Below are 55975 nucleotides of genomic sequence, written 5' to 3' on the forward strand. Positions count from 1 at the left end.
TCACGAAACGAAGGACATGGCGCCCGTCGGCGGCAAGCGGCTCGCCGCCATCCTGAAAGAGATGATTGCCACTGAAGCCTGAAATGCCGGTCCTACTGCATGATTCCTCAAATCGGTTCCGATTTGAGGAATCATGCAGCAATTCGAAGTGCTACAGCGACCTTGTGCATCAGAAAGACGCACGGCGCTGTAGTGGAGGGACGCCCATGATTGAGGCCACCAATCGGCAAGTCGCACAACTTGCGCTTTCGCTACTCGATCTCAGCGACCTCGGCGCCGATTGTACGAAAGAATCGATCAAGAAACTCTGTGCCGACGCCCATACGCCCTATGGCAGTGCCGCTGCCATCTGCGTCTGGCCGCGTTTCGTGGCCGAGGCTCGCCGGACGCTTGGTCCGGAGAGTGCGATCCGGCTCGCGACGGCGGTCAATTTTCCAGGCGGCGATGGCGCAGTCGCCGCGGTTGTCGCCGAAACGAAAGCCGCAATCGCCGAGGGCGCCGAGGAGATCGATCTCGTCATTCCCTATGAGACACTCATTCAGGGCGACGAACAGGCGACGCGCCGGATGATTTCGGCTGTCCGCGCAGTCTGCCCCGCATCGATCGTTCTCAAGGCGATTCTCGAAACGGGCGCTCTCAAGGACCTCGCCCTCATCCGCCGAGCGTCCCACATTGCCATCCGGGAGGGTGCGGATTTCCTCAAAACCTCGACCGGCCAGAGCGAGGTCAACGACACGCTGGAGGCGGCGGACGTCATGCTGACCTGCATCCGCGAGAGCGGCCGCCGGGTCGGCTTCAAACCTTCGGGCGATGTTCGTACTTTTGCCGACGCCAAACTTTATCTTGATCTCGCGATCACCATTCACGGGCCGGACTGGCTGATGCCCTCGACTTTCCGCTTGGGCGCTTCGGGATTGCTCGAAAGCATTCTGGCGGTCATCGAGGCAAGCGATGCAATGCGAAGAACGGCGGTCTATTGACGATGCTCCCACAGGAAGTGATCCGGAAAAAGAGGGATGGCGGCCAGCTTGAAGCCGACGAGATCGCTGGCTTCATTAAGGGCCTTGCCGACGGTTCGATCTCCGAAGGACAGGTTGCCGCCTTCGCGATGGCCGTGTGGTTTGCCGGCATGAACCGCGAGGAGTGCGTGGCACTGACGCTTGCAATGCGCGATTCCGGCGAAGCACTCGACTGGAGCATCCTTGGCCGCCCGGTCGTCGACAAGCATTCGACCGGCGGCGTCGGCGACAATGTCTCCCTGATGCTGGCGCCGATCGTTGCTGCCTGTGGTCCGGCCGTGCCGATGATCTCTGGCAGGGGGCTCGGCCACACGGGTGGCACGCTGGACAAGCTCGAATCGATCCCGGGCTATGATATTCAGCCTTCGCCGGCGCTGTTCCGCAGAGTGGTCGATGAGGTCGGCTGCGCGATCATCGGCCAGACGGCAAACCTCGCACCGGCCGACAAGCGCCTTTACGCGATCCGCGACGTCACGGCGACGGTCGACTCGGTGCCGCTGATCACTGCTTCCATCCTCTCGAAGAAGCTCGCCGCCGGTCTCCAGTCGCTCATACTGGATGTCAAACTCGGCAACGGTTCCTTTATGGCGGACGCAAGCGAAACGGAGATCCTTGCGCGTTCGCTTGTCGATGTTGCCAATGGTGCCGGCGTGCGCACGTCGGCATTGATCACCGACATGAATGAACCGCTCGCCGACGCAGCCGGAAATGCGCTCGAGATCAAGAACTGCCTTGCTTATCTCCGCGGCGAGAAGGCGGGCACGCGTCTCGATAAGGTGGTCATGGCCTTAGCTGCCGAGATGCTAGTGGCTGCCGGCGTCGCGGCGGGTCCGGCTCAAGCGGAGGCGATGGCGCGGAGAGCATTGCAAAGCGGCGCAGCGATGGAGCGTTTCGCTCGCATGATCCATCTGCTCGGCGGGGCTGCCGACTTCGTCGATCATGCCGAGACCTATCTCGCAAAGGCGCCTGTGGTGGTGCCGGTAGACGCCGGGAGGGATGGCTATCTGACCGCCTGCCGCACGCGCGAGTTGGGCATGGTAGTCATCGCCCTTGGCGGCGGCCGAACGCGTCCGGACGAGGAAATTGACCACAGGGTCGGCCTCGATGGGCTGAAGCCGCTCGGAACGAGAGTGCAGAAGGGAGAGCCAATTGCTTTCATCCACGCGGCCGATCGGCAGATGGCCGGGGAGATGCGAAAGATGGTCGCCGCGCTCTACACGATCGAGGATGAACAGCCGGCGCCGCGCCCGGTCATCGTTTCCAGGATCACCTGACGAGATGGAGCGCGCCGCCCTCAACCCGATAGGACGATAGCCGATTCAGGAAAGACATGCCGACGAGCGTGCCCGAAAGTGCCTTGTCCGGGAGAACCATGGCGTCGACATCCTTAAGCGAAATGCCGCCGATCTCGACACGGTCGAGTTTGACATAGGCGGCCTCCACGATGCCGTTGGCCGTCTGAGCCCGCGCGTCAAAGGCGAGGCTTGCAACGGAAATGCCGAACCGCCGGGCGGCGGAGGCATTGATGGCGATCGTGCTGGCACCGGTATCGACCAGCCCCCTTTCAGGTCGTCCATTGATCCGGAACGTACCGAAGAAATGGCCGGCGCCATCCGCCTCAAGTGCGATGGCTTTGCCGATTGCGTATTTGGCGGTCGCCGCTGGCCCTGTACTCGCGGCCTGCGGCGTTGGCGCGGCGCCGTTCTGAGGGGCGAGGTAGGTAGAGGCGAGCTCCGGAACGATCAGGGCCAGGGCGGCAAGTCCTCCGGCAAAGACGAGCAGGCGTGTGATCATTCGCAGGCTCCAGGCGTCGGCGCGCTCGCGGTGGGGCTCATTTGAGCAGATCATCGCTACTGCACAATTCCTTAAATCGAACCCGATTTAAGGATAAAATTATGCGTTAATTGAAAATGTTACAGCGACCTTTGTGCGTCTGAAAAGACGCGCGGCGCTGTAATGCCGCGCAAAAAAGCCGCCGGAAAACCGGCGGCGCTCAACTGTTTTGCGGTTCGGTTAAGGAAAAACCTACTTGGTTCCGTACATCCGATCGCCGGCATCGCCAAGCCCCGGGACGATGTAGCCCTTTTCGTTCAGATGACTGTCGATCGCGGCGGTGAAGACCGGTACGTCCGGATGTGCGGCCTGAAAATTGCGGAGACCTTCAGGTGCGGCGAGCAGGCAGAGGAAGCGGATGTTCTTCGCGCCGCGCTCCTTCAATTTTTCGATTGCGGCGATCGAGGAATTGCCGGTCGCAAGCATGGGATCGACCACGATCACAAGGCGCTCCGACAGGCTCTCCGGCGCCTTGAAGTAGTATTCGACCGGCTGCAGCGTCTCGTGGTCGCGATAGACGCCGATATGCGAAACGCGGGCCGAAGGCACGAGCTCGAGCATGCCCTCGAGCAGGCCGTTGCCGGCGCGCAGGATCGAGGCGAAGACAAGTTTCTTGCCCTCGAGCACGGGCGCATCGGTCTCCTGCAAGGGGGTCTCGATCCGCTCCATGGTGAGCTCCAGATCGCGCGTCACCTCATAGCAGAGCAGCGTCGAGATTTCCTTGAGCAGCCGGCGGAAGCCAGCAGTCGACGTCTCCTTCTTGCGCATGATGGTCAGCTTGTGCTGCACCAGCGGATGATCGATCACTGTAACGCCGTCCATGGCTCACCTTCCCGCGAAATTGCTCCGTCCGCCTCTTTTCCATGGAAAGAGGCGAAGCCGCAAGGGTATTGGTCCGCTTCCGGCGGAAACATGCATTAGCCACTCCGGCTTAGCAACGCCGACGCCCGATCGCCTCCGGCCTACATATGGAGCATTGCCAGCAGTCTCTGTCTTGTGGGCTCGTCCACGAAAGCGGCTTCGATCGCCGTTCGCGTCATCCGGTTTAACTCACCGTCTTCAAAACCCATCACATGCGCCGCGATCTCGTATTCCTGCGCCAGTGACGTGTGAAAGAACGGTGGATCGTCGGAGTTGAGTGTGACGCGAACGCCGGCCGCGTAAAGCGGGGGCAGCGGGTGTGCCGCGAAGTCGGGGAAGACTTGCAGCGAAATATTGGAGCCGGGGCAGACCTCCAGCACGACGTCTTCATCGGCAAGGCGCTTCACGAGGTCGCCATCTTCGATCGCCCGGACCCCATGGCTTATGCGCGACGGCCGGACATGGTCCAATGCGTCGCGTACGCTGAAGGCGCCAGAAAGCTCGCCGGCATGAATGGTCAGCCCAAGACCGGCGTCGCGGACGATATCGAAAGCGCGGGCGAATTCCGCGACGCTGTGCATCCGCTCCTCGCCGGCCAGATTGAAGCCGGTGACGAGCGGATGCCGTAGCGCGGCCGCATATTCGGCGGTGCTGACGACAGATTCCGGGCCGAGATGGCGAATGCCGGTGATCAGCATGCGAGACTCTATCCCGGTCTTCGCCTTCGCCGCCTCCATGCCGGCGGCAAGGCCTTCGATATAGGCGTCAGCACCGAGCCCGATCGTGTTGCCGTGGTCGGGCGAGACGATGATTTCGCTGTAGATCGCCCCCGCCTCGGCGAGTTCCGTCAGATAGGTTTCGGCGAGAAGCGCGTAATCGCCCTCGGTCCGAAACAGCGAGGCGACGCTGTCATAGCATTTCACGAAACTGGTGAAATCGTCCCAGACATAAGCTCCGTCGCGAATGATGGCACTGGTATTGACGCCGTATTTACGCGCTTGCCGGAGCGCCAGTTCCGGCGGTGTCGCGCCTTCGATGTGGCAATGCACCTCGGCTTTCTTCAGATGTGCGGTCAAACGAGGCTTCTCCCATACGGGCCGGGCGCGATGCCGAGGTGTCTGGCGACGGTTTCGCCGATATGCGCGAAAGTGTTGGCAATGCCGAATGAACGGCTGCGCAGCGATGGGCCGAACATCAGCACCGGCACGCGCTCCCGCGTGTGGTCGGTGCCCCGCCAGGTAGGATCGCAGCCATGGTCGGAGGTCAGGATGACCATGTCGCCGGGTTTCAGACGACGGTCGAGGTCCGGCAGGCGGGCATCGAAGGCTTCGAGTGCTGCGGCATAGCCGGGCACGTCGCGACGATGGCCGTGGAGCATGTCGAAATCGACGAAATTGGTGAAAACGAGATCGCCGTCTTCGGCCTCGTCAACAGCGGCAAGGCTCGCATCGAAGAGCGCCATGTTGCCGTTTGCCTTGGTGAGCTTGGTCACACCCTGATGGGCGAAGATGTCGCCGATCTTGCCGATCGCGTGGACGGCGCGCCCCGCCTCCTTCAGCCGGTCGAGGATCGTCGGCTGCGGCGGCAGCACGGAATAGTCACGGCGGTTTCCGGTGCGGGTGAAATTGCTCGGATGCTGGCCGACGAACGGCCGGGCGATGACGCGGCCGATATTGTAGTCGTCGAGGAGGCGGCGCACGACCTGGCAGAGCTCCAGCAATCGTTCGAGGCCGAAGGTCTGTTCATGCGCGGCGATCTGGAAGACGGAATCGGAAGACGTGTAGCAGATCGGCTTTCCGCTCCGCATATGCTCTTCGCCATGGCGGGCGATGATGTCGGTGCCGGAGGCATGGCAATTGCCGAGGATGCCGGGAATATCGCCTTCGCGGCAGATTGCCTCGACGAGCTCGGCCGGAAAGGCGTCGCCCTCGGCCGGGAAATAGCCCCAGTCGAACATCACCGGGGTGCCGGCAATTTCCCAGTGACCGGACGGCGTGTCCTTGCCGCGCGAGACTTCGCTGGCAGCGCCGTAGACGCCATAGACGCGCTCCGGCAGCGTCATGCCGGCGGGCAGTCGTCCCGTTGCAAGCTTGGCCGCGTGCATCAGGCCGAGAGCGGACATGTTCGGGAGCTGCAGCGGCCCCTCGCGCAGACCTGCCCGATCGCCGGCGCCGGCCGCGCAGAATTCGGCGATGTGGCCGAGCGTGTCCGCCCCAAGATCGCCGAACGCCTCCGCATCCGGCGCGCCGCCAATGCCGAAGGAGTCGAGTACGAAGAGGAATGCACGCGCCATGAACCACCCGGTGAACCGGAATGCGGCGACGGGAGGGCCGCTATCCGGTGCTGTTGAACTGCGCGAGAGAGCCGCGCAATCCGGCAGGAATAGCGCGCCGTCACACCCATTGCAATTCAGCGGTCGGTCAGCAATCCGTGCATTTGATCGTGTTGCCGAAGCGTTGGCGATAGTAGGACGTCTTGGAAAGATTGATCGTGTTGACGTTGCTCGCGAGATTCGGCGCAAAGAGCAGGAGCTCGTGCGGAACCACGAGTTCGGTGCGCACGACAAATGCGTTCACGGCATCAAGCTCAGCGGGGACAGTGGCGGTGGAGCCGACGGCATAGGGCGTCGCACCATTCTGGTCGCGTGACCACATGACCTTGCCGCTGGTGGTGCCGCTGACCTGGATGCCGGTGATTTTCAGCGCGTAATTTGCGCTGTCATAGGGCGCTATGATGCTTTTCGCCACATGTTTCATGTCGTCCAGCAGTGTCTTGTTGATGTCGGTCTGCTGGGAGACGATGTCGGAGATAGCGCTCGAGGCGCGCGCAACCTTGCGGGCGATGGTGAAGCCGAGCGAAATCTCGAAGGCCCCGATATAGGCCATGATCAGCAGCGGCGCGACGATCGCGAACTCCACGCCGCCGACGCCGCGCCGGTCCCTCCAGAACGAGGAGAATGATCCGAGCGCGCGCCGAGCAAGCGAGAATCCCTGCAAGCGTCTCATGGCGTCCTCAGTAGTCTTCGTTGCGGAAGGTTGCGGTCGCGACCATCAGGAAATCGCGGGGCATGCTGCTGCCGGCGGGGCGCAGGTTCGTGACATAGGGGCGAATGAGATCGGTAATCACTTCCCAACGGTAGTAGGCGCGCACCATGGTGAAAGCCTTCGGACCGCCAGGAGCGAACTGGAAGCCGCTGGTATCGAGATCAGAGGATGAAGCGGAGCCGACCCGCGGTACCGCCTCTGGAAAGTTCGTCAGATCGGTGATCTCACGGATATCCAGATGGAGCTTTTCAGCGTCGGTCACTTCCGTTGCGGAACAGGGCATTAAAATCGAAATCTCATCGCAGAAAGCCTGGCGGAACTGCTCCGGTGTCGTGGTGCCCAATCTGATTTCGCCGGTACGGATTTTCCGCGCCAGCGTGTCCGTTGCGTTCGCAAGCAGCTGTTCACCGGCAAAGGCGACGAAGGTTTCGATCGAGGCGAAGACGATCACGAAGAAGGGGAGCGCGAGCACCGCGAACTCGATCGCGGTCGCGCCCTGCCTGTCGCCGAACAGACGTCGCAACAGGCGGCGAGGCGAACGCCTGCGGGGGCCGGAAGTTTCCTCTTCAATCGCCATTGTGCCGTTCCGTCAGTCACATCTGATCGGCGGCAAAATACCGGGGACTGTTGAAAATTCGTTTTCAGTGGTCCGAAGAATTTTAGCGATTCGAATTTTAAGCTTCGGTCTCAGTTGCTGCTTGCGGCGGAAACCTGGCGCTCGGCGCGCTCGCAATTCGGGGTGCAGGAAAGAACGCTCCGCACCGTCTGCCTATAGACGCGCAGGGTATTGCCTTCATCGATCGATACCAGAATACGCTCGTCGACGATGGCGTTTCCATCCTGGTCGAGAATGACGAGATTGGTCGTGCCGAAATTGCGCCCTGTGAGCACGATCGTTTTCGCGTCCGCCACCGTCGCATCCGCAACCTCCGAATTGCCGATGATCACCTTGCTGACCGGCCGGTCGAGCTTCAGCACGCGCGCGTGATCCATATAGACGCGCATCATCTCTTCCGCACGCACCCCACAGGGAGCGGAAACCGCAACAAATGCGATCATGGCAAAGGCGAACGTGGCGATCCGCTTGGTCTCGACAGGCATGGTCATGGCGCTTCCTCATGACGGGTATCTGCCGCATCCTCGCGTCTTTTGGTGAATGAACCGTTACGTCGGTCGAGCGGAATTTAACACATCCCTTTCTGAAGCATTTACCCAGGAAAACGGGGTGGCGACTTAACTTCACGGTAACCGGTTTCCTTAAGTCGATGGCAATTAGCCCCCGCTAATTTGAGGGTATCCGATCAACGGCAAACAGTTGGCGGACGTGCTGAACAACAAACACGTGAAGTAGGAGAATCACCATGAAGACGATTTTCGCCCGCCTGCTGAAGGACGAGTCCGGTGCAACGGCAATCGAATACGGCCTGATCGCGGCTTTGATCTCGGTTGCTCTGATCACCGGCGCAACCACGCTCGGTGGCAAGCTGGACACGCAGTTCACCAATCTGGGCTCTTACCTGAGCGTAGCGCCGAAGGCCGGAGCCCCGGCAAATCCGTAACTGAAGTCGCAAAGGCCGTCTTCTTTGAAGGCGGCCTTTAATCAATTGGAGATAAGTAATATAATTGCCGGTCGTTCAATTTGTACGATCAAAGCCAGGAAACTCGAATGGTCGCAGCAGCCATCTTTGTGATTTTTCCATTCTGTCTGGCGTTTACCGCGTTTTCCGATCTAGTAACAATGACGATACCTAATCGCATATCCGCGATCCTGTTGGGCGCCTTCGTTATTGTCGCGCCGTTGGCTGGGTTCCACGTCGAACAAATCGGCCTGCATATCGCAGCGGCGGCTTTGGTCTTTGCCATTTGCTTCTGCCTTTTTGCGGCGAACGTCATGGGCGGGGGTGATGCCAAGCTTCTCACCGCCAGTGCCGTTTGGTTTGGCCTGACCCCTTCGCTCGCGGCGTTCCTCCTCTATGTCTCGGTGTTCGGTGGTCTGTTGACCCTCGCCGTCCTCCTGCTGCGCCGGCAGGAGAACGCGATCCTCGCTATCGGCATCCCGGTTCCGCGTCTTTTGCTGATGGCGAAGAAAATACCCTACGGAGTCGCCGTCGCTTTCGGCGGCTTCGCGGCTTATCCCTCATCGCCGCTGATGCAAGCCGCTTTCGCGCAACTTTCCTGAAGAGTTCCGCGGCGAGGCGGACCGGCTCTCGAGCTTTTCGTTAACCATCTATATGAGCGGCTCGTTAACTATAATTACACCAATTCCTGATCAATCTGGTCCCGGGGATTTCGAGGGACTTTGGGGCGATCATGAAACCGGTGCGCATCATCATTCTGGCCGTGGCCGTCGGCTCGGCGGCTATGGCCGGGCTGTTGGCGATGAAACTCACCCGTGGTCCCGCCCCGCAACTGGCAGAGCCGCTCGTCGAACAGGCACCTGCCATCAACGTGCTCGTCGCCAGCAAGAGCCTGCCGGTGGGTTCACGGCTCGCGGCGGATTCGATCCATTGGATGGCCTGGCCTAAGGACGGCGTCGTCGACGGCCTGATTACCGAGGAAAACCGGCCGAGCGCGCTTGAAGACCTTGCCGGCGCCGTCGTGCGCCTGCCGATCTTCAACGGCGAGCCGGTCCGCCAGGAAAAAATCGCCGACGCCTCGAACCGGATCATGTCGTCGCTGCTGCCGGCGGGAAAACGGGCCGTCGCCACCGAGATTACCGTTGCGACCGGGGCAGGCGGCTTCATTCTGCCGAACGATCGCGTCGACGTCATCATGGTGCGCAAGTCCGATGGAGACCTCTATCTGACCGAAACGGTACTGAGCAATGTCCGCGTGCTGGCGATCGACCAGCAGGTCGAAGAGAAGGACGACGGCTCGAAATCCGTCGTCGGCACCACGGCGACGCTTGAACTCACGCCGGATCAATCGAAGGTCATGACGGTTGCGCAGCAGATGGCGGAGCGTATCTCGCTGGCGCTGCGGAGCGTCGCCGACGCCCAGGAGGCCGATACGAATGCCGCCGATCATCTTCTCAGCGGCGACGGCCAGCCGACCATCCAGGTCATCAAATCGGGTTCCATCGTCAAGAGCGATGGCGCGGCCCTCCAGAACCAGAAATGAAGATCGAGCGGGGACGCAAGGTGAAGCGGAACGGAAACATATTTCGGACGTCTCTCGCAGCCGGTCTATCATTTTGTCTCGCATTGTCGGGCATGGCTTGGCCGCTGCAGACGGCTGAGGCGGCCGCCTCCTCTGTCGTCAGAATCGTCGAAAGCGGTCCGGGCGCCAAAAGGGTCGTCAATCTCGGTCTCAACAAGGCGGTGGTCGTCGACCTGCCGACGGATGCTCATGATATCCTCGTTGCCGACCCGTCGCTCGCCGACGCGGTCACGCGCACGTCGCGTCGTATTTATCTCTTCGGCAAGGCTGTCGGTCAGACGAATATTTTTGTCTTCGGGCCGAACGGCGAGGAAATCGTCAGCCTCGAAATCGCGGTCGAGCGCGATGTCGCCGGCCTCGAAGCGAATCTCCGCCGCTTCATTCCCGAGGCCGATATCAATGTCGAAATCATCTCGGATAACGTCGTCCTGACCGGCACCGTCCGCACACCGCTCGACTCCACCAAAGCCGTCGATCTCGCACGAGCATTCCTCAAAGGCGGCGAGGCGACGACCCGGAACATCACTGCACAGGGCACCAACGGCGACGCCGATATTTTCGCCGAAGACCGTCAGGATTCCCAAATCGTCAATCTGCTGACGATCGAGGGCGACGATCAGGTAACTTTGAAGGTCACCGTTGCCGAGGTCAGCCGGCAGGTGCTGAAGCAGCTCGGATTTAATGGCAGCGTTGCGGACGGAGAAAGCGGAATCGGCTTCCGCAACCCTGCCAACCTCGGCGATGCGATCAGCGTCGGCGCGAACGCGCTCGTGAAGGGCTCGATCGGCGGAACTACGATTTCGAGCTATATCAACGCGATGGAACAGGCGGGCGTGATGCGCACGCTCGCCGAACCGAGCTTGACGGCAATTTCCGGCCAAGAAGCCAAGTTTTACGTCGGCGGTGAGTTCCGGCTTGCTGGGGCACAGGAGGTCTCAGCAGATGAGGAAACAGGTGCGCCAACAGTCGCGCGTGAGGTGAACGACGTCGAATACGGCATAAGGCTGAACTTCAAACCTGTGGTTCTCGGCCCGGGCCGCATAAGCTTGCAGATTCAAACGAATGTCTCCGAGCCCACCTACGAGGGCTCGGTTGTTACCGGCAACGGCACGAATACTATTCCCGGCAACACTTTCCTCGGTATCCGCAAGCGCGAGGCTTCGACGAGCGTCGAACTGCCGTCCGGCGGCTCGATCGTCATTGCCGGCCTCGTCCAAGACAATATCCGTCAGGCGATGTCGGGCCTGCCCGGTGCCTCGAAGATTCCGATTCTCGGCACGCTCTTCCGCAGCAAGGACTTCCAGCGCAACGAGACAGAACTCGTGATCATCGCCACACCCTATCTGGTGCGGCCGGTTGCCCGCAGCGCGATTTCGCGGCCCGACGACAATTTCAATGCGGCCAACGATCTCGAGAGCTTCTTCCTCGGCCGCGTCAACCGGATCTACGGACGCCCGGAGGCGCAGGCCCCGGTCGGCCGCTATCACGGCAATGTCGGCTTCATCTACAAATAGGTCGGGCTATGAAACACCGAACCGCGCGGCAGAATAGTTTTGAAAGGCAGACACAGATGTCCTCGACCCGTTTCGGCCTTCCTGCGCACACAACATCCCGCGTGGCGATACTGGCAATCCTTGCCGGCCTGCTTGCAGGCTGCGGCACCAAGGATAAGCTGGCGACCGGCTCGATCCCGGACGATTATCGCACCCGCCATCCGATCGTCCTTGCCGAGGCGGAGCGGACGATCGACATTCCCGTCGCTTCCGGAGACTCACGACTGACCCAAGGCACGCGCGATGTCATCCGCGGCTTCGCCGCCGAATACCGCACCGCCTCCAGCGGCGTCATCCAGATCATGCTGCCGCGTGGATCGGTGAACAGCAATGCCGCCCATGCCGTGCGCAAGGATATACGCCGCCTGCTGGCAGCGACTGGCGTACCGGCAAACAGAGTGATCGAAACCAGCTACGAAGCCGGCTCGGCAGGGGATGCGGCGCCCATTCGCTTGAGCTATGTCGCGATTGCCGCGCAGACCGCGCCCTGCGGCGAGTGGCCGGAGGACCTGACGCTCAACACCGTGCAAAACCGCAACTACTACAATTTCGGTTGCGCCACCCAGTCCAACCTCGCCGCTCAGATCGCGAACCCGACGGACCTGGTCGGGCCGCGCCAGATGTCGCCTATCGATGCCGAACAACGTGGCGAAGTGATCAACACCTGGCGCGGCATCGAAAAGGGCGATGGCGGAACGACGATCGTCTTCAACTGATGCGGTGCTTAAGGACAAGAGATGAACGCGATTGAATACAGAATCGACGGTGAGGCGGACGAATTTGCTGCCGCAGACGCCGTGCGCACGGGCGATCTCGACCAACTCCGGCCGCTGCCGCGCATTTCGATCCACGCTTTCTGCGAGAGCGATGCCATGCAGCGTCTCATGGAGCGCTGCGGGCAAGACCGCCGCATGGCGAAGGTCAGCCTTCGGATCACTGCCGGCAACGTTGCGGCGGCCGCGAACATGTTCGCGAGCGTCTCGACACCCAACCTGATCATACTCGAGACCGCGACGGAGCCCCGATCGCTGCTTTCGGAGCTCGCGCCGCTCGCCGAAGTCTGCGATCCGAGCACCAAAGTCATCATCATCGGCCGGCACAACGACATTGCGCTTTATCGCGAGCTGATCCGCAACGGCATCTCCGAATATATGGTCGCCCCGGTCGCGATGGCCGATATTCTTGCGGCGATCTCGGCGATCTTCGTCGATCCGGAGGCGGAGCCCCTGGGCCGAAGCCTGGCCTTCATCGGCGCGAAGGGTGGCTGCGGCTCATCCGTGATCGCACACAATTGCGCCTGGGGCATTTCCAATCTGTTTTCGACGGAGACCATCCTCGCCGATCTCGATCTTCCTTATGGCACCGCCAATATCGACTTCGACCAGGATCCGCCGCAGGGAATTTCCGAGGCTGTGTCTTCGCCGGACCGGCTGGACGAGGTGTTTCTGGACCGTCTTTTGACCAAATGTTCGGAGCACCTGTCGCTGCTCGCCGCGCCTTCGATGCTCGACCGCGCCTATGATTTCGAGGCGGGCGCCTTTCATCCGATCCTCGAAATCCTCCAGCGTAGCGCGCCGGTTTCGGTACTCGACGTTCCCCATGTCTGGTCGGACTGGACCCGCTCCGTTCTCGGCGAGGCCGACGAGGTGATCATCACCGCTGTTCCCGATCTTGCGAGCCTCAGGAACGCGAAGAATCTTCTCGACGCGCTGAAGAAGCTTCGGCCGAACGATAAGGTACCGCATCTCGTTCTCAATCAGGTCGGCATGCCCAAGCGGCCGGAGATCGCGCCCCACGAGTTCTGCGAGTCGCTGGAGGCGGAGGCTGCGGCAATCATCCCCTTCGATGCGGTTCTCTTCGGCAACGCCTCGAACAGCGGACGCATGATCGCGGAAATCGACAGGAAATCGCCGGCAGCGGAGACTTTCTCGCAACTCGCCCATCTGTTGACCGGGCGCGCAACCGTCAAGAAAGCGCGCAAGGGCAGCCTCGGCAAGGTCCTCGCGAGACTCGGCAGGCGGTAGCCCGGTCAATGAAGCAATTGGAATGAAATGATGTTTGGCAAACGCGGAAATGAAGGGTTTGGCAAGGGTGGCGCGAGAGGTTCCGCGGCTCCGCCGTCCATGCCGGCTGCGCAGCCGGCTTCGATGGAGCGAGCGGCCGCGCCGGTTCTCACCGATCCCGCTGTCGCACCGTCTCGTCCGCAACCGCCCGCTCCCCCGGCGCGCCGCCGCTCGCCGCGGGCAGAGGACTACTACGACACCAAATCGCAGGTCTTTTCTGCGCTGATCGATACGATCGACCTGTCGCAGCTCGCCAAGCTCGATGCCGAGAGCGCCCGCGAGGAAATTCGCGATATCGTCAACGATATCATCACCATCAAGAATTTCGCGATGTCGATCTCCGAGCAGGAGGAACTGCTCGACGACATCTGCAACGACGTACTCGGCTACGGACCGCTCGAACCGCTGCTGGCGCGCGACGACATCGCCGACATCATGGTCAACGGCGCCGGCCAGACCTTCATCGAAGTCGGCGGCAAGGTCGAGGAATCGGAAATCCGCTTTCGTGATAACGCTCAACTGCTGTCGATCTGCCAGCGCATCGTCAGCCAGGTTGGCCGCCGTGTCGACGAATCGAGCCCGATCTGCGACGCGCGCCTGCCGGATGGGTCCCGCGTGAACGTTATTGCCCCGCCGCTCGCAATCGACGGTACGGCGCTGACGATCCGCAAGTTCAAGAAGGACAAGCTGACGCTGGAGCAGCTCGTGCGCTTCGGTTCGATCACGCCGGAGGGCGCCGTCCTCCTGCAGATCATCGGCCGCGTCCGCTGCAACATCGTCATTTCCGGCGGCACCGGCTCCGGCAAGACGACGCTGCTCAACTGCCTTACGCGTTACATCGACGGCGACGAGCGCATTATCACCTGCGAGGATTCGGCCGAACTGCAATTGCAGCAGCCGCATGTGGTCCGCCTTGAAACACGCCCGCCGAATATCGAGGGCGAGGGCGAAATCACCATGCGCGACCTCATCAAGAACTGCCTTCGCATGCGCCCCGAACGTATCATTGTCGGCGAAGTACGCGGGCCGGAGGTCTTCGACCTGTTGCAGGCGATGAACACCGGTCACGACGGCTCGATGGGAACGATCCACGCCAACACGCCGCGCGAATGCCTGAGCCGTATGGAGTCGATGATCGCCATGGGCGGCTACACGCTGCCGGCCAAGACCGTTCGGGAAATCATCGCCGGCTCTGTCGACGTCATCATTCAAGCGTCCCGCCTGCGTGACGGGTCGCGGCGGATCACCCACGTCACCGAGGTTGTCGGCATGGAGGGCGACGTGATTATTACCCAGGACCTGATGCGATACGAAATCGACGGCGAAGACGCCAATGGCAGGATCATCGGACGCCACGTTTCGACCGGCATCGGCCGCCCGCACTTCTGGGACCGCGCCCGCTATTTCAACGAGGACAAGCGGCTCGCTGCAACACTCGATGCCATGGAAAAGAAATAGGACCAGAGTGGCGGATTTCCGCTTGAAAAAAAGGAACTGACCAAGCGATGTTCGGCATAGACATCACCGTTCTGGCGCTAGCCGGCCTCGTCGCCCTTGCGGCTGCGGCGCTCGCTTACGGTGTGCTTTATTCCCGGATCGAGAATGACAAGAAGGCGGAAGGCCGGCTGCGCCGGGTGAGCGCGGCCGAAACCGACCGTGCCCAGATCAAGGCGGCCCGCGATCGCGTCAACGAAATGTCGAAGCGACGCAAATCCGTGCAGGATTCGCTGAAGGAACTCGAGAAGAAGCAGCAGGAGAAATCGGCGAAGACGGTGCCTTCGATGAAGACGCGGCTGGCGCAAGCGAACCTCTCGATATCCGTTACACAGTTTTACCTGTTCAGCGCCCTCTTCGGCCTATTTGCCTTCGTTGTTGTCGCGCTCGCCGGGGCGGGATTGCTGATCGCCGCGGGCGTCGGGCTGATTGCGGCCGCCGGCCTGCCGCGTTGGATCATTAGCTTCATGATCAAGCGGCGCTGCGGGAAATTCCTGGACGAATTTCCCAATGCCCTCGACGTCATGGTTCGCTCCATCAAATCCGGCCTTCCGCTGAACGACGCGCTGCGGTTGATCGCCAGCGACGGGCAGGAACCCGTCAAGACGGAATTCCGGCGAGTCGTCGAATCCCAGCAGGTAGGCCTCAGCGTCCCGGAAGCCTGCGGCCGCATGATCCAAAGCATTCCCCTGCCGGAAGTGAATTTCTTCGCGATCGTCATCGGCATCCAGGCGCAGGCGGGGGGCAATCTGTCCGAAGCGCTGGGCAACCTCTCCAAGGTGCTGCGCGAACGCAGGAAGATGAAGGCGAAGGTCAGTGCGCTCTCCATGGAGGCCAAGGCATCGGCCTGCATCATCGGCGCGCTGCCCTTCATCGTCGCGACGCTCGTCTATCTGACCTCGCCGGATTACATGATGGTCCTTTTCACCGACCCGCGCGGCCACATCATCATGGGCGCCTCCGCCGTCTGGATGAGCATCGGCATCTGGGTGATGCGCAACATGATCAATTTCGACATTTGAGGGGCTAACGGTGGACGGCTGGATAAAGACACTCACGGATCCGAATATCATCATCGCCGTTCTCGTTTCTATGGCTGTCCTCGCGACCTTCTATTCGCTCGCCGTCCCCTTCTTCGAGCGCGGCGATCTGACCAAGCGTATGAAATCGGTCGCCACCGAACGCGAGCAGATTCGCGCCCGTGAACGCGCGCGTTTGAATGCTGAGGCGACAGGCGGCAAGGCAAGCCTGCGAGCACAGCACAATACTTCGGTTCGCCAGATCGTCGAGCGGCTGAACCTGAAGAAGGCGCTGGTGGATGAAAACACCGTGAACCGGTTGAAGACGGCCGGCTATCGGTCGCAGAACGCTCTCAATACCTTTCTTTTTGCCCGCTTCTGTCTGCCGTTCGCGTTTCTGGTCGTTGCGGTCGTCTATATTTTTATTCTCGGAAACTTTGCCGACAAGCCGGTAATGGTCAGGCTGTTGTTCGCGGTCGGGTTCGCTTACCTCGGCTTCTACGCGCCGAACATCTTCATCGCCAACGCCATCTCCAAGCGTCAGCATTCCATTCGTCGCGCCTGGCCGGATGCGCTCGACCTGTTGCTGATCTGCGTCGAATCGGGTGTGTCCATGGAGATCGCGATGCGCCGAGTCGCTGACGAGATTGCGGCGCAGTCGCAGCCGCTGGCGGAGGAACTGGTGCTGACGACCGCGGAGCTCTCCTTTTTGCCGGACCGGCGCGTCGCGCTCGAGAATCTCGGCATGCGCACCGGTCTCGAAGACGTAAAATCGGTGATGCAGGCGCTGATTCAGGCCGACCGGTACGGCACACCGGTCGCCCAGGCTTTGCGCGTGCTGGCCCAGGAAAGCCGCGATCAACGCATGAATGCTGCGGAGAAAAAAGCGGCCGCCCTGCCGCCGAAGCTGACGGTGCCGATGATTCTCTTCTTCCTGCCGGTACTCGTCGCCGTCATTCTCGGTCCCGCCGGCATCCAGGTGGCGGATAAATTTTAGAGCGTCGCGGTCCTGGACATAAACCCTTACGCTCCAGTTCGCACCGCCGCCTTTCGAAGCCGTTTAGTTGGCGTCGTCCGCCTTGGCGAGCTGCTTCCATGCGCCCTGCTGTGACAGCATCGATCGCAGATAGGCCACATTCGCTTCCGCCTGTTCGGCGGTGAGTTCCTGGCGGGCGATCGTTTCGGCTTCCTGGAAACGCCCTTGCAGGCCGACCGCGAGAGCCAGGTTCTGGCGAATACTGCTGTCGGCGCCGGGTTGGCCGGCGGCGGACTTGAGATAAGTTTCGGCGGTTCGCAGATCCTTCGTCAGCAGATAGGACATGCCGAGATTGGAGAGGATGGAGGGTTCGTTGGGGCGAAGGTCCAAAGCCTCGCGGTATCGCAAGCGCGCCTCGGCCGAGCGGCCAAGCTGGTCGAGCACGGCGCCCTCGGCGGATTTCAACTTCCAGTCCGGACGATCCGGTGTCTGCGCCCGGCCAATCGTCGCAAGCGCCTGCTCCAGTTGCCCCGCTGCCGCTTGCGCCTTGCCGTAGGCGCCGAGGACCTCGCGGTCGGTAGGATGGTTGATCGCTACCTGCTGCATCACCGCGAGCGCCTGTTCGTTGCGCCCGGTCATGCGCAGGAGATTGGCATAGTCGAGGCCCGCTTCGCGGTCTTTCGGATTGCGCTCATAGGCCTGTCCGATGCTTTCCGTGGCCGCTGCGAGCTCGCTCGCGGTCATCGATTGCACGGGCTTCGAAAGTTTTGAGATAGAGCCGGTTGTCAGCTCCTTCCTGCTCTGCTGCCCGGCACAGCCGCTAAGCGACAACGCCATCAGCGCGACGGCGGCCCCAAGCGCCAGGCGATGCATAGAGGAAGAGAGAACATGTCGCGTCGTCATTGAGTGGTGTCCCAGATGACGATGATTTGGATTGAACAAATCCAAAATCGTCGTGATCGATTCCAAGAGTTTAGAGCGGGATGCGGACGGAAAATCGCTTCACACTTTTCCTCGTCCCGCTCTGGATGCATTCGCACCGGAACTACCAACAACAGCGGTGCAACTTTCACTCCAGCAATAATCTGTTAACCCTAACAGAGCGTTAATCGCGCGAATCCGTTTCTGTCAGTCGAGGACTTTCATGGCTCCCTATCAGTTCATCGAACGGCCGTCGCCGTTCAACACCAGCGCCGGCAAGACGCTGCCGATCTTTGCGGTCACGCCGGCGCATATCGAAACCGGGAGCATCGATCCGATCGCGCTGGATTGGGCGCGCAAGGCGGGCTTCAAGGCGGAGACCGGCGCGGTCCTTCTTGTTCCGTCAGCCGACGGCTCTCTCGGGGGCGCGCTGTTCGGTCTCGGCGCGAACCCTTCGGAAGCGCCGTTCCTGACTGGAAAACTCGCCCGCGCGCTGCCGGCCGGGAAATGGCATATCGAAACGGCCCCTCTGACAGCCAATCGCCTGGCACTGGGTTACGGACTCGGCTCCTATCGTTTCGAGCGTTACAAATCCGCAAAGGCGGAAGCTCCGACACTGCTTATTCCTGGCGATGCTGATGCGGCGGATATCAAACGGCAGCTCGCCGGTGTTTTCCTCGCCCGCGACCTTATCAACACGCCGACGAACGACATGGGCCCGGAAGCGTTGGAGGCGGCATTCCGCGCGCTCGCGAGCCATTATAAGGCCGACGTTTCGGTGATATCCGGCGAAGCCTTGCTGACGCAGAATTTCCCGCTGGTGCACACGGTTGGCCGAGCCAGTGCCGAACCGCCACGACTCCTTGAGATGCGCTGGGGCAAGAAGGGGCACCGAAAGGTGACGCTCGTCGGCAAGGGCGTCTGCTTCGATACCGGCGGCCTCGACATCAAACCGGCCGCCTCGATGCTCTTGATGAAGAAGGACATGGGCGGTGCAGCGAATGTCATGGGCTTGGCGCTGATGATCATGGACGCGAAGCTCAAAGTCGATCTGCGCGTCATCGTTCCCGTGGTCGAGAACTCGATCTCGTCGAACGCGTTCCGGCCGGGCGACATCTACCGGAGCCGCAAGGGGCTGACGGTGCAGATCGACAATACCGATGCCGAGGGCCGGTTGATTCTCGCCGACGCGCTTGCCTATGCCGACGAGGAGAAAACCGACCTGCTGATCGACATGGCGACGCTGACGGGCGCCGCCCGCGTCGCCCTCGGCCCCGATCTGCCGCCCTTCTTCACAGACGATGGCGAACTTGCCCGCGATCTTGCCGAAGCGAGCCTCAGCGTCGATGATCCGATCTGGCGAATGCCGCTTCACATGGGCTACGATAAGGACATCTCAGCCCGCATTGCCGACCTGACCAATGCCCCCTCCGGCGGCATGGCCGGCTCGATCACGGCAGCGCTCTTTCTCAAGCGCTTCGTGACCAATGCGAAGAGCTGGGTGCATTTAGACATCTTCGGCTGGGCGCAAGCCGAGCGCCCGCATTCGCCGGTCGGCGGCGAGGCACAGGCGATCCGGGCGCTCTATCACCACATAAGCGGGATTGCGGGCTAGCGCGGCGATAGGTCTTGGCCGCGCCTCCAATTGATCCAAGGAAACGCTTGCGTAACGATCGGTCGATTATTGTGGCAAAGCTCAGTTTACGCAGGAGTTTCCTTTGCCGGTCGAACTTACGCCTTCTCAAGCGTTGAGACTCTGGCATGCCGTATCGCTCGAGCAGGTCCGGGTGGACAGCCGCGATCTCACGCTGCGCCAGATGGCGATGCTGCTCGAGATCTATCTCGTGCCGCCGCCGCACACGGTCCGCGGCCTCGCGGCGACGCTCGGCGTGACGAAGCCGGTGATCACGCGGGCGCTCGACACGATGGGCGCCCTCGGGCTGGTCGATCGCGTGCGCGACGAGCGCGACAGGCGTAATGTCATCATAAAACGTACGGTCGAGGGTGCGCTTTACCTTGAAAAATTCGGCGATTTGATCATCAATCAGGGCCGAAAACTGTGAGTTCAACCATGCCTGAAATGCTTGACCGTCGTCTCAATGCCTATCGCGAAGACCTCGCCGAGGAGCGCTTGCGCGGCCTCGTGGAAGCGAAGCGTTTTGTCGATGGTACGCCGGCCACCATATCCCTGCCCGTTACGCCCCTACGGGCAAGGCCCGACGCTGCCTGCGGCACGGATACGGAATTGCTCTATGGCGAAACGGCGCGCGTTCTCGATGTTTCGGGCGGATGGGCCTGGGTCAAATCCGATCTCGACGGTTATGTCGGCTATGTGCCGCACAATGCGGTCACAGCACCGGAGGTGCCCGCGAGTCATATCGTCGCGGTGCCGCGGACTTTCGTCTATCGCGGTCCGGATTTGCGCTTTCCGCAAGCTTTCGCGCTGTCCATGGGCAGCCGCCTCAACGTCGTCGGAGAAGCCGAGACGCGCGGCACTCGGTATTTTCTCCTCGACGGCGGACTGGCGGTCGTCGCCAATCATTGCGCTGCCGCCGGAAGTGCCATTGCCGAAGACTACGTTTCAATCGCCACCCGCTTTTTCGAGACGCCGTACCTATGGGGTGGCCGCTCCGGTTTCGGCATCGACTGTTCCGGCCTCGTGCAGCTATCGATGCAGATGACCGGCCGGCGCGTCCCGCGCGACACGGACATGCAGGCCGTCGCGCTCGGCCGGGCGATTCCGCGCGACGAACTTGCGCGCGGCGATCTCGTCTTCTGGAAGGGCCATGTCGCCATCATGGAGGACGAGAAGACGCTGGTGCACGCCAACGGCCATACGATGACGGTCGCCCGCGAGGGGCTTGAGGACGCCATCCGCCGCATCAGCTGGCTTTACGATCAACCGACCGGCTATCGCCGACCTTAGATCACGATAGTTTCGCGTCATCCGGCCTCTGTGACGCGGTTTCTGCAGCTTCATCGACGTTCAGCGGCTTTGGACGGCTTCACCCAGCCGGCCGTCCTCGGGCTTCCCTCATATGCGCGCCCTCGATCGCTCGTGCTTGGATCCGCGGGTCAAGCCCGAGGATGACGAGTCGTGTGCTCAGTAGCCGGCTAATTTATCGACCACATGCTCGAGCGGCAGCCCGCTTTCGAAGCGGGCGATCTGCTGTTCGACATGAGCGAAAAGTGCCTTCACATCGGACGAGGCGGCGACATGCGGCGTCACAAAGACATTGGGCATGTCCCAGAAGCGGCTTTCGGGAGAGAGCGGCTCCCGCTCGAAGACGTCGAGCGAGGCTCCCGCGAGCACACCGGAATCGAGGCATTCCAAGATGTCGGCTTCCACCTGGCTGCCGCCGCGGCCGGCATTGATGAAGACCGGTGCGCCGAACGGCCCCTTGCGGCTGAGTTTTGCGAAAAGGGTGCTGTTGAAAATCCCCGTGGTTTCCGGCGTCAGCGGCAAGAGCCCGACCAGAAAATCGGTGCGCGCCAGAAAGGAGTCGATCTCGGCTGCACCGTGGGTGTCCATGCCTTCGACAGCGCGTTTGCTGCGCGACCAGCCAATCACCTTGAAGCCCATAATTGCGAGCTTGCGGGCCGAATCCTGACCGAGCACGCCCATCCCCATGATGCCGACGGTGACATCGGCGGCCTCAGGCTGGATCAGGTCGCGCCATTCCCTCTTCTTCGCCAGCGCCTCATAGGCCCGATGCTGGCGCAAATGCAGCAGGCATTGCATCACCACCCATTCGCTCATGCGCGCCGTCAGCGTCCGGTCGACGAAACGCACCAGCGGCACGTCCGGCAGGCCCGGCAACGTCAACACATGATCGACACCGGCGCCGCCGGAAAAGACGACCTTCAGGTCGGGTGCGCGCGAAAAGAGGTCGGGGGCGGATTTCCAGACGACCGCATAGTCTATGCCCGAGAGATCCCGCCCCTGACGGGCCGAATCCGCAAGATTGATCACCTCGCGACCGGGAAACGCGCCCTGCAGAGCAGCTTCCACTTCCTCCGGAATGAACTTCAGATCGACGATAACGGGGCTGTTGGTGGGCATTGCGGGCACTCTATTGGCGGATGGCGGAGAGATTAACGGCTTCGAGATTGAAGGCGGCGGCCATCAATGCCTTGGTGTAGTCTTCGCTGGGGGCGCTGAAGATGCGCTCGGCCGGCCCCTGTTCCACCACTTTGCCAAGGCGCATGACGATCACCTCGTTGGCAAGCGCGCGCACGACCTTGAGATCGTGGCTGATGAACAGATAGGCGAGATTATGTTTGCGCTGCAGATCGCGCAGCAGATCGACCACCTGCGCCTGGACGCTCATGTCGAGCGCCGAGGTTGGTTCGTCCAGCATGACGAATTGGGGTTTCAAAACCATGGCGCGGGCAATGGCGATGCGCTGGCGCTGGCCGCCGGAGAATTCGTGCGGATAACGCCAGCGGGTCGCCGGATCGAGGCCTACCTCCTGCAGCGCGGCGGCGACGCGTGCGTCACGTTCGTCGCTGGACAGGCCGCTTTCGTGGATCTTCAGTCCCTCGCCGACGATATCGGCGATCGACATGCGTGGGCTGAGCGAGCCGTAGGGATCCTGGAAGACCACCTGCATCCTGTTTCTGAGCGGCCTCATCTCACGAAAGCTGTAGTCTTCGATATTTTTGCCGACGAAGGCGATCCGCCCCTTCGATGAAATGAGGCGCGTCAGCGCCAGACCGAGCGTGGTCTTGCCCGAACCGGATTCGCCGACGACGCCGAGTGTCTGCCCGGCGCGAAGCTTGAGATCGATGCCGTCGACCGCCTTCACGTGGTCGACGACGCGGCGCAGAAAGCCCGCCTTGATCGGAAACCAGACCTTCACGTCCTGCGCCTCGACGACGATCGGCTTCGAGGCATCGGAAACCGGCGGTTCGCCCTTCGGTTCGGAAGCAAGCAGATGGCGAGTATAGGCGTGCTGCGGATTGGCGAAGATCTCGGCGGTCGGCCCGGTTTCGACGATCTTGCCCTTGGTCATCACACAGACCCGGTCGGCGATCTTGCGGACGATGCCGAGGTCATGGGTGATGAAGAGCATGGACATGCCATGCTGATCCTTCAACAACTTGAGAAGCTCGAGGATCTGTGCCTGCACGGTGACGTCGAGCGCCGTCGTCGGTTCGTCGGCGATCAGAAGCTCCGGCCGGTTGGCAAGCGCCATGGCGATCATCACGCGCTGCCGCTGCCCGCCTGAGAGTTCATGCGGGTAGGCACCCAGCCGTTTCTCCGGTTCGCGGATGCCGACCTGGTTGAGAAGCTCCAGCATTTTCTGGCGCGCGGCGGCTCCTTTCAATTCCTGGTGCAGTTCGAGGATTTCTCCGATCTGCTGCTCGATCGTGTGCAGCGGATTGAGCGACGTCATCGGCTCCTGGAAGATCATGGTGATGTCGTTGCCGCGGACATGGCGCAGCTCGGCATCGCTTGCCTTCAGGAGATCCTTGCCGTTGAAGACGATCTCGCCGCTTGGGTGGCTTGCCGCCGGGTAGGGCAGGAGCTTGACGATCGAGTTCGCCGAGACCGACTTGCCCGAGCCGGACTCGCCTACGAGCGCCACCGTTTCGCCGCGTCGCACGTCGAAGGAGATGCGGTCGACGGCAACGGACGTTTCGCCGCCTTGATGAAACGCGACGGAGAGATCGCGGACGGAGAGGAGTGTATCTGCCATGGTCGCGCTCACCGGAATGTCTTTCTGGGGTCGAAGGCGTCGCGCGTCGCTTCGCCGACGAAGATCAAGAGCGAAAGCATGACCGACATGGAGAAGAAGGCTGTGAGCCCCAGCCATGGCGCCTGAAGGTTCGATTTGCCCTGAGCGATCATCTCGCCGAGCGAGGGAGAGCCGGGCGGCATGCCGAAGCCGAGAAAGTCGAGCGAGGTCAAGGTGGTGATCGAGCCGGAAAGGATGAAGGGCAGGAAGGTGAGCGTGGCGACCATGGCATTCGGCAGGAGATGCCGGTACATGATCGTGCCATTGCCGACGCCAAGGGCGCGCGCCGCGTTCACATATTCGAAATTGCGCGCTCTCAGGAACTCGGCCCTGACCACGCCGACGAAGCCGACCCAGGAGAAGAGCAGCATGATGCCGAGCAGGACGAAGAAGCCGGGCGGCAGGATGGCGGCGATGATGAGCAGGATGTAGAGCACCGGCATCGAAGACCAGATCTCGATGAAACGTTGCAGCAAAAGGTCGGTCCAGCCGCCGAAATAGCCCTGAACCGCCCCGGCCGTAACGCCGATCACCGCCGAGGCGATCGTCAGCAGCAGACCGAAGAGCACCGAAAGGCGGAAGCCGTAGATCATCCGCGCCATGACGTCTCGCGCCTGGTCGTCGGTGCCGAGCCAGTTCAGGTTGCCGAGCGTACATCCCCGGTCGTCGGCGCCTTGCGGATAGGCCGAACAGCGTTCTTTCTTGTCCATCAGCCAGAAGGGCGGCGTCGGCGCCGAGTGCGGAATGTAGGAGTTGACTGTCTGATAGGAATAGCGGATCGGCGGCCATATCATCCAGCCATTCGCTTCGATCTCGTCGCGGATGAAGTCGGACCGGTAGTCGGCTTCGGCCAGGAAGCCGCCGAATTTCTCTTCCGGATAGTCGACCAGCACCGGGAACAGGATCTCGCCCTTGTAGGAGGCGACGATCGGCTTTTCGTTGGCGATGAATTCCGCAAAGAGGCTGAGACCGAACAGAAGGAGGAAGATCCAGAGCGACCAGTAGCCGCGCCGGTTGGCTTTGAAATTCTGCCAGCGCCGCTGACCGATCGGCGTCAGCCAACCTCTTTGGGGGGCGCCGACAAATGTCGTCACGGCACTCATCAGACGTCCCTCCGCTCGAAGTCGATGCGGGGGTCGACCCAGGTATAGATCAGATCGGAGAGCAAGCTGACGAAGAGGCCCATCAGCGAAAAGATGTAGAGCGTCGCGAAGACGATCGGATAATCGCGCTTGACGACGGCGTCGTAGCCGAGCCGGCCGAGCCCATCGAGGGAGAAGATATATTCGATCAGCAGCGAACCGGTGAAGAAGGCGGAAATGAAGGCGGCGGGGAAGCTGGCGATGATGATGAGCATCGCATTGCGGAACACATGGCCGTAGAGCACCTGACGCTCGGCCAGTCCCTTGGCGCGCGCCGTGGTTACGTACTGTTTCTTGATCTCGTCGATGAAGGAGTTCTTGGTGAGCAGCGTCGTCGTGGCGAACGCCGAGAGCAGCAGCGTGATCAGCGGCAGCGTCATGTGCCAGAAATAGTCGAGAATCTTCTGCCACCAGGGAAGTTCGTGGAAATTGTCCGAAACGAGGCCGCGCAAGGGGAACCAGTCGAAGAAGGAGCCGCCCGCGAAGAGAACGATCAAGAGGATCGCGAAGAGGAAGCTCGGCACCGCATAGCCAACGACGATGACGCCGGAGGTCCAGACGTCGAATGTCGACCCGTCGGAGACGGCCTTCTTGATGCCGAGCGGGATCGAGATGCCGTAGGAAAACAGGAGGATCCACAGCCCGAGCGAAATCGACACCGGCATTTTTTCGATAATGAGGTCGATGACGGAGGTGTTGCGGAAGAAGCTCTCGCCGAAATCGAAGCGGATATAATTCCACATCATGGTGACGAATCGTTCGAGCGGCGGCTTGTCGAAGCCGAACTGCTTTTCAAGCTTTGCGATAAATTCGGGGTCGAGGCCCTGCGCGCCGCGATAGCTGCCGCCCTCGTCGCCGCCGCCCTGCAGGAGATCGCCGCCGCTGCCGGAAAGCCTATCCGACCCGGCAGCGTTGGTGAGGTCTGAAATCACCTGTTCGACCGGCCCGCCCGGTGCGAACTGCACGACGGCGAAGGAAATGGCCATGATTCCAACGATGGTCGGGATCATCAGCAGCAACCGACGCAGGATATAGGCACCCATCAGGCGAACCTCGGCATTGTGGCGCCGCCGATCGCCGGGACCCGCGGGGCTCTAGCTTGCCGTCTATTTCGTCTCAATCCCTGATACTCCTTGCCACGCGCATGTTACGCCGGTCATTCCGTATTTGAGTGATTCGTTTTTTGCATTTGGAATCGAGAGCCGCCTTAAGCGCAAGGGTCTCATTGCTTGGCAGCACGCGTGGACCACCATGCGTCGGGAAAGCCGATCGAATATTTCGGCAGTTCCGCCGGCCTGCCGACCGTGTCCCAGTAGGCGATATTTGCCGCTCGCGGGTAGTAAAGCGGGACCACGTAATGGTGAGCCAACAGGACCCGGTCAAGCGCCTTGGTGGCAGCCACAAGCGTGTCGCGGTCTTTGGCGAAGATGACGCGGTTGATCAATGCATCGACCCCAGCGTCGGCGATGCCGGCGTAATTTCTCGAACCCTCGCGTGCGGCGGATTTCGATCCCCAGAAGTCCTCCTGTTCATTTCCCGGACTCAAGGTCTGTCCCCAGACTTCCCAGGTCATGTCGTAGTCGAAAGCCCGTTCCCGGTTTGTATATTGCGAGGGATCGACCGTGCGCACGCGCGCCTCTATGCCGATCCGTTTGAGGTTCTGTGCATAGGGCAGGGCCACCCGCTCCAGCATGGGACTGCTCAGCAGGATCTCAAAGGAAAACGGCTTTCCGGTTGCCGTGTTGATCATGCGGTTGCCCTTGAGCTCGAAGCCTGCCTCCTTCAGAAGAGCAATCGCTTTGCGCAGATTGTCGCGTGCCTTCTGCGCCGTGCCGCCCACCGGATTCGTGTAAGGGGTGGTGAACACTTCCGGCGGGACTAGGTTCTTGACCTCTTTAAGGATCGCCAGTTCCTGTCCCTCCGGCAGGCCCGAGGAAGCAAGTTCCGTCAAAAAGAAGTAGCTGTTCACCCGCGTGTATTGGTTGAAGAAAACGGTTCGGTTCAGTTCCTCGAAGTCGAGCGCGTAGTTGAGAGCCTCTCGCACTCTCTCGTCATCGAACGGTTTGCGGCGCATATTCGGCACAAGTGCCTGCATCACGCCGGTCGCCCGGAACGGCACTTCCTCGCGTTTCACGCGTCCCTCTTTGACCGCCGGAAAGTCATAGGCGGTTGCCCAACGGCGCGATTGGGTCTCGCGCCAGAAATCGACGTCGCCGGCGCGGAAGGCTTCGAACTCGACACCGCTGTCGCCGAAGAAGGTATAGGCGATCGAGCCGAAATTATTCTGCCCGACATTGACGTTGAGCGCCGATCCCCAATAGTCGTCCCTCCGTTCATAGCGAATGGTCGACCCGGCCGAAAACGAAGCAATGCGGTAGGGGCCTGATCCCATCACCGGCTCCAGGGTCGTCCGGCTGATGTCGCGCGGTTTGCCGTCCGGTCCCATGCCTTCCCACCAATGTTTCGGGACAATCAGGATCTGGCCGAGAATATGCGGCAATTCGCGATTGTTCTTTTCGTCGAAGCGGAAGGTAACGTCTCGCTCCCCTGTCTTCTCCACCTCCACCACGTTCCTGTAGTAGCTCTGGTAGAGCGGATTGAGCTCCTTGCCCTTCTCGAAGCTGAAGACGACATCCTCCGGCGTCACCGGTTTTCCGTCAGACCATTTCGCCTCCTTTCTCAGGCGAAAGGTGGCCGAGGAAACATCGTCCGGAAAGGAAACGCTTTCGGCGAGAAGCCCGTAGGCGGTCGAGATCTCGTCGTCCGACGGTTTCATCAACGTGTCGAAGACCAGAGGAAGACCAACGGCTACCTCGCCCTTTACAAGCAGAGGATTGAACGAGTCGAACGTGCCCGTCTGCGAAAGCCGGAGATCGCCGCCCTTCGGTGCCTGCGGGTTCACATAGTCGAAATGCTTAAAACCTGGCGCGTATTTGAGTTCACCGACGAGCGACAGGCCGTGATGCCAGGTGGCTGGTTCTCCGGCATTTACTACGGACGGTAAAAGTAGGAACGTTGCCAGAAATGCGGTCGCGAGCTTCGTTCTTACAATACCGCCAAAATCCATCATTCCACCGTTTCTCCTTATGTTGTCGATGATCCTTGGGAGCAGAATAGGCGAAATCGGGGCAATTGACAGGACTCGCCCAAAATCAGGCGAATTTTTTGAGTCACATCCTGGTGAGTCGTGCAACAGCGGCGAATCAGGATAGGGGAGATGGCGGCTTGAGCCGCGTCGCCGCCGAACGGGGGGATGGAATGGGATTGAATACGCGCGCTGCACTTCGATCTTGCGGTTCTGCGCTAGTGGCTTTGATCGTCGGTGCAAGCGTCCTCACGGCGGATGCCGCCCGCGCGGATGGCACACCGGCCAAGGAGCTCTTTGGCACAAAGACATTACCTACGCAGGCGGCGGCAGCCTCATACGGCTTCTATTCCAAGGGCTGCCTCGCCGGCGGCGTCGCGATCCCGACGGACGGTCCGACGTGGCAGGCCATGCGCCTGTCGCGCAATCGCCGCTGGGGCCACCCTGCTATGATCGCGCTGATCGAACGCTTCTCGCACGATGCGGTCGAAAAGATCGGCTGGCCCGGACTCCTGCTCGGCGATATATCGCAGCCGCGCGGCGGCCCGATGCTCTCCGGCCATGCCTCGCATCAGATCGGTCTCGATGCCGACATCTGGTTGACGCCGATGCCGCAGAGGACGCTGAGCTATCAGGAACGCGAATCGATTTCGGCAACTTCCATGCTGCAAAAGGACAAGTTCCTGACGGTCGACCCGTCGATCTGGACGCCTGCTCATGCGCGGCTAATCATGCTGGCGGCGAGCTATCCGCAGGTCGAGCGCGTCTTCGTCAATCCCGCCATCAAGAAGAAGCTCTGCAATACATGGACCGGCGACCGCTCGGCGCTCGGCAAAGTTCGACCGATCTATGGTCACGACTACCATTTCCATGTTCGCATCAAATGTCCGGCGGATGCGAAGGGCTGCAAGGGTCAGGCGGCGGTGCCCGCTGGCGACGGCTGCGGCAAGTCGCTGGCCTGGTGGTTCACCGACGAACCCTGGGCGAAGCCGAAGAAGAAACCCGAGAAGCCAGTGAAGCCGAAATTTGCGATGCTCGCCGATCTGCCGAAAGCCTGCACCCTGGTGCTGAACGGTCCCCCTCCGGCATCAGAACAGGAAGCCACCTACGGGACGGCCTATCGCTCCGTCGCCGCAGTGCCTGCCGCAGCAGTGAGCGTAGAGGCCATCATCGGCGCCGCAGCGGACACCCCGCTCGAAAAGATTCCGGTGCCGGCGCCGCGTCCTCCTTTGCAGTAGCGTGAGATTCGGTATGCGGCCGAGGAGCCACCTACGGTTGCGGTGCGGCCTTCCATGGCAGCGACACGGGTGTTGCAAATGACTTTCCAATTTCACGATGCTCCTGTATAGGGCGCTCAAATCGATTTAAAATAGCGACGGACACGCGCCTTCCGCTTCAAGCGATCGTGAACTCTTGCCGGGGACGCTGCATGGCAGATCGGAAATGTCTTGCCCTGATCGCCCATGATCAGAAGAAAGATGACCTTGCCGCCTTTGCCAAGGCAAACGAGGCCGTGTTGTCCGACTGGAAGATCGTCGCGACCGGAACAACCGGCGGCCGTGTTCTCGACGTCTGCCCGGGCCTTGATATCACGCGCCTGAAAAGCGGACCGCTCGGCGGCGACCAGCAGATCGGCGCGATGATCGCAACGGGCGACGTGCACTTCCTGATCTTCTTCGTCGATCCGCTCACAGCCATGCCGCACGACGTCGACGTCAAGGCGCTGATGCGGCTTGCAATCGTCTATGACATTCCGATGGCGCTCAACCGCGCGACGGCCGAGCAGTTGATCGACTTCAAGCCCAACTGATACACATCACAAAATCTCACGCCGCGATCAGGACGGATTTGCCATGCCCAGTGCGAGTGATCACAGTTTCTCCTTTCCAATCTTGATCGGCGATATCGGCGGCACGAATGCCCGCTTCGCACTGCTCGTCGATGCCAATGCCGAACCGAAGCAGCTTCCTCCGATCAAGACGGGCGATTTCGCGACGATCGAGGAGGCGATGCAGAGGAGCATCCTCGACAAGACGTCCGTTCAGCCGCGTTCGGCCATCCTGGCGGTCGCGGGTCCGATCAAAGGCGATGAAATCCCGCTGACGAATGCCGGCTGGGTGATCCGTCCGAAGGACATGCTCGCAAGCCTCGGCCTCGAAGACGTGCTGGTCATCAACGACTTCGAGGCGCAGGCGCTCGCCATCGCTGCGCCGGCCGATGGCGACCTTGTCCAGATCGGTGGCGGCAGCGTCCGGCCGCTGACTTCGCGTGTCGTGCTCGGGCCAGGGACAGGACTCGGCGTCGCCGGCCTTGTCTTTGCGCAACGCACCTGGATCCCGGTGCCGGGCGAAGGCGGCCATGTCGACATCGGGCCGCGCACCGAGCGGGATTTCAGGATCTGGCCGTTCCTGGAGCCAATCGAGGGCCGCATGGCGGGCGAGCAGATCCTCTGCGGCCGCGGCATCATGAACCTCTATCGGGCGGTCTGCGCCGCCGATGGCGTAGAGCCGCTGCTCAAGGATCAGGCGGAAGTAACGACGACAGCATTGTCGGGTGCCGATCCGGCCGCGGTCGAAACCGTCTCGCTCTTCTGCACCTATCTCGGGCGTGTCGCCGGCGACATGGCGCTGATCTTCATGGCGCGGGGCGGCGTTTTCCTTGCCGGCGGTATTTCGCAAAAGATACTGCCAGCGTTGATGAAACCGGAGTTCCGTGCCGCCTTCGAGAACAAGGCGCCACATTCCGCGCTGATGCGCACGATTCCCACTTTCGCGGTCATCCATCCCATGGCGGCGCTCTCCGGGCTCGCCACATTTGCGCGCGCGCCAAGAGACTTCGGTGTTGCAACAGAGGGACGGCGCTGGAGAAGCTGAGCGCCCCGAAACACGCAAGACTCGCCAAAGCGGCATCAAACCACTATAGAGCCCCGGCAGGCGATGCCGGTGCGCGGCATCCCACAGCGGCTCAGGGAAGACGGCCTTATTGAACGCCAGCGATAGAAAACAGCGCGCGGTCGATTCCGAAACAATCAGCGGGATCCTGCGGCGCGTCATTGCCGAAAACGGTCGCGATCATATCCGCGGCTATGCTTTTGTCATCGCCTGCCTGGTGGTGGTGGCGGCGACGACGGGCTTCACCGCCTGGATCATGGAGACCGTAATCAACGAGGCGTTTGCCAACAGACGGGCGGATATCGTCCTGCTGATCTGCAGCGCCATCTTCGCCGCCTTCGTCCTGCGGGGGCTTGCAACCTACGGGCAGGCCGTTGCGCTCTCGAAGATCGGCAACAATATCGTTGCACGCTATCAGCGCCGGCTTTACGCGCACCTGATGGCTCTCAGCGTCGGCTATTTCCACGAACAGCGTTCGGCCCAGCTCGCGGCGAAGATCAGTCAGAATGTCAGCGGCATCCGCGACGTACTGAACATGACGGTCACGTCGATCGCACGCGATTTTCTGACCTTGATCGGCCTTGTCGGCGTCATGTTCAGCAAGGACTGGCTGCTCTCTCTGATCGTCTTCCTTGTCGCGCCGCCGCTGCTTATCGGCCTACGCTACATCTCCAGGCGTCTGCGCCTGGCGACGCGGGAGGCGGTCGAAGTCAACAGCCGCGTTCTCGGCGCGATGCAGGAGACCATTCAAGGCGTCACCATCGTCAAAGCCTTCACGATGGAGAACGAACTGCGCCGCAAAGTCGAGGCGATCATCGATCGCGCCGAAAACCGTGCGAACCGCATTGCGCGGCTCAGCGAACGTACGGCGCCGATGACGGAAACCTTTGCCGGACTGGCGATATCGAGCGTGCTCGCCTACAGTGCCTTTCGCGCGATTTACAGCAACGTGCCGCCGGGCGCCTTCTTCGCTTTCGTCACCGCTCTGCTGATGGCTTACGACCCGGCACGGCGGTTGGCGCGCCTGCAGGTGTCGCTGGAGCGTGCCGCTGTCAATGCCCGCATGGTCTACGAAATTCTCGACACGGTTCCGCATCAGCGCGATCGTCCGGATGCGACCGAACTGAAGCTCAGCGAAGCGACGGTTGAGTTGCGCGACGTGCACTTCGCCTATGGCGCGGGCGATGAGATCCTGAAGGGCGTCAGCTTCCACGCTGAGGGCGGGAAGACCACCGCGCTGGTCGGCCCCTCCGGTGCCGGCAAATCGACCATTATCAGCCTCATCCCGCGGTTCTACGATCCACAGTCGGGACAGATCCTCATCGATGGCCAGGACATCGCCGGCGTTACCAAGCATTCGCTGCGCAACGGCCTCGCCTATGTCTCGCAGCAACCCTATCTTTTCGAGGGCTCGATCCGCGACAATATCCGCTATGGACGGCCGGACGCCACGGATGCGGAAATCGAGGAAGCGGCGCGGCTCGCCTTTGCGCATGATTTCATCCTGGCGCAGCCGCAGGGCTATGACACGCCTGTCGGCGAACATGGTATCACGCTCTCCGGCGGCCAGCGCCAGCGCCTGTCGATCGCCCGTGCGCTCGTTCGCAATGCACCCATTCTTCTTCTCGATGAAGCGACCTCGGCGCTCGATACCGAGTCAGAGGCGGCCGTTCAGAAGGCCCTCGACCAGGCGATGAGCGGCCGGACCGTCATCGTCATCGCCCATCGCCTCTCCACGGTGGTCAACGCCGACAAGATCGTCGTCATGAAGGATGGCCGGGTCGTGGAGGAGGGGACGCACGAGGAGCTTGCACGCCGCCCGGACGGTCTTTACGCTCGGCTCCACAACCTCCAAGGGCGCAGCCCGGATGTGCCGGCCGAGGCACAAATCCTTTAGAGCGGAATGAGGAAAAGTGTACGCGGTTTCCGCCCGCACTCCGCTCCAACTGACTGGAATCGATCACGTTCACGATTTTGGGTCGATTCGACCCAAATCATCGTGATCTAGGAACGAGGGAATTTGACAATGAGCGAAACGGATATGAAGCTCGTGGTGGTCGGCGCGGCCGGCCGAATGGGCCAGACGCTGATCCGGATTGCTCATGCGATGGAGGGCGTGCGCCTGCACGCCGCAGTCGCGCGGCCCGGTTCGCCTTTCGTCGGCCGCGACGCCGGCGAACTCTCTGGGCTCGGGCCGATCGGCGTCCCGGTCACGGACAAGCCGCTCGAAGCGTTCGTTGATGCGGAAGGCGTGCTCGACTTCACCTCGCCGGCGAGCACCGTCGAATTCGCCGGCCTCGCGGCTCAGGCGCGCATCGTTCATGTCATCGGCACGACGGGATGTTCGGCAGACGACGAGGCCAGGATCCGCGCCGCGGCCCGCCACGCTCGCGTCATCAAATCCGGCAATATGAGCCTCGGCGTCAATCTTCTCGGCGTGCTGACGGAGAAGGCGGCGCGTGCGCTCGGGGCGGCGGCCTGGGACATCGAAATCCTGGAAATGCACCACAAGCACAAGGTCGATGCGCCGTCCGGCACGGCCCTGCTGCTCGGCGAGGCGGCGGCCAAGGGTCGCGGCATCGCCCTTGCGGAGCATTCGGTGCGGGTGCGCGACGGCCATACCGGCGCCCGGCCGCAGGGGGCGATCGGCTTTGCCACCTTGCGCGGCGGCTCCGTCATCGGCGAGCACTCCGTCATTATCGCCGGTGAAGGCGAACAGGTGACCCTCTCGCACAGCGCCACGGATCGTACCATCTTTGCGCGCGGTGCGGTGACTGCGGCCCTTTGGGGGCGCAACCAGAAGCCGGGCTTCTATTCCATGCTCGATGTTCTCGGGCTCGACTGACAGCTAAATCTTTCAAGAGGAAATCGAAATGAGCGGCACCCTCGTTCTCGTTCGGCATGGCCAGAGCGAATGGAACCTGAAGAATCTCTTCACCGGATGGCGTGATCCGGACCTGACCGAACTTGGCGTCGAGGAGGCGAAGGCCGGCGGCAAGGCGCTCGCCGACTACGGCATCAAATTCGACATCGCCTTCACGTCTTCGCTCGTCCGCGCACAGCGCACCTGCCAACTCGTTCTCGACGCCGTCGGCCAGTCGTCGCTAGAAACGATCCGCGATCAGGCGCTGAACGAACGCGACTACGGCGATCTTTCCGGCCTCAACAAGGACGATGCGCGCGCGAAATGGGGCGAGGAGCAGGTCCACATCTGGCGCCGCTCCTATGACGTCTCGCCGCCGGGCGGCGAAAGCCTGCGCGATACCGGCGCGCGTGTCTGGCCCTATTATCTCACCGACATTCTGCCGCGCGTGCTTTCCGGCCAGAAGGTACTGGTTGCCGCGCATGGCAATTCGCTGCGCGCGCTGGTCATGGTTCTCGACAAGCTGACCAAGGAACAGATCCTGAAGCTCAATTTGGCGACCGGCGTTCCGATGGTCTACAAGCTCAAGGCAGACTCCACGGTCGCCTCCAAGGAAGTGCTGGGCGATATGTCCGGCGCGCATTAATCTGATGTGTTAAGCGGGAAGAGATTTTACCCTCAGCCTTCTCCCCGCCCGCGGGGAGAAGGCTGGGGTGAGGCGCGAAAACGGCGGCCACCCCGCCCGTTCTTCCCGCACAGCGGCGCCGCAGCACCCCTCTATCGCTTCACGCCTTGCCCGCTTCCCAACCGAGGATCGCGCGCTTTCGCGTCAGTCCCCAATGATAGCCGGTCAAGTCACCGCTCTTGCCGAGCGCACGATGGCAGGGCACGACGAAGGAAATCGGATTTCGCCCGACGGCGGCGCCGACAGCACGCGATGCCGTCGGTTGGCCGATTTCATCCGCGATCTTCGAGTAGCTTGTCGCCTTTCCGAGCGGAATGTTCAGCAACGCCTGCCAGACTCTCACCTGGAAATCCGAGCCGATCAGGAAGATGCGCAGCGGTTCTTCCGCGCACCAGCGCTCCGGATTGAAGATGCGGGCCGCGTAGCGCGCTGTCGCCGCGCTGTCCTCGACATAGTTGGCGTTCGGCCACCGGTGCGCCATATCGTCGAAACTTGCGCGCTCCTGGCCGACATCGGCAAAGGCCAGCCCCGCGAGGCCCCGCTCGGTGATCATCACCAGCGCCGTGCCGAAGGGTGAGGGATGGAAACCGTAGCGGACGGTAAGGCCTGCGCCGCGCGCTTTCCATTCGCCGGGGGACATCGCCTCATGGGTGACGAAGAGGTCGTGCAGGCGCCCGGGGCCGGACAGCCCGACCTCGAAGCTGGTCTCGAGCAGCGGCATGTCTTCCTGCCGCAGGAGCCGCTTGGCGTGGTCGAGCGTTACCGCTTGGAGGAAGGCCTTGGGCGAGAGGCCGGCCCAGCGGGTGAAGGTCTTTTGGAGCTGCGTCGGCGACTGGCCCAGGCGACCGGCGATCTTTTCTAGCGACGGCTGATCGCGATAATCCTCCGTCAGCATCTCGATCACGCGACAGACGGTGTCATAGTCCGTGCCTTCCGGCGTGATATCGGTGGGAATCGATGTAACAACGTTCATGATCATCTCCTGTCATCTCACAGGTAATCATGCGAGGGGCTCTATAACCACCCGTTTCTTGTCGAAGCGCGAGGGTCGAGGATCATCGCGATCTGGCCGTTGCCAGTGCGCGGGCGAAGGCTGCGGCGAACGTTTCGCGATCATCGCGATTGAGGAATGACCCGACATCGGTCTGGCGGCCGCCACCGCTGATCATCATCGAAACGATCCCGATCTCCTGATGCCGGCTGATGCTGAATCGCGCCCAGAAGGGGTTGAAACGATGTTCGATCATTCTCCCCGACGGTGCAAACTTCCTCACTGCCACGTCTGTGCGCGAAACGCTGACCTCTTCGCGGGCGCGAGCCGAGTGGTAGTTGAGCCAGAACGCTCCGAAGAGCAGGACGAAATCCAGCCCGAGGAAGAAGACAATCGGCCAAGCGCCGATGACCAGGAACACGAAGACATGAACCAGGCTCATTGCACCGGCGATCATCAGAAGAACCTTGAAGCCCTTGTAACCGAGCGAGCGGTAGGGCGTAAGCTCGGCCGCGAAGATCGGCTGGTCGTTGATGCTTGTCTCGGCGTTGCCTTCGGTCATGACCAATGACTATAGATGCAGCATGAAAAACGTAAAACTCAAATCGCCAGGGGAAATGGCAAAATCGAAGCCGACGGCAGCCGGCCGCTCGCGGGCACGACCACGCACCGCCTACAGTCCCGCCGAAATCGAGGAAATCTTTCACCGGTTCTCCATTCAGCGCCCGGAGCCGAGAGGCGAACTCGAGCATGTCAATCCGTTCACGCTGGTGGTGGCGGTCGCCCTTTCTGCGCAGGCGACCGATGCCGGCGTCAACAAGGCGACGCGTGCGCTCTTTGCCGTCGCCGACACGCCGGAGAAAATGCTGGCGCTCGGGGAGGACAAGCTTCGCGACTATATCAAGACGATCGGCCTTTACCGCAACAAGGCCAAGAATGTGATTGCTCTCAGCGAGAAGCTCATCAGCGATTTTGGCGGCCAGGTGCCCCGCACGCGCGAAGAACTGATGACCTTGCCGGGAGTGGGGCGCAAGACCGCCAACGTGGTGCTTTCAATGGCCTTCGGCCAGCCGACGATCGCCGTCGACACTCACATATTCCGGATCGCCAACCGCATCCGCCTGGCGCCCGGCAAGACGCCCGACGAGGTGGAGGCGCATCTCCTGCGGGTCATTCCGAAGGATTATCTCTACCATGCCCATCATTGGTTGATTCTTCATGGTCGCTATGTCTGCAAGGCGCGGCGGCCGGAATGTGAACGTTGTGTGATCGCCGATCTCTGCAAATCGCCGGAGAAGACGTGCGACATTCCAGCCCCTCTGGTTGAATTGCCGCCGCAGGTGGTCCCGGTCGCCGGTTAAGCTCCGGCGACCCCTCACTGCGCGATCAGGCGATCGATCAGGTTGGCGATCGCGTCGCTGTAAGCCGCCTGCGTGGCGCCCGCCTGTATTTCAAGCGCTGCCCGGTCGAAGGCAGCCGAAAGCAGGATCGCGGTTGCTTGCAGTACCGTTTCATCGATTTTTCGAGGCTCCATGGCGAGCGCCAGCCCTTCTTCGAGCGTGCGGCGCGCATGCCCGGCGTCTATCGCCGCGATTTCGGCCGCGCCGAGAACGGCCGGGCCGTCGAGCAGCAACAAGCGAACTCTGCCGGGAGCAGCCATGGCGGTGAAATAGGCATCGGCGCCGGTCAGCAGGGCGTCACGCGGAGATAACGCTGCCTCCGTCGATTGTTCAATTGTCTCCGCGACCAGTCGGGCCTCTCGCTCGACGACGGCCCGGAACAGTGCCTTCTTGTCCTCGAAGTGGTGATAAAGCGCTCCACGCGTCAGCCCGGCCGCAGCAACGATGTCCGGCGTGGCGGTCTCGGCATATCCGCGGGTCACGAAGAGATCGCGTGCCGCGTCGAGGATCGCGGCACGGGTGGCATCGGAGCGCTGCCGGCTTGAGCGTCGGGTACGTTGCATACATGCAGCCTGTATGTTATGTAAGATACATGCAGATTGTATGATAATTTTCCAAGGAGGAAAAGCCGTGAAATCGACCAGCTATTATCCGGTGATCATGACCGATGATGTCGCCGCAACGTCGGATTTCTACATTCGTCACTTCCGTTTCGAGCCGCTGTTCACCACCGATTGGTACGTCCATCTGCAGTCGAGCGAGGCCGAGCATGTGACGATTGCCATCCTCGACTACCGTCACAAAACGATACCGGAGGCGCAGAGAGCGCCCGTTCGTGGTTTGCTTCTCAATTTCGAAGTCGAGGATGCCGATCGGCTCTATGCTGAGGCGCAAGCAGCCGGGCTCCCCATCCTGAAGCCCCTCTGCGACGAGGATTTCGGCCAGCGGCACTTCATCACCGCCGATCCGAACGGCGTCTTGATCGACATCATCAAACCAATTCCGCCAAGTGCAGATTTTGCCGGCGCCTATAACGCGGCGGCGCTGCCGACGTGAGCGAGGGAGATTTTCGCTTTGGTCTTCCAAATGGCCGGAAAACCGCTATTACCGAACACCGGTCATTCACGAAACCGGACGGAGTCCATGACAAAATACGATGTGCTGACGATCGGCAACGCGATCGTCGATATCATTGCGCGCTGCAATGACAGCTTTCTTGCGGAAAACGGCATCATCAAGGGCGCGATGAACCTCATCAATGCGGATCGGGCGGAGCTCCTCTATTCACGGATGGGTCCGGCGGTGGAGGCCTCTGGCGGCAGCGCCGGCAATACGGCCGCCGGCGTCGCCAGTCTCGGCGGGCGGGCCGCCTATTTCGGCAAGATCGCCAACGACCAGCTCGGTGAAATCTTCACCCACGACATCCGGGCGCAAGGCGTCCATTTTCAAACCAAGCCGCTGGACAGCCATCCGCCGACCGCACGCTCGATGATCTTCGTCACCGAAGACGGTGAACGCTCGATGAACACCTATCTCGGCGCCTGCGTCGAACTTGGTCCGGACGACGTCGAGGCTGAGGTCGTCGCGCAATCCAAAGTCACCTATTTCGAAGGTTATTTGTGGGATCCGCCGCGGGCCAAGGACGCGATCCGCGAGGCGGCGCGTATCGCCCATGCGAACGGTCGTGAAACAGCCATGACGCTTTCCGACAGTTTCTGCGTGCACCGTTATCGCGACGAGTTCCTGGAGTTGATGCGCTCGGGCACAGTTGACATCGTCTTTGCCAACAAACAGGAAGCGCTGGCGCTGTACGAGACCGAGGATTTCAATCTGGCGCTGACGATGCTTGCGAAGGACTGCAAGCTGGCCGCCGTTACGCTCAGCGAGGAAGGGTCCGTCGTCGTCCGTGGCACAGAGTGCGTGCGCGTCGGCGCCAGCGCCATCGAGCAGGTAGTCGATACGACCGGCGCAGGCGATCTTTATGCTGCGGGCTTTCTTTTCGGCTATACGACCGGTCGATCGCTCGAGGACTGCAGCAAGCTCGGCAACATGGCTGCCGGAATAGTTATCGGCCAGATCGGCCCGCGTCCGATGGTATCGCTTGCAAGCGCCGCCAAGGAAGCCGCGCTCCTCTGACCGGCTACTGCATGTTTCCGGAGATCGGAGACGATTTAAGGAAAAAAACGTGCAACAATTCAAAGTGCTACAGCGACATCTGCGCGTCTGATAGGACGCGCGGCGCTGTAGGTGTGACAGCCGGGCGCAGCCTTATTTGAAGGCTTCGCCCGGATAGGCGCCCCAGATCTCGCTCTGCGCGATCCAGCCTTCCACCCCTTGCGTCTCGGCGTGGCACCAGTCGCCGTTGCATTCACCGATATGCAGGACGACGCCGGGCTCCATCCGGGCGACGATCGGCGCCGTACCTTGAGGATCGCGCCTCAGATTGACGAAGATGCCCTCTCCCTTGCCGCGCATCCACGGAGCCGCGAGCGCCGTGCGATCACCGGAAAGTAGCGCCTGGTTTACCCAGCCCTCTGTCCCATCAGCGTCGCGTATCCGGCGCCAGTTGTCATATTCCTGGATGATTTCGACCGGAACGCCGGATTTGAGATAGCGGAAGGCGACCGCATAATCGAGGCTGGGACCGATGCGCAGATTGACACTCTTCGCCTTCAGGCTGACGAAGCGGGGCAGCGGCAAACCGCTCGCGCCCTTGGCCGCCTGGGCAAAGGCACCGGGGGTCATTACCGCTGTTGCGATGCAGGCGGCGACCAACAGGACGGAGACTCTGGAAATGATGTGACGCATGACGTAGCTCATTTTCCGATGATAAGCGAAGCTTTGCAGCGGCTTTGCGCTTGAACAGACGCGTGAAGCTATAGGCGCAAATCCCGACCAGGCAGCGACTTTCAATTGTCTTCCCCACCGGGTCTGGTAGAAATTGCGGCTATAGGGAGAAACTATCACCCAACTTGGTTAAGGACCCGTCAACGAGGGCCGCTCACAGCAATGACAAGTAAGAAGAAGCCAACGGTCTACATCACCCGGAAATTGCCGGATGTCGTCGAAACCCGGATGCGCGAACTTTTCGACGCGGAGCTCAACATCGACGATCGGCCGCGCAGCCAGCCGGAGCTGGTGGCCGCGGTCAAGCGGGCCGATGTGCTCGTGCCGACCGTGACGGACCGGATCGACGCCGCCTTGATCGAACAGGCGGGACCGCAACTGAGGCTGATTGCCAGTTTCTCCAACGGCGTCGACAATATCGATGTCGATGCGGCTGCCCGAAAGGGAATCACCGTCACGAACACGCCGAACGTGCTGACGGAAGACACGGCCGACATGACCATGGCGCTCATCCTGGCGGTGCCGCGCCGGCTCGCCGAAGGTGCGCAGGTCCTGACCGACCGAAAAGGCGAATGGGCCGGGTGGTCACCCACTTGGATGCTCGGTCGCCGTATTGCCGGCAAGCGTATCGGCATCGTCGGCATGGGGAGGATCGGCACGGCGGTCGCCCGTCGCGCCAAGGCTTTCGGCCTTTCGATTCACTATCACAACCGTCACCGCGTCAAATCGGAGACCGAGGAGATGTTGGAGGCGACCTATTGGGATAGCCTCGACCAGATGCTCGCCCGCGTCGATATCGTTTCCGTCAATTGTCCCTCGACGCCCGCGACCTATCATCTGCTCTCGGCTCGCCGGCTCGCGCTGATGCGGCCGGAAAGCTACATCGTCAACACCGCGCGTGGCGGCATCATCGACGAAACGGCGCTGATAAAATGTCTGAGGGAGGGCAAGATTGCCGGCGCAGGGCTTGACGTTTTCGAGAACGAACCGGCTGTCAATCCGAAACTCGTCAAGCTTGCCGGCGAAGGCAAGGTCGTGCTGCTGCCGCACATGAGCTCGGCGACGCTCGAAGGCCGTATCGACATGGGCGAGAAGGTGGTGATCAACATCCGCACCTTCTTCGATGGCCATCGTCCGCCGGACCGGGTGCTGCCAGGGCGCGACTAGGTGACACTGCAACGTCGCTCACGCCTTTTATTTCGCTCTGACGGCTACAGTAATTTCCACATCTCGATCGAGGTCGGGCGGGTAAAGCCGGGATGGGCGGAGCGGCCCGTCTCGACAAAGCCCCATGCCACGAAGGTGGCGTGGTTCGCGGCAAGCTCAATGCGCGTCTGCAGCCTCAGTGCCGGCAGTCCGAGCTCGCGCGCGGTCCGCTCGGCAGCGGCAAGGAGCAGGCGGCCGACGCCCTTGCCTTGGCACGGCGGCGCGACGGCGAGTTTGCCGATGTAGAGGCAATCCGTTTCCCGCTTGCAGAACACGCAGCCGAGAAGGTCTCGCTCGTCAGCGATCGCAAAGGCCAACTCGTTCTTCGCCTTATGGCGCAGCGCCCCCACTGTCAGCGCACGGGCCGAGGATGGCGGATCGATGCGCCCTTCCATATAGGCAAACGAGGTGAGGATCAGCGACAGCAACTCTTCGAAACGATCGAACCGCTCGTCGATACGAATCGTTTGCATGATCAACGCGTCATGCCGCGCCGGTACCGGATCGTGTTGAACTGTGCGGCGAGCGCGTCATAGAGCAGCAGTCGGCCGACGAGCGGTTCGCCGATGCCGGTGATGAGCTTGATCGCTTCCATCGCCTGCAGGGTGCCGATGACGCCGGTCAATGCGCCGAGGATGCCGGCCTCGGCGCAGCTCGGTACCGTGCCAGGCGGAGGCGGCTCGGGAAAGAGATCGCGGTAGGAGGGATTGGGTCGCCCCTCGGCATCGCTCTCATAGGGCTTCAAGACGGTAACGGAACCGTCGAACCGGCCGACGGCGCCGGTCACCAGCGGGACCTCCGCCGCTTCCGCCGTGTCCGCCGCAAGATAACGCGTATCGAAGTTGTCCGAGCCGTCGACCACCAGGTCATATTGACGGAAGATCGCGTCGGCATTTTCCGCATGGAGTCGCAGCGCATGCGGGACGACCGTCACGTGCGGGTTGAGCCCGCCTATGGCGGCTGCGGCACTTTCCACCTTCGGCCGGCCGATATCCGCAGTGCCGTGTATCACCTGGCGCTGCAGGTTCGAAAGCGAAACCACGTCGTCGTCGATGATGCCGAGCGTTCCGGCGCCGGCCGCGGCGAGATATTGCAAAGCCGGCGCGCCGAGACCGCCGGCGCCGATGACGAGCACGCGTGCCGCCTTGAGCCTCTGTTGCCCCGCCCCGCCGATCTCCGGCAAGACGATGTGGCGCGCGTAACGCGCGATTTCCGATGGATCAAGCGTCGCAGCGGTCATTGTCTGCTCCAGTCTTCTTGCGCGCCCTTCTCGGATGCGCCGCAATGGTCGCATGTCACCCGGAAACGCGCCCGTTGGCAACGGTCAGAAAAAGACCGCGGTCGCCGATGGCGCTGAACATGCTCTTGTCGGTCCCGGTCATGAAAGCCTGGCCGCCCAAGCCGTCCACCAGACCGAAGAGCGCCCGGCGCCGCCCTTCGTCGAGATGGGCGGCGATTTCGTCGAGCAGAAGGATCGGTGCGTGGCCGGTCATGTCGCCAACGAGCCGCGCATGGGCCAGCACCAGCCCGACAAGCAGCGCTTTCTGCTCGCCGGTCGAGCAGCGTTCCGCCTCCATATCCTTTTCGCGATGGCGTATCATAAGGTCGCTGCGGTGAGGACCGTCCAGCGTGCGGCCCGCCGCGGCATCGCGACTTCGGCCCTCCTGCAGCATCGCAAGGTAGCGTTCTTCCAGGTCGTAGGCCGGTACGACGTGGAACTCATCGAGAAACCCGGCGAGCGACAGGCTGGCCGAAGGAAAGGTTCCATCGCTCTGGCTTCGCTCCACAAGCGCCGTAAGCAGGCCCAGCATCTCCTGCCGGGCAAGCGCCATCGACACCCCGAGCCCGGCCATTTCCCGCTCGATCGCGGAGAGCCAGGCGGGATCCGGGCGAAATTCCGCAAGGAGCCGGTTGCGGCTCCGCATGGCGCGATCGAACTCGCTGGCGCGCCGCCCGTGTTCGGGATCGAGTGAGAGCACCAGCCGGTCGAGAAAGCGCCTGCGATCGGCGGACGGGCCGGTAAAGAGGCCATCCATCGCCGGCGTTAGCCAGAGCACGCGCAAGTGATCGGTCAACTCGTCGACGGTGCGGGCGGGGGTGCCGTTGAGCCGCAGGCGCCGCGATTGCCCTTCCTCGGTGCCCGCCGTACCGGTACCGATCTCCACAGGGCCTTCCATGCCATCGACTGCTGCGAAGACCGAGAAACCATCGCTCGCTCCGACACGAGCGACGTCCGCGTAAGCAGCACGGCGGAGGCCCCGCCCGGGTGAGAGAAAGGAAATCGCTTCCATCAGATTGGTCTTGCCCGCACCGTTCTCTCCGGTCAGCACCACATGACGGGCATCGAGGTCGAGCGCCAAGGCCGCGTAGTTGCGGAAGTCGGTCAGTTTCAGACGGGTTAGGAAGACCTTGTGGGGCATTGCGGGTCCGAGTTCGATCTTTCCGTGAGGTAGGACGAAAGCGGGGCCATGGCAAGGCGAAAGGGCGCCCGGTTCGCCCTCATCCGGCCTGCCTGCCACCTTCTCCAGGTGCGGGAAAAAGAGATTCGCGGCAACGTTCCGATCGCAAAACCTCCTCTCCCTGCTTGTGAGCCGCGAGAGCCGGAATGAGGGGCGATCACAATCGCGAGACGCTCACAGCCCGCTTTGCGCCCCTGCGCAACGGCGTTCCAAAAGGCTTCTCCTGTGGGAAAGCTCTCGTTTTCCGCGGGTTCGGAATTTTCCTGGGAGCACAGGTGCAATATGGCAGCCTCATGACACCGGCGCCATCATCGGCGTCGGAGCGGCCCGGCGCGTCTCGGCGGTACGCTGAGGTCTTGCCGGAAACATCGTCGTCGCCCGGGTGATCACCCTGCCGGCGGCTGCTGTGATCTCGGCTCTCTCCTACTTCGCCGTCGATCTGGTCGGCTGAGGTCGCCGCGCCTCGATCCGTGATACTTCCGTGTCTCCCAACAAGGCGGAGACCTCTCGCCGTCGGAGGACGGCGGGTGCCCCGTTGGCATTGCCGATGCCAGAGAGTATATTTTTGCAACCTAATAAAAAGTTGTGCCTAAAAAATCTGTGCTTGACGGAATTGGTCGGATCTTGGGAGGAGACGATGGCGAACGTCAGATGGACGATCAAGGGTCGTGAGTTTATTCATTGCAATTGCGCCTATGGCTGCCCCTGCCAGTTTAACGCATTGCCGACGCACGGGCATTGCAGCGCGGTGGGCGCAATCGACATTGAGGAGGGGCATCATGGCGATACCCGGCTCGACGGTCTTAGATGCGGCATGATTGTGGCCTGGCCGGGCGCCATTCACGAGGGTAGGGGCGCAGTGGTGCCGATCGTCGACGAGCGCGCATCCGACGAGCAGCGCGAGGCGCTGCTGCGCATTATGAGCGGCCAGGATACCGAACCGGGCGCCACGTTCTTCCAGGTGTTTTCGACGACTTTCGAGACGTTTCACGATCCGGTTTTCGCGCCGATCGATTTTGAAGTCGACCTGGAAGCCCGCACGGCGCGTCTGAACGTACCGGGATGGATCGAGGCGCGCGGGGAGCCGATTCTCAATCCGGTGACCGGAGCGGAGCACCGCGCCCGGCTGAACCTTCCGAGCGGGTTCGAATACGACATTTGTGAGGTCGGCCGCGGATGGGCCGATACCACCGGTCCCCTTACGCTTTCCTTGACCGACTCGCATGCGCATTTCGCCAAGTTGCACATGACCGAAAGTGGCGTGGTCCACTGACGTGATGCCGGATACCGCTCTCGAAACCTTGTTGCGACGCGACCGGACGGTCATCGCCGCGTCGGTCGCCACTCTGGTGGCTCTCGCCTGGATCTATATCCTCTGGCTGGCCACGACCATGGATATGGGCGGTATGGTCACGCCCGAAGCGGGAATGGATGCCGACACGCCGATGGGGGACGGCATGGAAATGGGGAGCGAAGGGCAGGCCGATCTCGAAAAGCTGATCGGCGTCTCTCCGCGTCCCTGGACCGCGGTTGATGCCGCCTTCACGCTGACGATGTGGATGGTGATGATGGTCGGCATGATGCTTCCTTCGGCGACGCCGATGATCCTGCTTTATGCCCGTGTCGGCCGGCAGAGCCGAGGAGATGGCAAGCCCTTTGCGACGACCGGCTTCTTCGCCGGCGGTTATCTCCTCGCCTGGACTGGCTTCTCTCTGGCCGCAACACTTGGACAATGGCTGATCGACGGCGCGCTGTTGACGCCGGCGCTTGCGAGCGCCAGCCGCGTGTTCAGCGGCGTCGTGCTGGTGGTTGCGGGTCTCTACCAATGGACGCCGCTCAAGGACGCGTGCCTGCGGCAATGCCAGGCGCCGATCGTCTTTCTGCAGAACCACGGCGGCTTCCGCCGCGATCCGCGCGGGGCGGTCGCTCTCGGTTTTCGCCACGGCCTCTATTGTGTCGGCTGCTGCTGGGCGCTGATGACGCTGCTGTTTGTCGTCGGCGTCATGAATGTCCTGTGGATCGCCGTGATCGCCGTCTTCGTTCTTGTTGAGAAGCTGCTGCCGACAGGCGGCGTGCTCTCCCGCGCCGCAGGCGCGGTGCTCGTCGTCTTCGGCCTCTGGCAATTGTTTGCCGCAGCCCTCTGACGGGAGCGCGCCTCTACTGCATGTGTCCTTAGATCGGAGCCGATCTAAAGACACATGCAGCAATTCAAAGCGCTACAGCGACCTTTGCGCGTCTGAATAGACACGGCGCTGTATGGGACGCGCGCTTGAATGAGGTCAATCGCTCAACGTATCGAAGAAATCCTTCATCCGGGCGAAGAAGCCCGCCGATTCCGGATTGTTCTCCTTGGACGAGATCTGCTCGAACTCCTGCAGCAATTCGCGCTGGCGCTTGGTGAGCTTTTGCGGCGTCTCGATCTGGATCTGGATGTAGAGATCGCCCATCTGGTTGGAGCGCAGCACCGGCATGCCCTTGCCTTTCAGGCGGAACTGCTTGCCGGCCTGCGTGCCTTCCGGCACTGTCACGCGGGACTTCGTGCCGTCGAGCGTTGTGACATCGAACTTACCGCCGAGCGCCGCCGTCGTCATCGAGATCGGCACACTGCAATAGAGGTCGGCGCCGTCGCGCTGGTAGAACTCATGCGGCTTGACGGACAGAAAAATATAGAGATCGCCCGGCGGTCCACCGCGAAGTCCGGCTTCGCCTTCGCCTGAAAGGCGGATGCGCGTTCCGTCCTCGATGCCGGCCGGGATGTTGACCGAGAGCGTCCGCTCCTCCATGACCCGGCCTTGGCCATGGCACTTCGTGCACGGATCGGTGATCGTCTGACCACGGCCGCCGCAGGTGGGGCAGGTGCGCTCGATCGAGAAGAAGCCCTGGGCAGCACGCACCCGGCCGGACCCATGACAGGTGGGGCAGGTCTTCGGGCTGGTGCCAGGCTTCGCGCCCGTGCCGGTGCAGACGTCACAGGTGATGGAGGTCGGAACACGGATCTGCGCGGTCTTGCCGGTATAGGCCTCCTCGAGCGTGATTTCCATGTTGTAGCGCAGGTCCGCGCCGCGTTCGCGGCCGCCGGACGAGCGCCGTTGGCGGCCACCGCCCATCATCTCGCCGAAAATATCTTCGAAAATATCGGAGAAGCCGCCGGCGGCGCTGCCGCCGCCAAACCCGTTGCCGAAGCCCGCGCCCATGCCGCCCTGCTCAAAGGCAGCATGTCCGTAGCGGTCGTAGGCTGCCCGCTTTTGCGGGTCCTTCAGCGTCTCGTAGGCTTGGTTGATTTCCTTGAAGGATTTTTCCGCTTCTGTGTCACCGGGGTTTTTGTCCGGGTGATACTTCATCGCCAGTTTGCGGAAGGCGCTTTTCAGCTCCTTCTCGTCCGCGTTTTTTCCAACGCCAAGCGTTTCGTAAAGATCACGTTTCATGCTTCAAAGATTATCCTTTGGCAGGCCTTGCCAGCGCGTGCCCCGGCGGCAACCTGATTATCTTGCCACAGGATTTAGTAAACCTTAAAGCGCGATGCCATAGCCAACTCGGTACTAGCGCGGATTTTTGTCTGAAAAATGCAGTTTTCGACGGGCCGTCACCTCGCCAGCGATGATTGACGGGGTTGCATCATGCCTGTGAGCGGGCGACCGTCGGGAAAGACACCCCCGCTTCGCCAAATCCGCTTCCTGGAATTTCGCCGCGTTGACACAAAAAAGCCCGGGATCGCTCCCGGGCTCGTTCGTTGCAAAGGCCAAACTTAGGCAGAGCGCTTGCGGCCGTCCTCGTCCTTGACCTCTTCGAAATCGGCATCGACGACATCGCTGTCGCGAGCGGCGTCGGCCGCTGCATCCGCATGGGCGGCTTCGGCCTGCTGAGACTCATAAATCGCTTGGCCGAGCTTCATGGAAACTTCCATGAGCGTGTTGGTCTTGGCCTTGATGTCCTCGGCGTCCGGCTCGGAAGCCTCGGCGGCGGTCTTGAGCGCCGCAATCGCGTCGCTGATCGCCTTACGGTCCGTCTCCGAAACCTTGTCGCCATATTCCTTCAGCGACTTCTCTGAAGAATGGATCAGGGCTTCGGCCTGGTTCTTGGCTTCGACCGTTTCGCGGCGCTTCTTGTCGACCTCGGCATTGGCTTCGGCGTCCTTGACCATCTTCTCGATGTCGGCGTCGGAGAGACCACCGGATGCCTGGATGCGGATCTGGTGTTCCTTGCCGGTGCCCTTGTCCTTGGCCGATACCTGCACGATGCCGTTGGCGTCGATGTCGAAAGTGACTTCGATCTGCGGTACGCCGCGCGGCGCCGGCGGAATGCCGACGAGGTCGAACTGGCCGAGCAGTTTGTTGTCCGCCGCCATTTCGCGCTCACCCTGGGAAACGCGGATCGTCACCGCGGACTGGTTGTCGTCGGCCGTCGAGAAGACCTGCGATTTCTTGGTCGGGATCGTCGTGTTGCGCTCGATCAGGCGGGTGAAGACGCCGCCGAGCGTTTCAATGCCGAGCGACAGCGGGGTCACGTCGAGGAGCAGAACGTCCTTGACGTCGCCCTGCAGAACGCCGGCCTGGATGGCAGCACCCATGGCGACCACTTCATCCGGGTTCACGCCCTTGTGCGGCTCCTTGCCGAACAACTGCTTCACGGTTTCCTGAACTTTCGGCATGCGGGTCATGCCGCCGACGAGAACGACTTCGTCGATCTCGGCCGCGGAGACGCCGGCATCCTTGAGCGCCGCCTTGCAGGGCGCGATGGTCTTCTGGATCAGATCCTCGACCAGGCTTTCGAACTTGGCGCGCGACAATTTCATCGTCAGATGCTTCGGACCGGAAGCATCGGCCGTGATGAACGGCAGGTTGATTTCCGTCTGCTGCGAGGACGACAGCTCGATCTTCGCCTTTTCGGCAGCTTCCTTGAGGCGCTGCAGCGCAAGCTTGTCGTTCTTGAGGTCGATGCCCTGTTCCTTCTTGAACTCGGCTGCCAGGTATTCGACCAGACGCATGTCGAAGTCTTCACCGCCGAGGAAGGTGTCGCCGTTGGTCGACTTCACTTCGAAGACGCCATCGCCGATTTCGAGCACGGAAATATCGAATGTACCGCCGCCAAGGTCGTAGACGGCGATCGTCTTGCCTTCCTTCTTGTCGAGGCCATAGGCGAGCGCGGCCGCGGTCGGCTCGTTGATGATGCGCAGCACTTCGAGGCCGGCGATCTTGCCGGCGTCCTTGGTGGCCTGACGCTGGGCGTCGTTGAAGTAGGCCGGAACGGTGATCACGGCCTTCTCGACCTTTTCACCGAGATAGGATTCGGCCGTTTCCTTCATCTTCTGGAGGATCATGGCGGAGATCTGCGACGGGGAGTAGCCCTTGCCCTGGGCCTCGACCCACGCATCGTTATTATCGGCCTTGATAATCTTGTAGGGGACCATCCCCTTGTCCTTCTGCGTCGTCGGATCCTGGAAGGTCCGGCCGATCAGGCGCTTGATCGCAAAGAGGGTGTTCTCCGGATTGGTGACGGCCTGGCGTTTGGCCGGCTGGCCGACGAGACGTTCGCCGTCGTCGGTGAATGCCACCATCGAGGGGGTCGTGCGCGCGCCCTCGGCGTTTTCGATCACCTTCGCGTCCTTGCCGTCCATGACGGCGACGCAGGAGTTGGTCGTTCCCAGGTCAATACCAATTACTTTAGCCATGTCGTTCTCTCCTTGCAGCGGACTGTCGGAACCCGGTCAGGCATTCGTGGGACAGCCCCTAACGGGATGGTCTTTGAATTTTATCGCAGCTCGGGCTGCGCCGATGCGGCGTATATAAGGACCGGCGTTTCGGACTGCAAGGCATTCTGCGGGGGGATCAGGGGCAAATGCAAGCGGCGTTTCTTGTTCCTGCGAAGGGATATCGATATCGCTACTTCCCGTTGCGGGAAAACCGCGTGGCAGAGCGCGTTTCCGGCGGTCGTTCAGCCGCCTGTCAGCAGGTCGAAAAGCGTGGTCCGGCGCGTCGCCCCGGTCGTCTCGCCGACGCCTTCGGGCGGAATCGGGCCCCCTTCCTGTTCGTTCGCCGGGCGTACTTGCTCGATGGCGGCCGTGCCATCAACGCTTGCCGGCGGCTCGGGAAATGCATCGGCAGCGCCGGTTCCGAAGCCGTCCGAAACCGCCTCGGCGCCAGCGGCCGCGCCGCCGTCGAAGACCGGCTGGACGCCGGTCGTGCCGAAGAGCGGCGACGGCGAAAGACCCTCGTGAGCCGCAACCATGAAATCGTGCCAGGCCTTGGCGGGAAGGCCTCCACCGGTCACCTTCTTCATCGATTTGCCGTCGTCGTTGCCGAACCAGATGCCGGTCGTCAGGTTGGACGTATAGCCGACGAAAAGCGCATCGCGGAAAGATTGAGTGGTGCCCGTCTTGCCGGCCGCCTCCCAGCCCGGCAGGCGCGCCTTCTTGCCGGTTCCAGTCGTCAGTACGCGCATCATCATCTGGTTCATCTCGCTGACGATCGCCGGATCGAGCACGCGCGGCGGGTTGTCGTAGGTATTTTCGAAGAGCACCGTGCCGTCCGCGGTGGAGATGCGGCGGATGACATGCGGCGTTGCCTTGAAACCGCCGTTCATGAAGGGCGCGTAGGATGACGTCAGCTCGACAAGCGTGACTTCCGACGTTCCAAGCGCGATCGAGGCGTTCGCCTGCATTTCCGAATCGATTCCCAGTCGATGTGCGACCTTGACGACCTGTTGCGGCCCCACCTCCATGACGAGCTGGGCGGCGATCGTATTCAGCGAATTGGCGAGCGCATCGGCAAGCGTTACGTCTCCACGATATTTCTGATCGTAGTTTTCCGGTGTCCAGTTGCCGATCCTGACCGGCGCATCATTGCGGACGGACATGGGCGTGCGACCGATCTCGAGCGCCGCCGCGTAGACGAAGGGCTTGAAGGCGGAACCCGGCTGGCGCTTGGCCTTGGAGGCGCGGTCGAACTGGCTTTCGGCATAATCCCGTCCGCCGACCAGGGCTCTGATCGCACCGGTGCCGTCGATAGAGACGAGGGCGGCCTGCGAGGCATTGAGCTTGCCTCCTTCCGCCTCCAATGTCGCGGAAATGACCTCTTCGGCCTCCTTTTCAAGCGCTAGGTCGATGGTCGTGTCGATCACAAGATCCTGCGTGATCTCGCCGATCATGCCGGGAAGCTGGTCCATCACCATGTCGGCGACGTAGTATTCGGCGCCCGACCAGAAGCTCTTGGCCCGCGTCGGTGCCTGCGACATCGCCGTCTTGATCTCGGCGTCGCTGATGAAGCCCTCTTCGCGCATCGCGCCGAGCACGACCTGCGCCCGTTGCTCGGCTGCCTGCGGATCGCGTGCCGGCGACAGCCGCGACGGCGCCTTCAACAGACCGGCGAGCAACGCCGCCTCGCCGAGATTGACGTCGCGTGCCGACTTGTTGAAGTAGCGCCGCGAAGCCGCTTCGACGCCATAGGCGTTGGAGCCGAAGAAGACGCGGTTGAGATACATCGCCAGGATCTGGTCCTTGGAGTATTTCTGTTCCAGCCAGAGGGCGAGCAGCACCTCCTGCACCTTCCGCTCCAAAGTCCGCTCAGGCGAGAGGAACAGGTTCTTGGCGAGCTGCTGCGTCAAGGTCGAGCCGCCCTGAACCATGCGCCCGGCCGTGAGATTCGTCAGCATGGCGCGTGCGAGGCCAAGCGGATCGACGCCGAAATGCGAATAGAACCGGCGGTCCTCGATGGCGATCACGGCCTGGGGAATATAGGGCGACATGTTTTCGAGCGACAGCGCCTCGCCGCCGGTCGCGCCCCGATTGGCGATGATGTCGCCGCTAACCGAGAGAATTTTCACGTTCGGCGGACGGTCCGGGATCGACCAACTGGTGGCGCTCGGCATGCGCGCGCCGTAATAGAGCACCAGGCCACCGACGCCGATGGCGCCCCATATGCCGAGCACGACGCACCAATAGGCGAGGCGCCGCACGAGCCCGAAAAAGCCGCTGCCGGAGCCGCCTTTGCTCGCGCGCCTGCCGCGTGGCTCTCGTTTGCCGCTGCTTTGCGTGGACTTGGCGCGCCTGGATTTGCGTGCGCCGCTCACGCGATCGCTCGCCTCGACGCGGAAATCGTCATCGTCGTCATTGCCGCCGAAGGAGGGTTCTATCCGCTGTCCTGATTTGCCGCTCGCCATGCCGGAAGGATGCGTCCCTTTGAGGCCGGACCCGGTTGCATTATCGCTCCAGCGATTCCGGCGGCGCAGTTTGTCGAGCGATTGCGGGATGCTGCTCCCGCCCCGCTCGTGCCGATCCGTTGGACTCTAAATGCGGCAATTTAAGGGGGAGTTAAGAGCCCGAATTCACACTTTGTTAAGTTCTCTCAATTCGTTACCCTTGCCCGCCCTCTCCCTGTCCGACATCGATATATCCGCGACTTCTTCTGCCGTTGCCCTGCGTCCTGCGCAATGCTGCAATGCAGCATTAGCTATGTTAAATCAGCCGGAATGATTTATCGTGTGTTTATCGAAGCGCTGCACCTCCTCCCGCGGCGCCCGATGCAGGTCGGTTTCACTCCTCCTCCCAGAAACCGATCAAGTTTAAAGACCCCGACGCCACCTCCTCCCGGCTCGGGGTCTTTTTATTTTCATCAGAACGGGTTTCCGAATTCGACGGCGGCAAATCTGCAGGACGCTTTGAAAAAATCGTGGTTGCAGTCGCAAAGCGCGTGTATCTGCTGATCTATGAAATCCAAAGCAAATGGCTACGTCTTCGCGCTTCTGGCGATCGTCATCTTCGCCATCCAGGACGGCATCTCAAAGCACCTTGGCGCCATTTACCCGCCGGTCTTCGTGGCGATGATCCGTTATTGGGCCTTTGCCGTCTTCGCTATTGTGCTGGCGTCGCGGGCGCCGGGCGGAATTGGCGCCACGATCGTGACGAAGAGGCCGGTGCTCCAGCTGCTGCGCGGTGTCTTGCTGGCGGCGCAGATCGTTATCGTCATCACATCCTTCACCATCGTCGGCCTCGCGCATTCGCAGGCGATCCTCTCGGCAACGCCGCTGTTCGTCGCGCTGCTTTCGATGCCGCTGCTCGGCGAGCGGGTGGGCTGGCGGCGCTGGGCGGCCATCACTGCCGGCCTTGTCGGCGTCCTCATGATCCTGAAGCCCGAAGAGGGCACCTTCGACGTGAACTTCCTGCTGCCGCTCACGGCTGCATTGACCTTCGCGATCTATGTCATCACGACGCGGCTGGTGAGCCGCGACGACGCGGCGATCACCAGTTTCTTCTATACCGGCGTCGTCGGCGCCGTTGCGATCAGTCTTGTCGGCCCTTTCTTCTGGGCGACGCTGTCCGGCCCGGATTGGGGCTGGATGCTCCTGCTTTGCATTACCGGCACCTCCAGCCATTATTTCCTGATCCGAGCCTATGACATGCTGGATGCGGTGGCGGTACAGCCGCTCACCTATCTGCAACTCGTCTTCGCCTCGATCATGGGCGTCACGATCTTTGGAGAGACGCTGATGGCAAGCATGATCGTCGGCTCCGTGTTGGTGGTCGCCGCCGGGATATTCACCGTTTGGCGAGAGCGTGTCGTTGCGAGGCGCAAGGCCGGCCTGCCGCCGGCGTGACGGTTTTGAACCGCCTCAACCCAAAATAGTCGTGATCGCAATGAATCCTGCTGATCGCCCACAGCGCCGTGCGTCTTTTCCGACGCACAAAGGTCGCTGTAGCACTTTGAATTGCTGCATGTTTTTAAATCGGTTCCGACTTGAGGAAACATGCAGTCGTCGAGGGGAGAGGTGATGAGGGTTCGTTCTTTGGCAGCGCTGGGATTTGCAGCCCTTGCGGCAATGAACGTCGACGGCCGGGCGCAGGAGTCCGTCGCCTATGTGGACGACCGTTCCGATGGGGCGGCGCTCGTTCGCTCGCTTTATAACGCTATCAACCGGAAGGAATACGAGGGCTTACGGCTATTTCGGCGAATCGAAGCCGGTGGGCGATTTCAAGGCATTTGCGAACGGCTATGCGGACACTGACACGGTCGAGGTGAGGATCGGCAAGGTGACGACGGAGGGCGCTGCCGGCAGCATCTACGCGGCCGTCCCCGTTGCGATCAAATCGGTCGATCGAACGTCAAAAGTTCGCTTCTTCTCCGGCTGCTACGTCGCCCGCATCATCAACCCGTCACTTCAGGTTCCGCCCTTCACGCCCTACCAGATCGAAGCGGCGCGGATCGATGAGGTGCAGGGGCCGATCGAAAACGCCATACCCGCCGTCTGCAACGCGCCCTGATACTACAGTGCCATGCGTCTTCTCAGACGCATGAGGTCGCTGTAGCACTTTGAATTGCTGCATGTTCTTAAATCGGTTCCGATTTAAGAACATGCAGTGCGCGATGAACGCTAAAGGCCCTTCTCACCGCGCTCGGCCAGGAAACGCGAGCGCTCGAAAACGAGAATGACCACAAGTGCCATGACGAAAGGTATGAGGAGATAGAGCAGCCGGAAGATCGCAAGCGCTGCAAGCACGTCGGCGGGATCCATTTCCGGAAGGGCGGCGATGAAGACGAGCTCGAGAACGCCGAGGCCACCCGGCGCATGCGAGAGCAGCGCCGCCGAGAATGATGCCAGAAAAATCCCGAGGATGACGACGTAGCCAGGATTGCCGGCCTGCGGCAGGGCGAAATAGATGATGCCGGCGGCGCCCAGCAGTTCGACCGGGGCGATCACCAACTGCCGGAGCACGATCGAAGGCCGCGGATAATGAAGCTGGAACCATCGCGTGCGGATCGGGGGAAGGCCGATCAGGCTTCCGAGGATATAGAGGCCGACAAGCACGAGAAGCAAAATGCCGGTCGTCAGCGACATCTCAATCGGCAGGAACTCCGCAAACCGCTCGATGATGTCGGGTTTCGCAAGGAGCACGATCGCCGACAGCATCAGCGTGCCGAGCGTGAAGGTGAAGGAACAGAAGGCGACGAGCACGCCCACCTCGCCGGCGGTGAGGCCCTTTGACCTATAGGCGCGGTAACGGACCACGGCGCCGGAGAAGACCGACGCGCCGAGATTATGCGACAGCGCGTAGGTCGTGAACGAGCAGAGCGTGATGAACCAGATGGATATGCGGTGGCCGAGATGGTCGAGCGCCAGCCGGTCGTAAGCGGCAAGTGCCCCATAGGCGACCAAGGTCGAGCCGGCGGCGAGCAGCCAGCTTCTGATCGATATGGCCTGGAAGCTTGCGACGAATTCATCGAGCGAAAGGCCGCGGAGCTCGTGATAGAGCGCGTTCACCGAAAAGAGAATCGCCGCCAGTCCGACGACCGGCCAGAAATATGCTTTAAGGCGTCTCATACCGGCGCCAGGACGTGTTCGCGATCGAGAAGAGCTCGGGGCATCGGGGACTTGCCGGAGCGGTCACGCCAATCCTGCGCACGAAAAGGATCGCGCTTCGAGCGCGGTGCCTCGGTCCTCTCGCTTGCCAACAGCCCATTTCCCATTCTGATTTGTTTTCAGAAAAGGGAAGCATCCTGCGCCCGGCAGGTCAAGCAGTGATAACCGATATCCGCTCGCGCTTCGTCAAGCGTGCGGATGCATAACGGGAGAATGGTGCGATCCTCGTTGGCGGCGCCATCGCCGCGTGGTTGCCGGCAGCCGGATCACTTGGCAAAACCGTGGCGGAGGGTGCCTCCGCCACGGTCCGGCCTCAAGCGGCGAGCGCGTCGAGAATGCGGATCCACGAGCGGATGCCCTTGTGGAAGGATTGCAGCTCGTACTTCTCGTTGGGCGAGTGGATGCGATCGTCGGAAAGGCCGAAGCCGACGAGGAGCGATTCCATGCCGAGCATTTTCTGGAAATCCCCCACGATCGGGATCGAGCCGCCCATGCCGATGACGACGGCTGGCCTCGGCCATTCGTCGGAGAGTGCGAACTTCGCCGTGTTCAGCAGGGCCGAATCGTAGGGGAGGTGGATAGCCGGCGAAGCACCATGCGCATGGAACTCGACCGAGCAGTCCGCCGGGATCTTCGACCGGGCATAGGCCCGAAATGTCTCGCGGATTTTCGCCGGATCCTGGTTGCCGACGAGACGGAAGGAGACTTTGGCCGAGGCCTGCGCGGCGATCACTGTCTTGAAACCTTCGCCCGTGTAGCCGCCGGTAATGCCGTTGACCTCCGCCGTCGGGCGCGCCCAGGTCAATTCGAGCACGGACCGCCCCTTTTCACCGGACGGAATGGAGAGGCCGATCTCGCCGAGGAATTTTTCGGCGGTCTGGCCAAGCGTTTCCCATGCGGCCTTGATCTGAGCGGGCGTCTCCTCGACCCCGTCATAGAAATTGTTGAGCGTCACGCGGCCGGTCTCATCGTGAAGACCTGCGAGGATATCGGCCAGAATATGGATCGGGTTCGCCGCCGCGCCACCGAAATAGCCGGAGTGCAGGTCGCGATCCGCCGCCTTGACGATGATCTCCTCGCCGACAAGGCCGCGAAGGCCCGCGGAAATCGCGGGCGTCTCGCGGTCCCACATGCTGGTGTCGCAGACCAGCGCATAGTCGGCCTTGAGTTCGGCGGCATTGGCTTCGAGAAACGGTTTGAGCGAAGGAGAGCCGGATTCTTCTTCCCCTTCGAAGAGAATGGTGATGCGGCAGGGAAGCGCGCCCTGGGTTTCCTTGTAAGCGCGCACGGCCTCGACAAAGGTCATCAACTGGCCCTTGTCGTCGGCGGTGCCGCGACCGGTAATGACCTTGCGGCCGGGCTCGACTTCCTTGA

53 protein-coding genes and 2 pseudogenes (2 of these 55 running past the window's edge) are annotated in these 55975 nt (G+C 61.7%); 30 read left to right on the forward strand and 25 right to left on the reverse strand.

From position 1 onward, the window contains the following. The 3 genes from PYH37_RS11610 to deoA form a co-directional block, all read left to right on the forward strand. Positions 1-82, forward strand: the 3' portion of a protein-coding gene (locus PYH37_RS11610) for a purine-nucleoside phosphorylase (protein ID WP_280735088.1). 716 nt of this gene lie to the left of the window's left edge; 82 of the gene's 798 nt are visible here — the last part of the coding sequence; the start codon falls outside the window, past its left edge; the stop codon is at positions 80-82. A gap of 124 nt (positions 83-206) precedes the next feature. Continuing rightward, the gene (gene deoC / locus PYH37_RS11615) at positions 207-980 is read left to right on the forward strand and encodes a deoxyribose-phosphate aldolase (RefSeq protein ID WP_280735089.1); all 774 of its coding nucleotides are present in this window, start codon (positions 207-209) and stop codon (positions 978-980) included. After that, positions 977-2293 carry a thymidine phosphorylase gene (gene deoA, locus PYH37_RS11620; protein WP_280735090.1) on the forward strand — a complete coding sequence of 439 codons (1317 nt, stop codon included), beginning with the start codon at positions 977-979 and terminating at the stop codon, positions 2291-2293. Before deoC ends, deoA begins: the two co-directional genes overlap by 4 nt. Here deoA and PYH37_RS11625 read toward each other — a convergent pair. The 7 genes from PYH37_RS11625 to PYH37_RS11655 all read right to left on the reverse strand — a co-directional run bounded on the left by PYH37_RS11625 (position 2286) and on the right by PYH37_RS11655 (position 7858). Continuing rightward, positions 2286-2813 carry a TIGR02281 family clan AA aspartic protease gene (locus PYH37_RS11625; protein WP_280735091.1) on the reverse strand — a complete coding sequence of 176 codons (528 nt, stop codon included), beginning with the start codon at positions 2811-2813 and terminating at the stop codon, positions 2286-2288. The genes deoA and PYH37_RS11625 overlap by 8 nt on opposite strands. Positions 2814-3044: 231 nt before the next feature. Continuing rightward, complete coding sequence (gene upp / locus PYH37_RS11630) at positions 3045-3674, reverse strand: uracil phosphoribosyltransferase (RefSeq protein WP_280735092.1); 630 nt, start codon at positions 3672-3674, stop codon at positions 3045-3047. Positions 3675-3814: 140 nt separating this feature from the next. Further along, positions 3815-4789: an adenosine deaminase gene (locus PYH37_RS11635; protein ID WP_280735093.1), complete on the reverse strand. Its 975-nt coding sequence runs from the start codon at positions 4787-4789 to the stop codon at positions 3815-3817. Next, on the reverse strand, positions 4786-6006 hold the full coding sequence (locus PYH37_RS11640) for a phosphopentomutase (RefSeq protein ID WP_280735094.1): 1221 nt from the start codon (positions 6004-6006) through the stop codon (positions 4786-4788). Before PYH37_RS11640 ends, PYH37_RS11635 begins: the two co-directional genes overlap by 4 nt. 127 nt (positions 6007-6133) lie before the next feature. Beyond that, positions 6134-6718, reverse strand: coding sequence for a TadE/TadG family type IV pilus assembly protein (locus tag PYH37_RS11645; protein WP_280735095.1), 585 nt, complete (start codon positions 6716-6718; stop codon positions 6134-6136). A 7-nt stretch (positions 6719-6725) separates the two neighbouring features. Further along, the gene (locus tag PYH37_RS11650; RefSeq protein ID WP_280735096.1) at positions 6726-7334 is read right to left on the reverse strand and encodes a TadE/TadG family type IV pilus assembly protein; all 609 of its coding nucleotides are present in this window, start codon (positions 7332-7334) and stop codon (positions 6726-6728) included. A gap of 110 nt (positions 7335-7444) precedes the next feature. Beyond that, complete coding sequence (locus tag PYH37_RS11655; RefSeq protein ID WP_425336150.1) at positions 7445-7858, reverse strand: pilus assembly protein N-terminal domain-containing protein; 414 nt, start codon at positions 7856-7858, stop codon at positions 7445-7447. A gap of 260 nt (positions 7859-8118) precedes the next feature. Between PYH37_RS11655 and PYH37_RS11660 the strand changes: the two genes are divergently transcribed. The 9 genes from PYH37_RS11660 to PYH37_RS11700 all read left to right on the forward strand — a co-directional run bounded on the left by PYH37_RS11660 (position 8119) and on the right by PYH37_RS11700 (position 17042). Then, complete coding sequence (locus PYH37_RS11660; protein ID WP_280735097.1) at positions 8119-8316, forward strand: Flp family type IVb pilin; 198 nt, start codon at positions 8119-8121, stop codon at positions 8314-8316. A gap of 107 nt (positions 8317-8423) precedes the next feature. Continuing rightward, on the forward strand, positions 8424-8936 hold the full coding sequence (locus PYH37_RS11665; RefSeq protein ID WP_280735098.1) for an A24 family peptidase: 513 nt from the start codon (positions 8424-8426) through the stop codon (positions 8934-8936). 131 nt (positions 8937-9067) lie between these two features. Continuing rightward, positions 9068-9877, forward strand: coding sequence for a Flp pilus assembly protein CpaB (cpaB, locus tag PYH37_RS11670; RefSeq protein ID WP_280735099.1), 810 nt, complete (start codon positions 9068-9070; stop codon positions 9875-9877). After that, entirely contained in the window at positions 9874-11430 is a 1557-nt protein-coding gene (locus PYH37_RS11675) for a type II and III secretion system protein family protein (protein ID WP_280735100.1), read from the forward strand. Before cpaB ends, PYH37_RS11675 begins: the two co-directional genes overlap by 4 nt. 56 nt (positions 11431-11486) lie before the next feature. Beyond that, positions 11487-12185 (forward strand): CpaD family pilus assembly protein, encoded by a 699-nt coding sequence (locus PYH37_RS11680; protein WP_280735101.1) that lies wholly within the window; start codon positions 11487-11489, stop codon positions 12183-12185. Positions 12186-12206: 21 nt separating this feature from the next. Beyond that, positions 12207-13493 carry a CpaE/TadZ family protein gene (locus tag PYH37_RS11685; protein ID WP_280735102.1) on the forward strand — a complete coding sequence of 429 codons (1287 nt, stop codon included), beginning with the start codon at positions 12207-12209 and terminating at the stop codon, positions 13491-13493. Between the two features lie 30 nt (positions 13494-13523). Beyond that, positions 13524-14990, forward strand: a complete 1467-nt coding sequence (locus PYH37_RS11690; protein ID WP_280736015.1) for a TadA family conjugal transfer-associated ATPase — start codon at positions 13524-13526, stop codon at positions 14988-14990. A 47-nt stretch (positions 14991-15037) separates the two neighbouring features. Then, positions 15038-16048: a type II secretion system F family protein gene (locus PYH37_RS11695; protein WP_280735104.1), complete on the forward strand. Its 1011-nt coding sequence runs from the start codon at positions 15038-15040 to the stop codon at positions 16046-16048. A gap of 10 nt (positions 16049-16058) precedes the next feature. Then, on the forward strand, positions 16059-17042 hold the full coding sequence (locus PYH37_RS11700; RefSeq protein ID WP_280735106.1) for a type II secretion system F family protein: 984 nt from the start codon (positions 16059-16061) through the stop codon (positions 17040-17042). A 63-nt stretch (positions 17043-17105) separates the two neighbouring features. Here PYH37_RS11700 and PYH37_RS11705 read toward each other — a convergent pair whose 3' ends face one another. Beyond that, complete coding sequence (locus PYH37_RS11705) at positions 17106-17924, reverse strand: tetratricopeptide repeat protein (RefSeq protein ID WP_280735108.1); 819 nt, start codon at positions 17922-17924, stop codon at positions 17106-17108. A gap of 241 nt (positions 17925-18165) precedes the next feature. Here PYH37_RS11705 and PYH37_RS11710 point away from each other — a divergent pair, with 241 nt between their 5' ends. From PYH37_RS11710 to PYH37_RS11720, 3 genes are all read left to right on the forward strand, one after another. Further along, a complete protein-coding gene (locus tag PYH37_RS11710) occupies positions 18166-19557 on the forward strand; it encodes a leucyl aminopeptidase family protein (protein WP_280735109.1) in 1392 nt (463 codons plus the stop codon). 103 nt (positions 19558-19660) lie between these two features. Continuing rightward, a complete protein-coding gene (locus PYH37_RS11715; RefSeq protein ID WP_280735110.1) occupies positions 19661-20005 on the forward strand; it encodes a MarR family transcriptional regulator in 345 nt (114 codons plus the stop codon). Between the two features lie 8 nt (positions 20006-20013). Beyond that, complete coding sequence (locus tag PYH37_RS11720; protein WP_280735111.1) at positions 20014-20868, forward strand: C40 family peptidase; 855 nt, start codon at positions 20014-20016, stop codon at positions 20866-20868. Positions 20869-21045: 177 nt separating this feature from the next. Here PYH37_RS11720 and PYH37_RS11725 read toward each other — a convergent pair whose 3' ends face one another. From PYH37_RS11725 to PYH37_RS11745, 5 genes are all read right to left on the reverse strand, one after another. Continuing rightward, a complete protein-coding gene (locus PYH37_RS11725) occupies positions 21046-22005 on the reverse strand; it encodes a 2-hydroxyacid dehydrogenase (protein WP_280735112.1) in 960 nt (319 codons plus the stop codon). Positions 22006-22015: 10 nt separating this feature from the next. Next, positions 22016-23644 (reverse strand): ABC transporter ATP-binding protein, encoded by a 1629-nt coding sequence (locus PYH37_RS11730; RefSeq protein ID WP_280735113.1) that lies wholly within the window; start codon positions 23642-23644, stop codon positions 22016-22018. Positions 23645-23652: 8 nt separating this feature from the next. After that, positions 23653-24786, reverse strand: coding sequence for an ABC transporter permease (locus PYH37_RS11735; protein ID WP_280735114.1), 1134 nt, complete (start codon positions 24784-24786; stop codon positions 23653-23655). After that, complete coding sequence (locus tag PYH37_RS11740; protein ID WP_280735115.1) at positions 24786-25868, reverse strand: microcin C ABC transporter permease YejB; 1083 nt, start codon at positions 25866-25868, stop codon at positions 24786-24788. The genes PYH37_RS11735 and PYH37_RS11740 overlap by 1 nt, the downstream gene beginning before the upstream one ends. A gap of 179 nt (positions 25869-26047) precedes the next feature. Next, positions 26048-27895 carry an extracellular solute-binding protein gene (locus tag PYH37_RS11745; RefSeq protein WP_280735116.1) on the reverse strand — a complete coding sequence of 616 codons (1848 nt, stop codon included), beginning with the start codon at positions 27893-27895 and terminating at the stop codon, positions 26048-26050. A 188-nt stretch (positions 27896-28083) separates the two neighbouring features. Between PYH37_RS11745 and mepA the strand changes: the two genes are divergently transcribed. The 6 genes from mepA (at position 28084) to PYH37_RS11775 (ending at position 34310) form a co-directional block, all read left to right on the forward strand. Then, positions 28084-29148 (forward strand): penicillin-insensitive murein endopeptidase, encoded by a 1065-nt coding sequence (gene mepA / locus PYH37_RS11750; RefSeq protein WP_280735117.1) that lies wholly within the window; start codon positions 28084-28086, stop codon positions 29146-29148. Positions 29149-29339: 191 nt separating this feature from the next. Continuing rightward, positions 29340-29720, forward strand: a complete 381-nt coding sequence (locus tag PYH37_RS11755) for a methylglyoxal synthase (RefSeq protein WP_280735118.1) — start codon at positions 29340-29342, stop codon at positions 29718-29720. A gap of 43 nt (positions 29721-29763) precedes the next feature. Further along, positions 29764-30783 (forward strand): glucokinase, encoded by a 1020-nt coding sequence (locus tag PYH37_RS11760; protein WP_280735119.1) that lies wholly within the window; start codon positions 29764-29766, stop codon positions 30781-30783. A 109-nt stretch (positions 30784-30892) separates the two neighbouring features. Continuing rightward, positions 30893-32698 carry an ABC transporter ATP-binding protein gene (locus PYH37_RS11765; RefSeq protein ID WP_280735120.1) on the forward strand — a complete coding sequence of 602 codons (1806 nt, stop codon included), beginning with the start codon at positions 30893-30895 and terminating at the stop codon, positions 32696-32698. Between the two features lie 129 nt (positions 32699-32827). Next, positions 32828-33646: a 4-hydroxy-tetrahydrodipicolinate reductase gene (gene dapB, locus PYH37_RS11770; protein WP_280735121.1), complete on the forward strand. Its 819-nt coding sequence runs from the start codon at positions 32828-32830 to the stop codon at positions 33644-33646. Positions 33647-33674: 28 nt separating this feature from the next. After that, positions 33675-34310, forward strand: a complete 636-nt coding sequence (locus PYH37_RS11775; RefSeq protein ID WP_280735122.1) for a 2,3-bisphosphoglycerate-dependent phosphoglycerate mutase — start codon at positions 33675-33677, stop codon at positions 34308-34310. Positions 34311-34449: 139 nt separating this feature from the next. On the opposite strand, the gene PYH37_RS11780 is transcribed toward PYH37_RS11775, so the two are convergent. Next, positions 34450-35322, reverse strand: a complete 873-nt coding sequence (locus tag PYH37_RS11780; protein ID WP_280735123.1) for a methylated-DNA--[protein]-cysteine S-methyltransferase — start codon at positions 35320-35322, stop codon at positions 34450-34452. Between the two features lie 82 nt (positions 35323-35404). Next, a complete protein-coding gene (locus PYH37_RS11785) occupies positions 35405-35902 on the reverse strand; it encodes a DUF2244 domain-containing protein (RefSeq protein ID WP_280735124.1) in 498 nt (165 codons plus the stop codon). Between the two features lie 22 nt (positions 35903-35924). On the opposite strand from PYH37_RS11785, the gene nth reads away from it, so the two are divergent. Beyond that, the gene (nth, locus tag PYH37_RS11790; RefSeq protein WP_280735125.1) at positions 35925-36701 is read left to right on the forward strand and encodes an endonuclease III; all 777 of its coding nucleotides are present in this window, start codon (positions 35925-35927) and stop codon (positions 36699-36701) included. 14 nt (positions 36702-36715) lie between these two features. Here the strand turns inward: nth and PYH37_RS11795 are convergent, their stop codons facing one another. Then, the gene (locus PYH37_RS11795; protein WP_280735126.1) at positions 36716-37303 is read right to left on the reverse strand and encodes a TetR/AcrR family transcriptional regulator; all 588 of its coding nucleotides are present in this window, start codon (positions 37301-37303) and stop codon (positions 36716-36718) included. A 67-nt stretch (positions 37304-37370) separates the two neighbouring features. Here PYH37_RS11795 and PYH37_RS11800 point away from each other — a divergent pair, with 67 nt between their 5' ends. Further along, positions 37371-37796, forward strand: coding sequence for a VOC family protein (locus tag PYH37_RS11800; protein ID WP_280735127.1), 426 nt, complete (start codon positions 37371-37373; stop codon positions 37794-37796). Positions 37797-37883: 87 nt separating this feature from the next. Continuing rightward, entirely contained in the window at positions 37884-38876 is a 993-nt protein-coding gene (locus tag PYH37_RS11805; protein ID WP_280735128.1) for an adenosine kinase, read from the forward strand. A gap of 132 nt (positions 38877-39008) precedes the next feature. On the opposite strand, the gene PYH37_RS11810 is transcribed toward PYH37_RS11805, so the two are convergent. After that, positions 39009-39560 (reverse strand): SH3 domain-containing protein, encoded by a 552-nt coding sequence (locus tag PYH37_RS11810; RefSeq protein ID WP_280735129.1) that lies wholly within the window; start codon positions 39558-39560, stop codon positions 39009-39011. A gap of 189 nt (positions 39561-39749) precedes the next feature. Here PYH37_RS11810 and PYH37_RS11815 point away from each other — a divergent pair, with 189 nt between their 5' ends. Next, positions 39750-40754, forward strand: coding sequence for a 2-hydroxyacid dehydrogenase (locus PYH37_RS11815; protein ID WP_280735130.1), 1005 nt, complete (start codon positions 39750-39752; stop codon positions 40752-40754). A 44-nt stretch (positions 40755-40798) separates the two neighbouring features. On the opposite strand, the gene PYH37_RS11820 is transcribed toward PYH37_RS11815, so the two are convergent. The 3 genes from PYH37_RS11820 to recF are packed head-to-tail and all read right to left on the reverse strand — an operon-like array spanning position 40799 to position 43213. Beyond that, complete coding sequence (locus tag PYH37_RS11820) at positions 40799-41266, reverse strand: GNAT family N-acetyltransferase (RefSeq protein WP_280735131.1); 468 nt, start codon at positions 41264-41266, stop codon at positions 40799-40801. A gap of 2 nt (positions 41267-41268) precedes the next feature. Further along, complete coding sequence (locus PYH37_RS11825) at positions 41269-42033, reverse strand: molybdopterin-synthase adenylyltransferase MoeB (RefSeq protein WP_280735132.1); 765 nt, start codon at positions 42031-42033, stop codon at positions 41269-41271. Between the two features lie 55 nt (positions 42034-42088). Further along, the gene (gene recF / locus PYH37_RS11830; RefSeq protein WP_425336134.1) at positions 42089-43213 is read right to left on the reverse strand and encodes a DNA replication/repair protein RecF; all 1125 of its coding nucleotides are present in this window, start codon (positions 43211-43213) and stop codon (positions 42089-42091) included. A 337-nt stretch (positions 43214-43550) separates the two neighbouring features. On the opposite strand from recF, the pseudogene PYH37_RS11835 reads away from it, so the two are divergent. The 3 genes and pseudogenes from PYH37_RS11835 to PYH37_RS11845 all read left to right on the forward strand — a co-directional run. Next, positions 43551-43703: pseudogene (locus PYH37_RS11835) on the forward strand (inorganic phosphate transporter); the annotation flags it as partial. A gap of 186 nt (positions 43704-43889) precedes the next feature. Beyond that, positions 43890-44525, forward strand: coding sequence for a DUF1326 domain-containing protein (locus tag PYH37_RS11840; protein ID WP_280735134.1), 636 nt, complete (start codon positions 43890-43892; stop codon positions 44523-44525). 1 nt (position 44526) lies between these two features. Next, on the forward strand, positions 44527-45396 hold the full coding sequence (locus PYH37_RS11845; RefSeq protein ID WP_280736016.1) for a DUF2182 domain-containing protein: 870 nt from the start codon (positions 44527-44529) through the stop codon (positions 45394-45396). Between the two features lie 135 nt (positions 45397-45531). Here PYH37_RS11845 and dnaJ read toward each other — a convergent pair whose 3' ends face one another. The 3 genes from dnaJ to PYH37_RS11860 form a co-directional block, all read right to left on the reverse strand. Next, complete coding sequence (dnaJ, locus tag PYH37_RS11850; RefSeq protein ID WP_280735135.1) at positions 45532-46677, reverse strand: molecular chaperone DnaJ; 1146 nt, start codon at positions 46675-46677, stop codon at positions 45532-45534. Between the two features lie 320 nt (positions 46678-46997). Continuing rightward, on the reverse strand, positions 46998-48920 hold the full coding sequence (dnaK, locus tag PYH37_RS11855; RefSeq protein WP_280735136.1) for a molecular chaperone DnaK: 1923 nt from the start codon (positions 48918-48920) through the stop codon (positions 46998-47000). A gap of 263 nt (positions 48921-49183) precedes the next feature. Next, positions 49184-51406, reverse strand: coding sequence for a transglycosylase domain-containing protein (locus PYH37_RS11860; protein WP_280735137.1), 2223 nt, complete (start codon positions 51404-51406; stop codon positions 49184-49186). 546 nt (positions 51407-51952) lie between these two features. Here PYH37_RS11860 and PYH37_RS11865 point away from each other — a divergent pair. Both PYH37_RS11865 and PYH37_RS11870 read left to right on the forward strand, forming a co-directional pair. After that, on the forward strand, positions 51953-52840 hold the full coding sequence (locus tag PYH37_RS11865; RefSeq protein WP_280735138.1) for a DMT family transporter: 888 nt from the start codon (positions 51953-51955) through the stop codon (positions 52838-52840). A gap of 174 nt (positions 52841-53014) precedes the next feature. Further along, positions 53015-53504, forward strand: a pseudogene (locus PYH37_RS11870) (hypothetical protein). A gap of 110 nt (positions 53505-53614) precedes the next feature. Here the strand turns inward: PYH37_RS11870 and PYH37_RS11875 are convergent. Both PYH37_RS11875 and PYH37_RS11880 read right to left on the reverse strand, forming a co-directional pair. Next, on the reverse strand, positions 53615-54562 hold the full coding sequence (locus PYH37_RS11875) for a lysylphosphatidylglycerol synthase transmembrane domain-containing protein (protein WP_280735141.1): 948 nt from the start codon (positions 54560-54562) through the stop codon (positions 53615-53617). A gap of 352 nt (positions 54563-54914) precedes the next feature. Then, on the reverse strand, positions 54915-55975 hold the 3' portion of the coding sequence (locus PYH37_RS11880; protein ID WP_280735143.1) for a M20/M25/M40 family metallo-hydrolase. 328 nt of this gene lie beyond the right edge of the window; the window shows 1061 of its 1389 coding nt (coding positions 329-1389); its start codon lies beyond the right edge, outside the window; its stop codon occupies positions 54915-54917.

The organism is Sinorhizobium numidicum (assembly GCF_029892045.1).
In the GTDB taxonomy this organism is placed as follows: domain Bacteria; phylum Pseudomonadota; class Alphaproteobacteria; order Rhizobiales; family Rhizobiaceae; genus Sinorhizobium; species Sinorhizobium numidicum.

What these genes read in the sequence shown, in the direction of transcription:
- PYH37_RS11815 (WP_280735130.1), top strand. Translation starts at nt 39,750, where the DNA reads ATGACAAGTAAGAAGAAGCCAACGGTCTACATCACCCGGAAATTGCCG.
- deoC (WP_280735089.1), top strand. Translation starts at nt 207, where the DNA reads ATGATTGAGGCCACCAATCGGCAAGTCGCACAACTTGCGCTTTCGCTA.
- upp (WP_280735092.1), bottom strand. Translation starts at nt 3,674, where the DNA reads ATGGACGGCGTTACAGTGATCGATCATCCGCTGGTGCAGCACAAGCTG.
- PYH37_RS11695 (WP_280735104.1), top strand. Translation starts at nt 15,038, where the DNA reads ATGTTCGGCATAGACATCACCGTTCTGGCGCTAGCCGGCCTCGTCGCC.
- PYH37_RS11650 (WP_280735096.1), bottom strand. Translation starts at nt 7,334, where the DNA reads ATGGCGATTGAAGAGGAAACTTCCGGCCCCCGCAGGCGTTCGCCTCGC.
- dnaJ (WP_280735135.1), bottom strand. Translation starts at nt 46,677, where the DNA reads ATGAAACGTGATCTTTACGAAACGCTTGGCGTTGGAAAAAACGCGGAC.
- PYH37_RS11725 (WP_280735112.1), bottom strand. Translation starts at nt 22,005, where the DNA reads ATGCCCACCAACAGCCCCGTTATCGTCGATCTGAAGTTCATTCCGGAG.
- PYH37_RS11760 (WP_280735119.1), top strand. Translation starts at nt 29,764, where the DNA reads ATGCCCAGTGCGAGTGATCACAGTTTCTCCTTTCCAATCTTGATCGGC.
- PYH37_RS11865 (WP_280735138.1), top strand. Translation starts at nt 51,953, where the DNA reads ATGAAATCCAAAGCAAATGGCTACGTCTTCGCGCTTCTGGCGATCGTC.
- PYH37_RS11840 (WP_280735134.1), top strand. Translation starts at nt 43,890, where the DNA reads ATGGCGAACGTCAGATGGACGATCAAGGGTCGTGAGTTTATTCATTGC.
- PYH37_RS11745 (WP_280735116.1), bottom strand. Translation starts at nt 27,895, where the DNA reads ATGATGGATTTTGGCGGTATTGTAAGAACGAAGCTCGCGACCGCATTT.
- PYH37_RS11655 (WP_425336150.1), bottom strand. Translation starts at nt 7,858, where the DNA reads ATGCCTGTCGAGACCAAGCGGATCGCCACGTTCGCCTTTGCCATGATC.
- PYH37_RS11640 (WP_280735094.1), bottom strand. Translation starts at nt 6,006, where the DNA reads ATGGCGCGTGCATTCCTCTTCGTACTCGACTCCTTCGGCATTGGCGGC.
- PYH37_RS11685 (WP_280735102.1), top strand. Translation starts at nt 12,207, where the DNA reads ATGAACGCGATTGAATACAGAATCGACGGTGAGGCGGACGAATTTGCT.
- dapB (WP_280735121.1), top strand. Translation starts at nt 32,828, where the DNA reads ATGAGCGAAACGGATATGAAGCTCGTGGTGGTCGGCGCGGCCGGCCGA.
- PYH37_RS11795 (WP_280735126.1), bottom strand. Translation starts at nt 37,303, where the DNA reads ATGCAACGTACCCGACGCTCAAGCCGGCAGCGCTCCGATGCCACCCGT.
- PYH37_RS11690 (WP_280736015.1), top strand. Translation starts at nt 13,524, where the DNA reads ATGTTTGGCAAACGCGGAAATGAAGGGTTTGGCAAGGGTGGCGCGAGA.
- recF (WP_425336134.1), bottom strand. Translation starts at nt 43,213, where the DNA reads ATGCCCCACAAGGTCTTCCTAACCCGTCTGAAACTGACCGACTTCCGC.
- PYH37_RS11735 (WP_280735114.1), bottom strand. Translation starts at nt 24,786, where the DNA reads ATGAGTGCCGTGACGACATTTGTCGGCGCCCCCCAAAGAGGTTGGCTG.
- PYH37_RS11820 (WP_280735131.1), bottom strand. Translation starts at nt 41,266, where the DNA reads ATGCAAACGATTCGTATCGACGAGCGGTTCGATCGTTTCGAAGAGTTG.
- PYH37_RS11680 (WP_280735101.1), top strand. Translation starts at nt 11,487, where the DNA reads ATGTCCTCGACCCGTTTCGGCCTTCCTGCGCACACAACATCCCGCGTG.
- PYH37_RS11720 (WP_280735111.1), top strand. Translation starts at nt 20,014, where the DNA reads ATGCCTGAAATGCTTGACCGTCGTCTCAATGCCTATCGCGAAGACCTC.
- PYH37_RS11705 (WP_280735108.1), bottom strand. Translation starts at nt 17,924, where the DNA reads ATGACGACGCGACATGTTCTCTCTTCCTCTATGCATCGCCTGGCGCTT.
- PYH37_RS11645 (WP_280735095.1), bottom strand. Translation starts at nt 6,718, where the DNA reads ATGAGACGCTTGCAGGGATTCTCGCTTGCTCGGCGCGCGCTCGGATCA.
- PYH37_RS11875 (WP_280735141.1), bottom strand. Translation starts at nt 54,562, where the DNA reads ATGAGACGCCTTAAAGCATATTTCTGGCCGGTCGTCGGACTGGCGGCG.
- PYH37_RS11660 (WP_280735097.1), top strand. Translation starts at nt 8,119, where the DNA reads ATGAAGACGATTTTCGCCCGCCTGCTGAAGGACGAGTCCGGTGCAACG.
- PYH37_RS11730 (WP_280735113.1), bottom strand. Translation starts at nt 23,644, where the DNA reads ATGGCAGATACACTCCTCTCCGTCCGCGATCTCTCCGTCGCGTTTCAT.
- PYH37_RS11805 (WP_280735128.1), top strand. Translation starts at nt 37,884, where the DNA reads ATGACAAAATACGATGTGCTGACGATCGGCAACGCGATCGTCGATATC.
- PYH37_RS11775 (WP_280735122.1), top strand. Translation starts at nt 33,675, where the DNA reads ATGAGCGGCACCCTCGTTCTCGTTCGGCATGGCCAGAGCGAATGGAAC.
- PYH37_RS11675 (WP_280735100.1), top strand. Translation starts at nt 9,874, where the DNA reads ATGAAGATCGAGCGGGGACGCAAGGTGAAGCGGAACGGAAACATATTT.
- nth (WP_280735125.1), top strand. Translation starts at nt 35,925, where the DNA reads ATGAAAAACGTAAAACTCAAATCGCCAGGGGAAATGGCAAAATCGAAG.
- PYH37_RS11860 (WP_280735137.1), bottom strand. Translation starts at nt 51,406, where the DNA reads ATGGCGAGCGGCAAATCAGGACAGCGGATAGAACCCTCCTTCGGCGGC.
- PYH37_RS11810 (WP_280735129.1), bottom strand. Translation starts at nt 39,560, where the DNA reads ATGAGCTACGTCATGCGTCACATCATTTCCAGAGTCTCCGTCCTGTTG.
- PYH37_RS11625 (WP_280735091.1), bottom strand. Translation starts at nt 2,813, where the DNA reads ATGATCACACGCCTGCTCGTCTTTGCCGGAGGACTTGCCGCCCTGGCC.
- PYH37_RS11710 (WP_280735109.1), top strand. Translation starts at nt 18,166, where the DNA reads ATGGCTCCCTATCAGTTCATCGAACGGCCGTCGCCGTTCAACACCAGC.
- PYH37_RS11780 (WP_280735123.1), bottom strand. Translation starts at nt 35,322, where the DNA reads ATGAACGTTGTTACATCGATTCCCACCGATATCACGCCGGAAGGCACG.
- PYH37_RS11785 (WP_280735124.1), bottom strand. Translation starts at nt 35,902, where the DNA reads ATGACCGAAGGCAACGCCGAGACAAGCATCAACGACCAGCCGATCTTC.
- PYH37_RS11740 (WP_280735115.1), bottom strand. Translation starts at nt 25,868, where the DNA reads ATGGGTGCCTATATCCTGCGTCGGTTGCTGCTGATGATCCCGACCATC.
- PYH37_RS11825 (WP_280735132.1), bottom strand. Translation starts at nt 42,033, where the DNA reads ATGACCGCTGCGACGCTTGATCCATCGGAAATCGCGCGTTACGCGCGC.
- cpaB (WP_280735099.1), top strand. Translation starts at nt 9,068, where the DNA reads ATGAAACCGGTGCGCATCATCATTCTGGCCGTGGCCGTCGGCTCGGCG.
- dnaK (WP_280735136.1), bottom strand. Translation starts at nt 48,920, where the DNA reads ATGGCTAAAGTAATTGGTATTGACCTGGGAACGACCAACTCCTGCGTC.
- PYH37_RS11665 (WP_280735098.1), top strand. Translation starts at nt 8,424, where the DNA reads ATGGTCGCAGCAGCCATCTTTGTGATTTTTCCATTCTGTCTGGCGTTT.
- PYH37_RS11755 (WP_280735118.1), top strand. Translation starts at nt 29,340, where the DNA reads ATGGCAGATCGGAAATGTCTTGCCCTGATCGCCCATGATCAGAAGAAA.
- mepA (WP_280735117.1), top strand. Translation starts at nt 28,084, where the DNA reads ATGGGATTGAATACGCGCGCTGCACTTCGATCTTGCGGTTCTGCGCTA.